At 67.1% G+C, this 56044-nt stretch carries 56 protein-coding genes (2 of these 56 only partly in view); 27 read left to right on the top strand and 29 right to left on the bottom strand.

The genetic code is table 11. The annotated features are described in order from the left end of the window. A protein-coding gene (locus GGR48_RS08795; RefSeq protein WP_183951547.1) for a class I SAM-dependent methyltransferase crosses the window boundary here: on the top strand, window positions 1-207 show its 3' portion. The gene continues 663 nt to the left of window position 1, outside the view; only the last 207 of its 870 coding nucleotides appear in the window; its start codon lies beyond the left edge, outside the window; it ends in the stop codon at window positions 205-207. 211 nt (window positions 208-418) lie between these two features. Here GGR48_RS08795 and GGR48_RS08800 read toward each other — a convergent pair whose 3' ends face one another. The 4 genes from GGR48_RS08800 to GGR48_RS08815 are packed head-to-tail and all read right to left on the bottom strand — an operon-like array spanning window position 419 to window position 2834. Continuing rightward, entirely contained in the window at window positions 419-1189 is a 771-nt protein-coding gene (locus GGR48_RS08800) for a methyltransferase (protein WP_183951548.1), read from the bottom strand. Window positions 1190-1192: 3 nt separating this feature from the next. Continuing rightward, window positions 1193-1831: a heme exporter protein CcmB gene (locus tag GGR48_RS08805; RefSeq protein WP_183951549.1), complete on the bottom strand. Its 639-nt coding sequence runs from the start codon at window positions 1829-1831 to the stop codon at window positions 1193-1195. Further along, the gene (gene ccmA / locus GGR48_RS08810; RefSeq protein WP_183951550.1) at window positions 1828-2418 is read right to left on the bottom strand and encodes a heme ABC exporter ATP-binding protein CcmA; all 591 of its coding nucleotides are present in this window, start codon (window positions 2416-2418) and stop codon (window positions 1828-1830) included. Before ccmA ends, GGR48_RS08805 begins: the two co-directional genes overlap by 4 nt. After that, window positions 2415-2834, bottom strand: coding sequence for a metallopeptidase family protein (locus GGR48_RS08815; protein WP_240456075.1), 420 nt, complete (start codon window positions 2832-2834; stop codon window positions 2415-2417). The genes ccmA and GGR48_RS08815 overlap by 4 nt, the downstream gene beginning before the upstream one ends. On the opposite strand from GGR48_RS08815, the gene GGR48_RS08820 reads away from it, so the two are divergent. After that, window positions 2744-3181: a 4a-hydroxytetrahydrobiopterin dehydratase gene (locus GGR48_RS08820; RefSeq protein ID WP_276208014.1), complete on the top strand. Its 438-nt coding sequence runs from the start codon at window positions 2744-2746 to the stop codon at window positions 3179-3181. The genes GGR48_RS08815 and GGR48_RS08820 overlap by 91 nt on opposite strands. Window positions 3182-3351: 170 nt before the next feature. On the opposite strand, the gene GGR48_RS08825 is transcribed toward GGR48_RS08820, so the two are convergent. Next, window positions 3352-4353 (bottom strand): fumarylacetoacetate hydrolase family protein, encoded by a 1002-nt coding sequence (locus tag GGR48_RS08825; RefSeq protein WP_183951553.1) that lies wholly within the window; start codon window positions 4351-4353, stop codon window positions 3352-3354. A gap of 274 nt (window positions 4354-4627) precedes the next feature. Between GGR48_RS08825 and GGR48_RS08830 the strand changes: the two genes are divergently transcribed. Both GGR48_RS08830 and GGR48_RS08835 read left to right on the top strand, forming a co-directional pair. Continuing rightward, on the top strand, window positions 4628-6001 hold the full coding sequence (locus tag GGR48_RS08830) for a DEAD/DEAH box helicase (RefSeq protein WP_183951554.1): 1374 nt from the start codon (window positions 4628-4630) through the stop codon (window positions 5999-6001). Window positions 6002-6260: 259 nt separating this feature from the next. Continuing rightward, the gene (locus GGR48_RS08835; RefSeq protein ID WP_183951555.1) at window positions 6261-6527 is read left to right on the top strand and encodes a hypothetical protein; all 267 of its coding nucleotides are present in this window, start codon (window positions 6261-6263) and stop codon (window positions 6525-6527) included. Between the two features lie 174 nt (window positions 6528-6701). Here the strand turns inward: GGR48_RS08835 and GGR48_RS08840 are convergent, their stop codons facing one another. After that, window positions 6702-8666 (bottom strand): potassium transporter Kup, encoded by a 1965-nt coding sequence (locus tag GGR48_RS08840; protein WP_183951556.1) that lies wholly within the window; start codon window positions 8664-8666, stop codon window positions 6702-6704. A gap of 125 nt (window positions 8667-8791) precedes the next feature. On the opposite strand from GGR48_RS08840, the gene pdeM reads away from it, so the two are divergent. Then, complete coding sequence (pdeM, locus tag GGR48_RS08845; RefSeq protein ID WP_183951557.1) at window positions 8792-9454, top strand: ligase-associated DNA damage response endonuclease PdeM; 663 nt, start codon at window positions 8792-8794, stop codon at window positions 9452-9454. 7 nt (window positions 9455-9461) lie between these two features. On the opposite strand, the gene msrA is transcribed toward pdeM, so the two are convergent. The 3 genes from msrA to pabB form a co-directional block, all read right to left on the bottom strand. Continuing rightward, window positions 9462-10127: a peptide-methionine (S)-S-oxide reductase MsrA gene (gene msrA, locus GGR48_RS08850; protein WP_183951558.1), complete on the bottom strand. Its 666-nt coding sequence runs from the start codon at window positions 10125-10127 to the stop codon at window positions 9462-9464. A 546-nt stretch (window positions 10128-10673) separates the two neighbouring features. After that, window positions 10674-11873 carry a pyridoxal phosphate-dependent aminotransferase gene (locus GGR48_RS08855; protein ID WP_183951559.1) on the bottom strand — a complete coding sequence of 400 codons (1200 nt, stop codon included), beginning with the start codon at window positions 11871-11873 and terminating at the stop codon, window positions 10674-10676. Window positions 11874-11927: 54 nt separating this feature from the next. Then, window positions 11928-13676, bottom strand: a complete 1749-nt coding sequence (gene pabB, locus GGR48_RS08860; RefSeq protein WP_183951560.1) for an aminodeoxychorismate synthase component I — start codon at window positions 13674-13676, stop codon at window positions 11928-11930. 97 nt (window positions 13677-13773) lie between these two features. On the opposite strand from pabB, the gene GGR48_RS08865 reads away from it, so the two are divergent. Both GGR48_RS08865 and GGR48_RS08870 read left to right on the top strand, forming a co-directional pair. Beyond that, entirely contained in the window at window positions 13774-14448 is a 675-nt protein-coding gene (locus GGR48_RS08865) for an MBL fold metallo-hydrolase (RefSeq protein ID WP_276208015.1), read from the top strand. Between the two features lie 195 nt (window positions 14449-14643). Then, window positions 14644-15590, top strand: a protein-coding gene (locus GGR48_RS08870; protein WP_183951561.1) for an IS630 family transposase whose coding sequence is annotated in 2 segments (ribosomal slippage) — window positions 14644-14980 and window positions 14980-15590 — 948 coding nt in all. Because the reading frame shifts where the segments join, the coding sequence is not laid out codon by codon here. A 31-nt stretch (window positions 15591-15621) separates the two neighbouring features. Here GGR48_RS08870 and GGR48_RS08875 read toward each other — a convergent pair. Both GGR48_RS08875 and GGR48_RS08880 read right to left on the bottom strand, forming a co-directional pair. Beyond that, window positions 15622-17250, bottom strand: coding sequence for a M28 family metallopeptidase (locus GGR48_RS08875; RefSeq protein ID WP_183951562.1), 1629 nt, complete (start codon window positions 17248-17250; stop codon window positions 15622-15624). Then, window positions 17250-17684, bottom strand: coding sequence for an MAPEG family protein (locus GGR48_RS08880; protein WP_183951563.1), 435 nt, complete (start codon window positions 17682-17684; stop codon window positions 17250-17252). The genes GGR48_RS08875 and GGR48_RS08880 overlap by 1 nt, the downstream gene beginning before the upstream one ends. A gap of 206 nt (window positions 17685-17890) precedes the next feature. On the opposite strand from GGR48_RS08880, the gene rpmF reads away from it, so the two are divergent. From rpmF to GGR48_RS08905, 5 genes are all read left to right on the top strand, one after another. Beyond that, window positions 17891-18070 carry a 50S ribosomal protein L32 gene (gene rpmF / locus GGR48_RS08885; protein WP_037568791.1) on the top strand — a complete coding sequence of 60 codons (180 nt, stop codon included), beginning with the start codon at window positions 17891-17893 and terminating at the stop codon, window positions 18068-18070. Between the two features lie 40 nt (window positions 18071-18110). Further along, window positions 18111-19139: a phosphate acyltransferase PlsX gene (gene plsX / locus GGR48_RS08890; protein ID WP_183951564.1), complete on the top strand. Its 1029-nt coding sequence runs from the start codon at window positions 18111-18113 to the stop codon at window positions 19137-19139. Beyond that, a complete protein-coding gene (locus GGR48_RS08895) occupies window positions 19136-20104 on the top strand; it encodes a beta-ketoacyl-ACP synthase III (RefSeq protein ID WP_183951565.1) in 969 nt (322 codons plus the stop codon). Before plsX ends, GGR48_RS08895 begins: the two co-directional genes overlap by 4 nt. A gap of 89 nt (window positions 20105-20193) precedes the next feature. After that, window positions 20194-20493, top strand: coding sequence for an integration host factor subunit alpha (locus GGR48_RS08900; protein WP_183951566.1), 300 nt, complete (start codon window positions 20194-20196; stop codon window positions 20491-20493). A 40-nt stretch (window positions 20494-20533) separates the two neighbouring features. Beyond that, window positions 20534-20845, top strand: a complete 312-nt coding sequence (locus GGR48_RS08905; protein WP_183951567.1) for a MerR family transcriptional regulator — start codon at window positions 20534-20536, stop codon at window positions 20843-20845. A gap of 152 nt (window positions 20846-20997) precedes the next feature. Here the strand turns inward: GGR48_RS08905 and GGR48_RS08910 are convergent, their stop codons facing one another. The 5 genes from GGR48_RS08910 to pheS form a co-directional block, all read right to left on the bottom strand. After that, window positions 20998-21519 (bottom strand): hypothetical protein, encoded by a 522-nt coding sequence (locus GGR48_RS08910; protein ID WP_183951568.1) that lies wholly within the window; start codon window positions 21517-21519, stop codon window positions 20998-21000. 59 nt (window positions 21520-21578) lie between these two features. Beyond that, window positions 21579-23105, bottom strand: a complete 1527-nt coding sequence (locus tag GGR48_RS08915; protein ID WP_183951569.1) for a peptide chain release factor 3 — start codon at window positions 23103-23105, stop codon at window positions 21579-21581. Between the two features lie 194 nt (window positions 23106-23299). Further along, window positions 23300-24181, bottom strand: a complete 882-nt coding sequence (locus GGR48_RS08920; RefSeq protein WP_183951570.1) for an aldose epimerase family protein — start codon at window positions 24179-24181, stop codon at window positions 23300-23302. Next, window positions 24174-26537, bottom strand: a complete 2364-nt coding sequence (pheT, locus tag GGR48_RS08925; RefSeq protein WP_183951571.1) for a phenylalanine--tRNA ligase subunit beta — start codon at window positions 26535-26537, stop codon at window positions 24174-24176. Before pheT ends, GGR48_RS08920 begins: the two co-directional genes overlap by 8 nt. Then, window positions 26534-27610, bottom strand: a complete 1077-nt coding sequence (gene pheS / locus GGR48_RS08930) for a phenylalanine--tRNA ligase subunit alpha (protein ID WP_183951644.1) — start codon at window positions 27608-27610, stop codon at window positions 26534-26536. Before pheS ends, pheT begins: the two co-directional genes overlap by 4 nt. Window positions 27611-27899: 289 nt before the next feature. On the opposite strand from pheS, the gene GGR48_RS08935 reads away from it, so the two are divergent. Together GGR48_RS08935 and GGR48_RS08940 are read left to right on the top strand one after the other, a co-directional pair. After that, window positions 27900-29048 (top strand): GGDEF domain-containing protein, encoded by a 1149-nt coding sequence (locus GGR48_RS08935; protein ID WP_183951572.1) that lies wholly within the window; start codon window positions 27900-27902, stop codon window positions 29046-29048. A 112-nt stretch (window positions 29049-29160) separates the two neighbouring features. Further along, window positions 29161-29562 (top strand): hypothetical protein, encoded by a 402-nt coding sequence (locus GGR48_RS08940; protein WP_183951573.1) that lies wholly within the window; start codon window positions 29161-29163, stop codon window positions 29560-29562. Window positions 29563-29746: 184 nt separating this feature from the next. On the opposite strand, the gene GGR48_RS08945 is transcribed toward GGR48_RS08940, so the two are convergent. Next, window positions 29747-30958 carry an LL-diaminopimelate aminotransferase gene (locus tag GGR48_RS08945; protein WP_183951574.1) on the bottom strand — a complete coding sequence of 404 codons (1212 nt, stop codon included), beginning with the start codon at window positions 30956-30958 and terminating at the stop codon, window positions 29747-29749. Between the two features lie 120 nt (window positions 30959-31078). Between GGR48_RS08945 and GGR48_RS08950 the strand changes: the two genes are divergently transcribed. The 9 genes from GGR48_RS08950 (at window position 31079) to GGR48_RS08990 (ending at window position 38482) form a co-directional block, all read left to right on the top strand. Continuing rightward, window positions 31079-32794, top strand: coding sequence for a PHA/PHB synthase family protein (locus GGR48_RS08950; protein ID WP_183951575.1), 1716 nt, complete (start codon window positions 31079-31081; stop codon window positions 32792-32794). Window positions 32795-32877: 83 nt separating this feature from the next. Then, window positions 32878-33711 carry a TIGR01841 family phasin gene (locus tag GGR48_RS18380; protein WP_183951576.1) on the top strand — a complete coding sequence of 278 codons (834 nt, stop codon included), beginning with the start codon at window positions 32878-32880 and terminating at the stop codon, window positions 33709-33711. A gap of 312 nt (window positions 33712-34023) precedes the next feature. Further along, the gene (locus GGR48_RS08960) at window positions 34024-34371 is read left to right on the top strand and encodes a hypothetical protein (protein WP_183951645.1); all 348 of its coding nucleotides are present in this window, start codon (window positions 34024-34026) and stop codon (window positions 34369-34371) included. Between the two features lie 14 nt (window positions 34372-34385). Continuing rightward, window positions 34386-35327, top strand: coding sequence for a bifunctional diaminohydroxyphosphoribosylaminopyrimidine deaminase/5-amino-6-(5-phosphoribosylamino)uracil reductase RibD (gene ribD / locus GGR48_RS08965; RefSeq protein ID WP_183951646.1), 942 nt, complete (start codon window positions 34386-34388; stop codon window positions 35325-35327). Window position 35328: 1 nt separating this feature from the next. Continuing rightward, window positions 35329-35931, top strand: coding sequence for a riboflavin synthase (locus GGR48_RS08970; protein WP_183951577.1), 603 nt, complete (start codon window positions 35329-35331; stop codon window positions 35929-35931). Further along, a complete protein-coding gene (gene ribB / locus GGR48_RS08975; protein ID WP_183951578.1) occupies window positions 35921-37072 on the top strand; it encodes a 3,4-dihydroxy-2-butanone-4-phosphate synthase in 1152 nt (383 codons plus the stop codon). The genes GGR48_RS08970 and ribB overlap by 11 nt, the downstream gene beginning before the upstream one ends. Next, entirely contained in the window at window positions 37072-37491 is a 420-nt protein-coding gene (gene ribH, locus GGR48_RS08980; RefSeq protein WP_183951579.1) for a 6,7-dimethyl-8-ribityllumazine synthase, read from the top strand. Before ribB ends, ribH begins: the two co-directional genes overlap by 1 nt. After that, window positions 37488-38036 (top strand): GNAT family N-acetyltransferase, encoded by a 549-nt coding sequence (locus GGR48_RS08985; RefSeq protein WP_183951580.1) that lies wholly within the window; start codon window positions 37488-37490, stop codon window positions 38034-38036. Before ribH ends, GGR48_RS08985 begins: the two co-directional genes overlap by 4 nt. Then, window positions 38033-38482, top strand: coding sequence for a hypothetical protein (locus GGR48_RS08990; protein ID WP_183951581.1), 450 nt, complete (start codon window positions 38033-38035; stop codon window positions 38480-38482). Before GGR48_RS08985 ends, GGR48_RS08990 begins: the two co-directional genes overlap by 4 nt. A 110-nt stretch (window positions 38483-38592) precedes the next feature. On the opposite strand, the gene GGR48_RS08995 is transcribed toward GGR48_RS08990, so the two are convergent. From GGR48_RS08995 to GGR48_RS09020, 6 genes are all read right to left on the bottom strand, one after another. After that, entirely contained in the window at window positions 38593-39519 is a 927-nt protein-coding gene (locus GGR48_RS08995; RefSeq protein ID WP_183951582.1) for a ParB/RepB/Spo0J family partition protein, read from the bottom strand. Next, window positions 39516-40307 (bottom strand): ParA family protein, encoded by a 792-nt coding sequence (locus tag GGR48_RS09000; protein WP_183951583.1) that lies wholly within the window; start codon window positions 40305-40307, stop codon window positions 39516-39518. The genes GGR48_RS08995 and GGR48_RS09000 overlap by 4 nt, the downstream gene beginning before the upstream one ends. Then, a complete protein-coding gene (gene rsmG / locus GGR48_RS09005) occupies window positions 40304-40918 on the bottom strand; it encodes a 16S rRNA (guanine(527)-N(7))-methyltransferase RsmG (protein WP_183951584.1) in 615 nt (204 codons plus the stop codon). The genes GGR48_RS09000 and rsmG overlap by 4 nt, the downstream gene beginning before the upstream one ends. Beyond that, on the bottom strand, window positions 40915-42750 hold the full coding sequence (gene mnmG / locus GGR48_RS09010) for a tRNA uridine-5-carboxymethylaminomethyl(34) synthesis enzyme MnmG (RefSeq protein ID WP_183951585.1): 1836 nt from the start codon (window positions 42748-42750) through the stop codon (window positions 40915-40917). Before mnmG ends, rsmG begins: the two co-directional genes overlap by 4 nt. An 81-nt stretch (window positions 42751-42831) precedes the next feature. After that, window positions 42832-44118: a tRNA uridine-5-carboxymethylaminomethyl(34) synthesis GTPase MnmE gene (mnmE, locus tag GGR48_RS09015; RefSeq protein WP_183951586.1), complete on the bottom strand. Its 1287-nt coding sequence runs from the start codon at window positions 44116-44118 to the stop codon at window positions 42832-42834. A 2-nt stretch (window positions 44119-44120) separates the two neighbouring features. Next, window positions 44121-44345 (bottom strand): DUF6489 family protein, encoded by a 225-nt coding sequence (locus tag GGR48_RS09020; protein ID WP_183951587.1) that lies wholly within the window; start codon window positions 44343-44345, stop codon window positions 44121-44123. 70 nt (window positions 44346-44415) lie between these two features. Here GGR48_RS09020 and GGR48_RS09025 point away from each other — a divergent pair, with 70 nt between their 5' ends. Beyond that, entirely contained in the window at window positions 44416-45117 is a 702-nt protein-coding gene (locus tag GGR48_RS09025; protein ID WP_183951588.1) for a dienelactone hydrolase family protein, read from the top strand. Window positions 45118-45222: 105 nt separating this feature from the next. On the opposite strand, the gene GGR48_RS09030 is transcribed toward GGR48_RS09025, so the two are convergent. Next, window positions 45223-46794 carry a lysine--tRNA ligase gene (locus GGR48_RS09030; protein ID WP_183951589.1) on the bottom strand — a complete coding sequence of 524 codons (1572 nt, stop codon included), beginning with the start codon at window positions 46792-46794 and terminating at the stop codon, window positions 45223-45225. A gap of 383 nt (window positions 46795-47177) precedes the next feature. Here GGR48_RS09030 and GGR48_RS09035 point away from each other — a divergent pair, with 383 nt between their 5' ends. Then, the gene (locus tag GGR48_RS09035; protein WP_183951590.1) at window positions 47178-49913 is read left to right on the top strand and encodes a helicase C-terminal domain-containing protein; all 2736 of its coding nucleotides are present in this window, start codon (window positions 47178-47180) and stop codon (window positions 49911-49913) included. Continuing rightward, entirely contained in the window at window positions 49910-50443 is a 534-nt protein-coding gene (locus tag GGR48_RS09040) for a SixA phosphatase family protein (protein WP_183951591.1), read from the top strand. Before GGR48_RS09035 ends, GGR48_RS09040 begins: the two co-directional genes overlap by 4 nt. 276 nt (window positions 50444-50719) lie before the next feature. On the opposite strand, the gene GGR48_RS09045 is transcribed toward GGR48_RS09040, so the two are convergent. Further along, the gene (locus GGR48_RS09045) at window positions 50720-51247 is read right to left on the bottom strand and encodes a YceD family protein (RefSeq protein ID WP_183951592.1); all 528 of its coding nucleotides are present in this window, start codon (window positions 51245-51247) and stop codon (window positions 50720-50722) included. Next, on the bottom strand, window positions 51244-51780 hold the full coding sequence (locus tag GGR48_RS09050) for a ubiquinol-cytochrome C chaperone family protein (protein ID WP_183951593.1): 537 nt from the start codon (window positions 51778-51780) through the stop codon (window positions 51244-51246). Before GGR48_RS09050 ends, GGR48_RS09045 begins: the two co-directional genes overlap by 4 nt. A gap of 145 nt (window positions 51781-51925) precedes the next feature. Between GGR48_RS09050 and GGR48_RS09055 the strand changes: the two genes are divergently transcribed. Next, window positions 51926-52417 carry an outer membrane protein assembly factor BamE gene (locus GGR48_RS09055; RefSeq protein WP_240456076.1) on the top strand — a complete coding sequence of 164 codons (492 nt, stop codon included), beginning with the start codon at window positions 51926-51928 and terminating at the stop codon, window positions 52415-52417. A gap of 465 nt (window positions 52418-52882) precedes the next feature. Here GGR48_RS09055 and rho read toward each other — a convergent pair whose 3' ends face one another. From rho to hemE, 3 genes are all read right to left on the bottom strand, one after another. Next, window positions 52883-54139, bottom strand: a complete 1257-nt coding sequence (gene rho / locus GGR48_RS09060; protein WP_042486922.1) for a transcription termination factor Rho — start codon at window positions 54137-54139, stop codon at window positions 52883-52885. A 439-nt stretch (window positions 54140-54578) separates the two neighbouring features. Then, the gene (locus GGR48_RS09065; RefSeq protein ID WP_183951595.1) at window positions 54579-55040 is read right to left on the bottom strand and encodes a CopD family protein; all 462 of its coding nucleotides are present in this window, start codon (window positions 55038-55040) and stop codon (window positions 54579-54581) included. Then, window positions 55040-56044, bottom strand: the 3' portion of a protein-coding gene (gene hemE / locus GGR48_RS09070) for a uroporphyrinogen decarboxylase (protein ID WP_183951647.1). The gene runs 15 nt beyond the window's last position; 1005 of the gene's 1020 nt are visible here — the last part of the coding sequence; the start codon falls outside the window, past its right edge; it ends in the stop codon at window positions 55040-55042. The genes GGR48_RS09065 and hemE overlap by 1 nt, the downstream gene beginning before the upstream one ends.

Here is a 56044-nt window from a genome sequence, read left to right on the forward strand (position 1 = left end):
GATTGCCGCAAGCTGCTCGACGCAAATTCGCGCTTCCTGTTCCTGACCGTCTATGCCGTGCGCATGTCGGCGCTGGCGATCGGCGAGATGCTGCGCCAGGTGATGGGCGACCTGCCGGGCAAGGTGGAATGCGGCGAACTCGGCGTGCGCGAGGAAGCGCGCGGGCTGATCCTGCCCACCGCCATCTGGGCGCGGTGGAGCCGGTAAGCAAAAACCTCCGTTCAGCCTGAGCGAAGTCGAAGGCCACGCCAGATCATAGCGGCGGGGCGTGCGCTTCGACTTCGCTCAGCACGAACGGGATTTCGGGTTAGAGAAGGATGACATGAGGTGGCTTCGTCATTGCGAGCGTAGCGAAGCAATCCAGTGTCCAGGCAAGACGCTCTGGATTGCTTCGCTACGCTCGCAATGACGGCTTGGGTCAAACTGACGTTATCCCGCTCCAGGAGGCAGTCACCTCGATCAACGCGACCTCATAGGTCGCCACCGCCCCGCCAGCCTCGAACGCCCGCGCGATCCGCCGCATCGCGCCGGGCGGGATCGGCCGATGCCCCGCACGCGGTGTTCCCGCCCCGATCGCCCGCAGCGCGCGCACGAAGTCCGCCGCCGACCCATGCCGCTGCTCGAACGTTTGTGTGGTGACGTGCCACCCCGTTTCCGCCAGAGCCGCGACGGCCGGATAAGACGGACTCCCCGCGGCGAACCCCTCGGCCCGGTGCGCGTCATGCCAGTCGGCGAAGGTCCCTTCGACCAGCGTCGTCACCAGCATCCGCCCCCCCGGTGCCAGATGCGCCGCCAGCCGCCGCAAGCCCGCCGCCAGATCACCGAACCACTGCACCGCCAGACTGCTGACGATCAGGTCGAACGCCGCCTCGCCCGCCAGATCGGGATGCTCGCCATCCAAGACGCGGCCCCGCGCTCCCGGCATCCGCGCCTGCCCGCGCGCCAGCATCTCGGGCGCGATATCGGTCATTAACCAATCGGGCCGATCGAGCCGGGGCCATGCCGCCTGGGTCAGGAAGCCGGTGCCGCACCCGACCTCCAGCACGCGCGGGGCGGTGGGCGCGACCGCGACGATCCGCTCGGCCAGCCACGCCGCCACCTGCCGCTGGACCACCGCATGCGCGTCATAGGTCGCCGCCGCGTCAAAGGCCTGCGCGATCCGCGCCCGCGATGGAATCTGCGCGGCCATGTCTCAGTCCCGGACCGACCGGATCGCCGCCGCCGCCAGCCAGGGCGCGCCGGTCACCAGCAACAGCGACAGCGCGGCGAGCAGCTTGGCCCCGCCCATGCCGTCATCGCCCGCCCCGAAGATCAGCAGCGGCAGCGCCAGCGGCAACAGCAATAGCCCTGCCACCGCGCCCGCCCCGCGCAGCCCCGCCGTCAGCGCGCCGGTCGCCACCGCCAGCGCCGCCAGCCCCGGCGTGCCCAGCAGCAGCCCCAGCTCGACCCGCAGCACCGCCGCACCGTCCAGCCCGAACAGCCCGCTCGCGACCAGCGCCGCCAGCATCAGCGGTGGCGCAAAGGCCAGCCAATGCGCGACGATCCGCAGCAGCATCACCAGCGGCAGCGACAATCCGCGCACCGCCACCTGATCGAACCAGCCCGACTCGCAATCGGGCGCGACCAGCCGATCGACCGGCAACAGCGCCGCCAGCAACGCCGCCACCCAGATCGCCCCCGCCCCGATCCGCGCCAGCATCATCCGGTCGGGCCCGATCGCGAAGGGGAACAGAATGACCGCCAGCAGGAAGAAGCCGCAGACCAGCCCCGCGCCGCCGCCAGCATAGCCGCGCCGCACATCGCGCGCGATCAGCGTCCAGGCCGCGCTCATGCCGGCACCCGTTCATCAAGCGCCAGGGTACGCGCGCCCGGCACCGACAGCGGCTGATGCGTGGTCAGCACCACCGCACCGCCGCCCGCCCGGTGGCGGGCGATGACCTGCTCCAGCATCGCGAGCCCCGCGCTGTCCAGGCCGTTCCCCGGCTCATCCAGCAACCACAGCGGCACCTGCGACGCGAGCACCCGCGCCAGCGCGGCGCGGCGGCGCTGCCCGGTAGACAACAGGCGAACCGGAATTCCGGCGATGGGCGACAGGCCAACGGTCTCGATCGCCGCCGCCACCCGCTCGCGCGCGGCCCCGCCGCGATCGAGCCGCGCCCAGAAGGTCAGCACATCCGCGAGCGTCCGTTCGGCATCCAGCGCCAGGTCGTCGGTCATCAACGCCACCGGCGCGGATCGCACCACGATACCGTCGAACGGGGCAAGCAGGCCGGCGGCGACGCGCAGCAGGCTGGATTTGCCGATGCCGTTGGGGCCGGTGACGATCATCGCCTCACCGGGCGCGAGGTCGAGCGATACGCCGGCGAACAACAGCCGCCCGCCGCGCGCGCAGGCGACCCGGGTCAGGGACAGGATCACGCCGACGGGCCGTCCACCGCGTCTTCCAGCGCGTGCATATCCTCGTCGGACAGGCCGAAATGGTGGCCGATCTCATGGATCATCACATGCGCGACCAGATCGTCGAGCCGCACCCCCGTCTCGATCCATTCCTCCAGGATCGCGCGGCGATAGAGATGGATACGATCGGGCAGGCCGCCGGAATCCATGCTGCTTTTCTCGCCCACCGGCCGGCCGTGATACAGGCCGGTCAGGTCGAGCGGATGCTCGATGCCCAGCGCCGCCAGCGTCTCGTCATCGGCATAGTCCTCGACGATCAGCACCACATCGCCCAGATGCGCGGCGAATGCCGCCGGCAGCCGCGCCATCGCCGCCCGCGCGATTCCCTCGATCGCTTCGATTCCCGGTGCCTCACCGATCGCGACTTGCCCGCTCATGCGCGCCGTCATACCGCTGGGGCCGACCAAAGAACAAGACAAGCAAGGGGACGCAGATGGTGGAGCGGCTGAGCGAGCTGGATCGGGACGAGGCGCTGGACGATCTGCCCGACTGGGATTGGGACGAAGGCCGCGATGCGATCAGCCGCCGGTTCGTCTTCGCCGATTTCAGCGAGGCGTTCGGATTCATGACCCGCGTCGCGCTGCTGGCGGAAAAGGCCGACCATCATCCCGAATGGTCCAATGTCTGGAACCGGGTCGACATCGTCCTGACCACCCACGACGCTGGCGGCCTGTCGGCACGCGACATCGCCATGGCCGAGGCGATCGACGCTTTGGTGGAGTGACACCCAATTCCTCCCCAAGCCATGCTTGGGGAGGGGGACCATTGCGGCAGCGATGGTGGAGGGGCCGGGGCCGTGCCGTCGCCGATCGCAGCAAGCATTGAGGCAATGCCCCTCCACCACCCGGCTATGCCGGGCGGTCCCCCTCCCCATCGAAGATGGGGAGGACTTAATCAACCGACCATCTGCTCGATCGCGCCGAAGATGGAATGGTGGCGGTCGTCCTCCATCCAGATGCGCACCGTATCACCCTTCTTCAGGAACGGCGTCACGGCCTCGCCGCTGCGGATCGTCTCGATCATCCGCACCTCGGCGATGCAGCTATAGCCGACCCCGCCCTCGGCGACGGGTTTGCCGGGGCCGCCATCGGTATCGCGGTTGGACACGGTGCCCGAGCCGATGATCGTCCCCGCCCCCAGCGCGCGGGTCTTGGCCGCATGCGCCACCAGCGTGCCGAAGTCGAACGTCATGTCCTCGCCCGCATCGGCGCGGCCGAAGGGCTGGCCGTTGAGATCGACGCGCAGCACGCGGCGCAGCTTGCCGTCCTGCCACCAGTCGCCCAGCGACTCCGGCGTGACGAAAACGGGGGAGAAGGCGGAAGCCGGCTTGGACTGGAAAAAACCGAACCCCTTGGCCAACTCGCCGGGGATCAGCCCGCGCAGCGACACGTCGTTGGTCAGCCCGATCAGCCGGATCGCCGCCAGTGCCTCGTCACGGCTCGCCCCCTGGGGCACGTCGCCGGTCACGACGACCACCTCGCCCTCCAGGTCGCAGCCCCAGCTTTCATCGGCCAGCGGAATGGGATCGCGCGGGCCGAGGAACCCGTCCGATCCGCCCTGATACATTAGCGGGTCGTGCCAGAAGCTGTCGGGCAATTCCGCCCCGCGCGCCTGCCGCACCAAGGCGACATGATTCACATAGGCCGATCCGTCCGCCCATTGATAGGCGCGCGGCAAGGGCGAGGCGGCGTCATGCTCATGAAAGCGCGCGCGCGGAATCGCCTCATGATCCAGATCGGTCGCCAGATTGGCGAGCGCGGGGGCATGCGTCTCCCAATCGTCGAGCGCCCCCTGCAGCGTCGGCACGATATGCCCCGCATCCGCATACCAGGCGAGGTCGCTCGACACGACGACCAGCTTGCCGTCGCGACCATGTTTGAGACTGGCGAGTTTCATGCAGGACTCCTCTTCGCTAACTGGTATCGGATGTAACCATCCGTCCGCGCTTGTCACGCATTGGGGCGGTGATCCTGCCCGAAACTTGACTTTTGGCAATGGCCAGCGCACATGCCCGCCCGTCGAGGCGTCCACTCGCAGCGTGAACGGACCTTTTGGTCCCGGCTCCGCCCCGACCCTGTCTTCAGGCTTCCCTTGTCACGCGGGGTGTCATCAACCCCGGCCCGCGCTTGCGGCCTTTCGTGACTCGCGCGCCATGTCAGAAAGTATTCCCATGTCCTTTTCCGAACTCGGCCTCGCCGAGCCGCTCGTCCGTGCGCTCGAAGCCAAGGGCTATTCCGAACCCACGCCGATCCAGCGCGACTCGATCCCGACGCTGCTGGAAGGCCGCGACCTGCTCGGCATCGCGCAGACCGGCACTGGCAAGACGGCCGCCTTCGTCCTCCCCTCGATCCAGCGTCTGGTCGAGGCGAACAAGCGCGTCCTGCCGACCCATTGCCGCATGCTGGTCCTGGCCCCCACGCGCGAACTGGCCAGCCAGATCGCCGACAATGCCAAGGGCTATGCCAAATTCTCCAAGCTGGCGGTCGCGACCGTCTTCGGCGGCACCAGCATCAACAAGAACCGGCAGGACCTGTCGCGCGGCGTCGACATCCTCGTCGCGACGCCCGGCCGCCTGATCGATCTGGTCGAGCAGGGTTTCCTGAACCTGTCGATGATCGAAATCCTGGTGCTCGACGAGGCCGACCAGATGCTCGACCTGGGCTTCATCCACGCGCTGCGCCGCATCGTGAAGATGATCCCGCGCAAGCGTCAGACCCTGTTCTTCTCGGCGACCATGCCCGCCGCGATCCGCGATCTGGCCGACAAGTTCCTCGACAATCCCGCGACCGTCTCGGTCACGCCCGTCTCGACCACCGCCGAGCGCGTCGACCAGTCGGTGACCTTCGTGACGCAGCAGGAAAAGCAGGCGCTGCTGACCATCCTGCTCGCCGATCCGGCGATCGAATTGGCGCTGGTCTTCACCCGCACCAAGCATGGCGCCGACCGCGTCGTGAAGCTGCTGGCGGGCAACGGCATCGCGGCGAACGCGATCCACGGCAACAAGAGCCAGGGCCAGCGCGAGCGGGCGCTGGGCGAGTTCCGGTCGGGCCAGACCCGCGTGCTGGTGGCGACCGACATCGCCGCGCGCGGCATCGACATTCCGGGCGTCAGCCACGTCTTCAACTTCGAGCTGCCCAACGTCGCCGAGCAATATGTCCACCGCATCGGCCGCACCGCGCGGGCCGGTCGCTCGGGTCTCGCCATCGCCTTCTGCGCCGAGGATGAGCGGCCCTATCTGAAGGATATCGAGAAGCTGACGCGGCAGAAGATCACCGTCGTGCCGCTGCCCGCCGACTTCGTGAAGCGCGCCGAGACGATCAAGTCGCAGCGCGTAAAGGCGATCGGCGCCGATCCCGCGCCGCGCGTCGACCGCCCGCGCGATCCGGCGCGTCCCCGCGCCACGCATCACCCGCGCGCGACCGACACCCGCGCACCGCAGGGTCGCCAGCCGCGCCGTCGTGGCGGTGGTGGCGGCGGTCGTGGCCGTGGCGGCCAGGGTCGCCCCGGTGGCGGCGGCGGTGCCGGTCGCGGCGCACAGGGCTGACCCGAACTCTCGCCACAAGCACGCCCCTCCCGCAAGCGGGAGGGGATGGGGGAGGGTAAAGGAGTCTCACCGAGACCATTGCCCGTGGCCCTTGCCCCTCCCCAACCCAGTTTCAGGCGAACGATGCCCCGCATCGTTCAGGTCATGCCGGGGGCATGACCGACCTGAAACTCCCTGCCGGGAGAGGGGCCTTGATGGGCACCATAACCCCCTCTCCCGCGTTGATCGCGTAACGATCCACGCTTCAGGAGAGGTTGCCATGGATATTGCCCACACCCCCGCCGCAGAACGCATCGCGCGCGTGCTGTGCGGCCAGCGGCTGAGCGCCAATGCCGGAGGCGACTCCGAATCGGCCGCCAAGCTGGTCGATGCGCATTGGCGCGAGCATATGGCCGACGCACTTGCCGTGCTGCGAACCTTGCGCGAACCCGATCAGGCGATGGCCGATGCGGGCGATCCGGCGATCTGGGAAAAGATGGTGCTGGTCGCGGTCGAGGCCGCCAAGCCGCCCAAGGTCACGCTGTAAATCCTTTCCAGCACCGGGAGATGGCCAGGCGTCAGCTCTGACGGAAGGGGCATGGCATACAGAACGCCCCGTTGGACAACACCCCTCCACCATCCTTCGGATGGTCCCCCTCCCCAAGCATAGCTTGGGGAGGGGGACCGCCGGGCGTCAGCCCGGTGGTGGAGGGGCCTTTGGCTACACCGTCACCTGCTCGCCCAGCTCCAGCACCTTGCCCGGCGGAATCCGCAGGAAGTCGGTCGGATCGCTGGCATTGCGCTGCAGGAACATGAACAGTCGGTCCTGCCAGAGCGGCATGCCCTTCTCCGCCTCTGGCTTGAGCGTGTTGCGGCCGATGAAGAAGCTGGTCTTCATCGGGTCCAGGCCCATCTGCCGCTGCTCGACACCCAGATCGCGCGGCAGGTCGCGCGGCACGTCAGGCGTCTCCATGAAGCCATAGGTCAGCACCACGGTCGCGAAATTATCGTCGAGCCGTTCGACATGCGCGCGATATTCGGGCTGCACGACGGGGCGATCGGCGGTGCGGATCGTCATGATCAGGTTCTGCGCGTGCAGCACCTTGTTATGCTTCAGATTGTGGAGCAGCGCGCCCGGCGCCGAGGCGGGATTGGCGGTCAGGAACACCGCCGTCCCCGGCACCCGCTCGGGCGGACGCTTGGCGAGCGCGGCGGCGAGATCGGCAAGCGGGATCGCCTGCCGCTTCTCGAAGGCCGAGACGATGCCGCGCCCGCGCACCCAGGTATAGATGATCAGGCCGACCGCCGCCCCGACCAGCAGCGGCACCCAGCCCCCCTCGATCACGCGCAGGATGTTCGCGCCGAAGAAGATCAGGTCGAGCGCCAGGAAGGGCAGGATCGCGGCCAGCGCCAGCGGCCGCCCCCAGCCCCAGCGATGCCGGACGACCAGATAGGCCAGGCAGGTGGTGACCACCATCGTCCCCGTCACCGCAATACCATAGGCGGCGGCCATCGCCGAGGACGTCTTGAACTGGATCACCAGCACCAGCACGCCGAACAGCAGCAGCCAGTTGATCGCAGGCAGATAGATCTGGCCCTGAAAATCGGCCGAGGTCTGGCGAACGCGCAGGCGCGGCAGGAAGCCGAGCTGGATTGCCTGCTGGGTCAGTGAGAAGGCACCGGTGATCACCGCCTGCGCCGCGATGACGGTCGCCATGCCCGCCAGCACGATCAGCGCCGGGCGGAACGACTCGGGCGCCATCAGGAAGAACCAGTCCTGATTGGTAAAGGTCTGCCCGCTCGCCGCCGCGCGCTCCAGCGCCGATAGCGCGAAGGCGCCCTGCCCCAGATAGTTGAGCATCAGCGCCGGGAGAACGAGCGAGAACCAGCCGATCCGGATCGGCAACCGCCCGAAATGCCCCATATCGGCGGTCAGCGCCTCGGCCCCGGTGACGGTCAGGAACACCGCGCCCAGAACGAACAGCCCCGTCACGCCGTGCGTCGCCAGGAAGCTGATGCCATAGCCGGGCCAGATCACCCGCGCGATCGAGGGTTCGTCGGCAATGTGCCAGATGCCCAGCCCGCCGATCACGAAGAACCACAGGATACAGATCGGCCCGAACAGCTTCGACACCTGCGCCGTCCCGCGCGACTGGATCAGGAACAGCCCGATCAGGATGACGATGGTGCACAGCCGGATCAGCCCTTCGTCGAAGATCGACGCGGCGGCGGGGATGGTGCGCAGCCCCTCCATCGCCGACAGGACCGACAGCGCCGGGGTGATGATCGCATCGCCATAGAAGAGCGACGCCCCCGCCGCACCCAGGATCAGCGCCAGTCGCGAGCGGATGCCCAGCGAACGACGGGCGAGTGCGGCCAGTGCCAGCACCCCGCCCTCGCCCTGATTGTCGGCGCGCATCAGGAAGATGACATATTTGACGGTGACGACCAGGAAGAGCGTCCACAGCGCCAGGCTGAGCACGCCCAGGATTTCGCTGGGGTCGATGCCGTCGGCGGCCGATTGGGACAGCGCCTCGCGAAAGGCGTAGAGCGGGCTGGTGCCGATATCGCCGAACACCACGCCGATCGCTCCCACGGTCAGCGCGGCGAGCGCGGGATGACGCGGGGCGTGGCCGTCGGCCGCCCCGTGCTGGTTGTCGGTACTGTCGGTCGTTGTCGCCGTCATGTCCGCCGGAACCCCCTGTGCCAAAAGGACGGCGCGCTTTACGCCTCTTTGCCCGGGAAGCAAGGGCTTTCCCAAGCGCTCTGCAAACGCTTGATATTGTGCAGCGTCAAGCGCATGGACGGCAAATGGTTCCCTTTTCGTTCGGCGGCCGGGATTTTGCCGCCCTGCCCGAAGGCGCATTGTTCTGGCCCGCGCGCCAGGCGTTGCTGGTTGCCGACCTGCATCTGGAAAAGGCCAGCTGGTATGCCGGCGGCGGACAGATGCTGCCCCCTTACGACTCGCTGGCGACGCTGACCGAGCTGACCGGGGCGGTGGCGCGAACGGCGGCGCGCGAGGTCTGGTGCCTGGGCGACAGCTTCCACGATGCCGAAGGATGCGACCGGCTGTTGCCGCAGGCGCGGGCGATGCTGCTGGCGCTGACGGCGGCGACCCGCTGGACCTGGATCACCGGCAATCACGACCCCGTGCTGCGCGATCGCTGCGGCGGCGAGGTGGTGGACGAGGCGCTGGTCGACGGCCTCGTCCTGCGCCACGAGGCCGATCCGGCGGAGACGCGACCCGAGCTGTCGGGGCATTTCCATCCCAAGCTACGGCTGCGGGTACGCGGCAAGATGGTCGCGCGCCGCTGTTTCGTCGGCACGGCGCACAAGCTGATCCTGCCCGCCTTCGGGGCGCTGACCGGGGGGCTCGATGTCGACCACCCCGCGCTGGTTCAGGCGGTCGGTCGCACCGCCGAGGCTTTGGTCCCCGTCCGCGACCGGATGCTGCGCTTCCCCGTCGCTGCCTGAGCCGTCCTCAGCCCGCCCGCGCCAGATCGGGGAAACCGGCGCGGAAGCCCGCGACCTTGGGCTTGTCCCAGCGCGTGATATACGGATGCGACGGATTGCGGTCGTAGAAGTTCTGGTGTTCCGCCTCGGCGGGGAAGAACTGGCCCTGCTCGATCCGCGTCGTGATCGGCCTGGCAAAGGCATGGGCGCCGGTCAACTGCGCGATATAGGCGCGCGCGACCTTCGCCTGATCGGGCGACTGGGTGAAGATCGCCGAGCGATAGCTGGGGCCGCGGTCGGGGCCTTGGCCACCGACCTGAGTGGGATCGTGTGCGATCGCGAAATAGACGCGCAGCAGGGTCGCATAGGAGACCTGCGCCGGATCATAGACGATGCGAATCGCCTCGGCATGGCGGGTGCGCTCGGTCGAGACGGCGGGATAGTTCGCATCCTCTCGCCGGCCGCCGGCATAGCCCGCCGTGACCGCGCGCACACCCTTCACCCGCTCGAACACCGCCTCCATGCCCCAGAAGCAGCCGCCCGCAAGGACGGCGACCTGGGGTTTCGGCGTGGCCGGCACGTCGAGCACTGCCTTGGGCAACGGCACGGCACGTTCGGCCTTGGCGGGGAGGGATGATAGCGCGACCGCTCCGAAGGCGGTCGCAGCAAGGGCGATGCAAATGGGGGTGCGCATCGCTGGAATATGGGGCGTTTTTGGGGTTCGGCTAGAGGCGGATGTCGCGCATGGGCTTCGACTTCGCTCAGCCTGAACGGAGGTTGTAAAAAGGTATTCCCAGCCTCCGTTCCGCCTGAGCGAAGTCGAAGGCCACGGGAATCACCCCGCCAGAAAATCCCTTAGCGAACCGCCTCGACCGGCGCCGTCGGCGCATAGCGGCTCGGCGCTTCCGCCGGGTGCAGGACCACGAGACCCAGGGCGCCAAGCGCAAATCCGCCGGCGAACTGCCTTACGAAGCTGGACTTGAGGAGGGCACGCATTTGTCTTCACCTGTCGTTGCGGGTCGCCACCCGGATGGGCTGGCGATCGGTACGGGCGCCATCTGGTCGATCGGCGGCGTTCCGACAATGGCGTTTATAGAAACACAGCATTAACGGCACGTGATCGTGTCGTTCATGCCACAGTTAAGCCATATTGCCGCACCGCACATAAACCATGAAAAAAGCCAGCCGGATCGGTGTCTTGACCGAGCCGACCAGCTTTTGCAGCGCAACAGGCGCGGGATTATTTCAGGGCGGCGCAGGCCGTCTGGATGCGGGTGCACGCCTCACGCAGCAGCGCGTCGGAGGTCGCATAGCTGATTCGCATCGCGGGCGAGAGGCCGAACGCCGCGCCCTGCACCGCCGCGACCTTCGCATCGTCGAGCAGATAGCCGACGAACGCCTCGTCGCTGTCGATCAGACGGCCCGAAGGCGTGGTCTTGCCGATCAGGGCTGCGAAGGACGGATAGACATAGAAGGCGCCCTCCGGCGTCGGGCAGGTCATGCCCTCGATCTCGTTGAGCATCGACACGACCATATCACGCCGCGCTTGGAACGCCTGGTTGCGCGTCGTGAGGAAGCTCTGGTCGCCGGTCAGCGCCGCGGTCGCCGCCGCCTGCGCCACCGAACAGGGGTTGGAGGTCGACTGCGACTGCAGCTTGGCGATCGCCTTGATGAGCCAGGGCGCGCCGCCCGCATAGCCGATCCGCCAGCCGGTCATGGCGTACGCCTTGGAACAGCCGTTCACCGTCAGCGTGCGCTCGTACAATTCGGGGCAGACCTGCGCGATGGTGGCGAAGCGGAAGCCGTCATAGACGATATGCTCGTACATATCGTCGGCGAAGACCCAGACATGCGGGTGGCGAAGGATCACCTCGCCCAGCGCCTTCAGCTCGTCGGCGGTATAGCCCGCGCCGGTCGGGTTGGATGGCGAGTTCAGGATGACCCACTTGGTCTTGGGCGTGATCGCCGCATCCAGCGCTTCCGGGGTCAGCTTGTAACCCTGTTCCGGCCCCGCCTTGACGATCACCGGCACGCCGCCCGCGAACTGGACGACGTCCGGATAGCTGACCCAGTAGGGCGCGGGGATCACGACCTCGTCGCCCGCATCGATCGTCGCGACCATCGCGTTGAACAAAGTGTGCTTGCCGCCGACATTCACGCTGATCTGATCGGCCTTGTAGGTCAGGCCGTTGTCGCGCGCGAACTTGGCCGCGATCGCCGCCTTCAGCTCGGGCGTGCCGTCGACGTTCGTATATTTGGTCTTGCCGTCGCGGATCGCCTGGATCGCGGCCTCTTTGACGAAGTCCGGCGTGTCGAAATCGGGTTCGCCCGCGCCCAGCCCGATCACGTCGACGCCGGCGCGCTTCAGCTCCATCACGCGGCTGGTGATGGCGAGCGTGGGGGACGGGCTGATACGACCGAGCGCGGCGGAGGGCTGCATGAAACGGAACCTTTGCGTCAGGGATTTGCGGGGGCGCTTTAGACGCCTCCACCCTCAATCCGCAACCATCTCCGCACGAAACAATCCGCGAAGTGCGTTACCAAGCAAGAATCCGTCGTGAAGATCGGCGCGCGTCAGCCGCCCCTCGACTGCCCGCCCCGTCTCGATCAGATGCGCGCGCAGGATGCCGGGCAGCAGCCCCTCGGCGAGGGGCGGCGTCACCAGCGCATCGCCGCGCGGCACGAAGATATTGGTGTAGCTGCCCTCGGTCAGGAACCCCTCGGGCGTCTCGAACAGCACTTCCGCCGTCCCCGCGGCCGCGCGCGCCTCGTCGTAGAAGCCGCGCGCGCTGGTCTTGTGGCGCAGGCGCAGATCGGCCTGCGATACCGGCAGGGGCACGACCTGCACCGCCACGGGCGACTCGAACGGCGCGGGTCGCGGACCGACCTCGACCACGACCGCGCCGCTGCGCGCGAGCAACAGGCGGATGCGCCGGGCATCGCGCAGGCGGAAGGTCGCCGCCTGCAATTCGTTGCGCGCATCATGCCGGTCGAAGGTGAAGCCCAAGGCCAGCGCACTCGCCTTCATCCGCGCCAGATGCGCCTCCAGATGCTGGATACCTTCCAGCGGGTCGAAGGCCATGGTCTCGATCAGGTCGAAATCGCGCTGGCCGTCGGTCAGGAACGCCGCCTTGGCCAAGCACTCGTCCCATTCGTCCGCCGCGACCGAGTCGGCGACGATCCCCGACCCCAGCCCCAGCGTTACGCGGTCGCTCCCCTCGAGCCAGGTGAGCGTACGGATGGCGACGTTGAACATCGCATCGCCATTCGCGTCCAGCCGACCGATCGCGCCGGTATACAGGCCGCGCGGCGAATCCTCGATCGCCGCGATCGCCTGCATCGCCGCGATCTTGGGCGCACCGGTGATCGAGCCGCAGGGGAAAAGCGCGGCGAGAACATCCACCGCATCGCGCCCCTCGGCCAGATCGGCGGTGATGGTCGACACCATCTGATGCACCGTCGGATAGGGTTCGACCGCGAACAACTCGGGCACCGCCACGCTGCCGGCCCGCGCGACCCGCGACAGGTCGTTGCGCATCAGGTCGACGATCATCAGATTTTCGGCACGCTGCTTGGGATCGTCGCGCAGGGCTTGCGCGGCCCGCGCATCGGCGGCGGCATCGCCGTGTCGCCGCGCGGTGCCCTTCATCGGCTTGGCGGTCAGCCGGCCGGCATCGAGCGCGAAGAACATCTCGGGCGACAGCGACAGGATCACTCTATCGCCGGTCGCCACCACCGCGCCCCAGCCGGCGCGCGACCGGGCGCGCAGGCCCGCATAGAGCGCCAGCGGATCGCCCGCGACCCGGGCCGTGGCGCGGAAGCTGAGATTGACCTGATAGAGATCACCCGCCGCGATCCGCGCCGCAACCTCGGCGAATTGCGCGGCATGGCGTTCCTCGTCCAACTCGGGCTGCAGCGCGCCGATCCAGGCGCCGGCGGGATCGGGCAGCAGCGTCTCGACCGCCAGCGTCCGATAATCCTCGAACAGACCGAACCAGAGCAGCGGGCCATCGGCGGCGGTGGCGGCCACGTTCGGCTCGAGCGCCGCGCCGGCCTCATAGGCGATCCAGCCCGCCGCATGCAGCCCGCGCGCCCGTGCCTGGCGCAGCCGGTCGAGCGCGGGCGCGACCTCTTCGGGCGCATGCGCGGTCACGATCCCGACCGGCGCGGTATAGAGCCGCGCCGCCGCACCCCCGTCACGGGCATCGTCGAGCAACACGAAAGGGGCATCGAGGCGCAGCATGAAGGACGATCCATGCACGGCCCGCCCCCAGGCATGCAAGCAGCGATTGGGGCAAGCAGCGATTGGCTATGGCCGTCCCAGCCTCTATCTCGGGGCGATGACCGACCCTGTACCCACGCCCCCGCTGCGCGCCGCGATCGTGCCCGTCACCCCGCTCCAGCAGAATTGCTCGATCATCTGGTGCACCGCGACGATGAAGGCCGCCGTCGTCGATCCCGGTGGCGACCTGCCGCGCATCCAGGACGCGATCGCCAAGATCGGCGTGACGGTGGAGAAGATCCTCCTCACCCATGGCCATATCGACCATGCCGGCGGCGCGAAGGCACTGTCCGATGCGCTTTCGGTGCCGGTCGAGGGGCCGCAGGAGGAGGATCGTTTCTGGCTCGCACGGCTGGACGAGGATGGCCAGGCTTACGGCATCCCCGCGCAGATCGTCGAGCCGACCCGCTGGCTGAACGAGGGCGATACGGTGACGATCGGCGAGCTGACCCTCAATGTGTACGAGACGCCGGGGCATACGCGCGGCCATGTGATCTTCCACCACGCGCCGTCGAAATTCGCGCTGGTCGGCGATGTGCTGTTCCAGGGATCGGTCGGGCGCTCGGACATGCCCGGCGGCGATCACGACACGCTGATCCGCTCGATCGTCGAGAAGCTGTGGCCGCTGGGGAACGACACCGCCTTCATCCCGGGGCATGGCCAGCCCAGCACCTTCGGCCATGAGCGGCAGAGCAATGCGTTCGTGGCGGATCGGGTGTTGGGTTTGGGGTAAGGTATTGGGATGGGGCGAGGTTGGGGCGTGGGCTTCGACTTCGCTCAGCCTGAACGGGGTTTGTGGCAAGCCCCATTCCCACGCTCCGTTCAGCCTGAGCGTTAGAGCGGTTTTCGAGCGGACTGAATCGATAGGGATTCACACGGGGGCGTTTTTCTGATTCACGATCCATGCTGGCGAAGGAGGCCGGCAGGGATGGGTCGAGCCTTATCGCGTGATCTTCGGGACCGTGTCGTCGCTGCGGTCGAAGGCGGGCTGTCGTGCCGACAGGCGGCCGAACGTTTCGGGGTCAGCGCAGCGAGTGCGATCCGGTGGCGACACCTGGCACTTCGGCACGGCACGCCGGCGGCCAAGCCGCAGGGCGGCGACCGTCGCACGGCTAGGATAGAGGAGCATGCCTCCTTCATCCTGGACGCGATCGAGCAGCAGCCGGACCCAACGCTGGCGGAGTTGCGCGAAATGCTGTCCGGGCGGGGCGTAAGCGTCAGCATCGCCACGCTGTGGCGGTTTTTCGCCCGGCACGGAATCACGCGCAAAAAAAGACCGGCCACGCGACCGAGCAGGATCGCCCCGACGTCCTGAAGCAACGCGAGGAGTGGTTCGATGGCCAACTCGACCTCGACCCTGCGCGCCTCGTCTTCATCGACGAAACCTGGGCCAGCACCAACATGGCGCGGCGACATGGCCGCTGCCGGCGGGGCGAGCGCCTGCGCGCTGGCATCCCCTTCGGCCATTGGAAGACAACCACCTTCACGGCCGGGCTGCGCCGCACCGGCATGGTCGCGCCATGGGTGCTCGATGGGCCGATGAATGCCGACGCATTCCTCACCTACGTCACCCGCGTCCTCGTGCCCGAACTCGCCCGTGGCGACGTGGTCATCATGGACAACCTGTCGAGCCACAAGGCGCCCGCCGTGCGCGCCGCCATCGAAAGCGTCGGTGCCAGGCTCCTGTTCCTCCCCCCCTACAGCCCTGACTTCAACCCGATCGAGCAAGCGTTCGCAAAGCTGAAAGCGCATCTGCGCAAGGCCGCCGAGCGCACCATCCACGGCCTCTGGAACGCCATCGGCCACATCCTCGACCTCTACTCGCCACTGGAATGCGCAAACTACTTCGCAAACTGTGGATACGATGCAGACTGATCGAAAAACGCTCTAGTCGAAGGCCAAGGGATTACCGCCGTTCCGCAGCGCTCTCGCTGCGAATCGCCTTGAACTCGGACCCGCTTCGCCATTCTGGCCAGTCTCGCCCATCGGCCAGATCACGCCCGATCCGGTACAGCAACCCGACATCCGCCGCCGCCCCGCGCAAATCCCACTTCGCGTCCCAGGCATCACAGGTCTGGTGATAACAGCGCATATAGCCGTCCAGCCACGCCTGCCCCGCCGGGCGCCCGCCCGCGACCAGATCGGGCGCGCCGCTGATCGCCATCAGCAGCAGCGTCGGCACGCCACGCCTTGCGACCGAGAAATGGTCGGCGCGGTAGAACAGCCCGCGCTCGGGCAACGCCTCGGGCGTCACCACCCGCCCTTGCGCGGCGGCGGCGGCCTTCAGCCGATCCTCAAGGTCGTTCTGCCCGTCGCCGACCAGCATCACGTCCCTGGCCGGCCCCGCCGTCTGGAGGATGTCGAGCGTCAGGTTCGCGACCGTCTTGGCGAGCGGATAGACCGGCTTCACCGCATAGGTTTCCGACCCCAGCAGCCCGCGCTCCTCACCGGTCCAGAGCGCGAACACCAGACTGCGATCGGTGCGCGGTGCCGCCCTGAACGCCCGCGCGAGTTCCAGCACGCCCGCCACGCCCAGCGCATCATCATTGGCGCCGGGGCGGATCGTGCGTCCTTTCGAATCGGGGGCGCCCTTGCCGTAAGCATCCCAATGCGCGCCGAACATCACCACCTCGTCGGGGCGCGTCTTGCCGGGCAGCCTGGCCAATACGTTGCGACTCTCGGCGCGCACCGTCGTCACCGGCAGGTCGGCGGAAAAGTGCTGCCCCTTCAACTCGACCGGCCGAAAGTCCGCGCGCCGCGCCGCCTTCCTCTGCTGGGCCAAGTCCAGCCCGGCGGCCGCGAAGAGCTTGTCCGCCGCCTCGCCCGACAGCCAGCCCTGGAGCAGCACGCGCGAGCTCGGATCGGTGCGGACAATATCGTAATTCTCGCCCGCCGGTGCCGTCACCGTCGCCCAACCATAGCCCGCGCCCGGCGTGTCATGGACGATCAGCGCACCGACCGCGCCCTGCCGCGCCGCTTCCTCGAACTTATAGGTCCAGCGGCCATAATAGGTCATGCGCCGGTCGCCGAACTTGCCCTTGGCATCGTCGCCCGCGACCGCCTCGAAATCGGGATCGTTGACCAGGAAGACCGCGATCTTGCCCTTCAGGTCGACGCCCTTGAAGTCGTCCCAGCCCCGCTCGGGCGCGTGGACGCCGTAACCGACGAAGACCATGGATGCGTCCTGGATCGCCACCCGGTCGACGGGGCGCACGGTCGAGACATAGACGCCCTGCCCCTGTTCGAGCGGCATGCCGCCTGCGCGCATCGTCCCCTTCCCGATCTGCGTGCGGATCAACGGCACGGCTTGCGTCCATTGTCCGTCCGGACCGCCGGGCTGCAGGCCCATCGCCTTGAACTGCGCAACCAGCCAGTCGACCGTCTTCGCCTCGCCCGGTGTCCCCGGCGCACGGCCCTCGAACGCGTCGGAGGCCAGCGTCTTCACATCCGCCGACAGGCGCTGCGGCGAAATCGGGTCGGGCGCGGCGGCGGTCAGGGTGACGGCGGCGAGCGCGATCAGGGGCAAGCGAATCATCAGCGGTCGATCCTTACGACGGTGGTGGCCGCGACGGGCTTGGCCTGCGCGGTATAGACGAGCCCGATCCCCCAACCGGCCAGCAGCGCCAGGATCGCCCAGGTGCCGATCGCGCCCCCGGCGCGACCGATATTGGGCGCGGGCCACATCATGCCCCAGCCATGGCCGATGCGCGCGACGATGAACGCACCCCCCAGCACCCACAGCCAGAAGGACGATCCGCCGCTCAGCTCGATCAGACCCATCAGGATCAGGACGAAGGGCGCATATTCGACGAAATTGGCCTGGGCGCGCATGCCCGCTACGAGTCGCGAATCACCCCCGTCCCCGATCATGACCTTGCCACGGACGCGCCCGACCACGATTCGCAGCGCCAGCCACAAATTGACGATGGCGGCCGCCGCCGCGATGCTCAGCGTAACCGGCAGGACCATAAATGCCGTCTTTCCTGTAAATTGCCTGATCTCGGGGAGTGCCATTCCGTGGCCGCGCTTGCAACATCGGCAAAACTCGCTATAGGCGCGGGGCTTCGCGATGCGTCCGGCTGGGTGCTCACGCGGCCGGGTCCTCGATCCGGGCGCGCTATGGGTGCTGACAGTGGTTGCGTCCATCCCTTGTTCGAATTTGATAAGGTGCCGCAATGGCCGTCCCCAAGAGAAAGACTTCGCCCTCCAAGCGCGGCATGCGCCGTGGCCACGACTCGCTGACCATCGCGGCGTTCCAGGAATGCCCGAACTGTGGCGAGCTGAAGCGTCCGCACAATCTGTGCACCGCTTGCGGCCACTATAACGGCCGTGAGGTCGTGTCGGTCGAGGGCTGATCCCCTCTTCCTTCACCTGAACGACCGTTAGAGGACACGCATGGCCGATAACGCCTGGATCGCCGTCGATGCGATGGGCGGCGACGACGGGCTGGCCGTGATGCTTGCCGGTGTCGCCAGAGCGCGACGCCGCTATGAGGGCATGCGGTTCTTCCTGGTCGGCGACGAGGCGCAGATTGCGGAGGGGCTGAAATCCCATCCCAATCTGTCCGCCGCGTCCGAGATCGTTCACGCGCCCGAGATCGTCGGTTCGAACGAAAAGCCCAGCCAGGCGATTCGTCGCGCCAAGACGACGTCGATGGGCATCGCCATCGATCTGGTGAAACGGGGGCGCGCCGCCGCCGCCGTGTCGTCGGGCAATACCGGCGCGCTGATGGCGATGGCCAAGCTGTCGCTTCGCACCCTGCCGGGCATCGACCGGCCGGCGCTGGCGGCGCCCTTGCCGACGCTGGGCGACAATGACGTCGTCATGCTCGACCTCGGCGCGAATACCGAGTGCGATGCGCGCAACCTCGTCCAGTTCGCGGTGATGGGCGCGGCCTATGCCCGCACGCTGCTCGAACTCGACAATCCGCGAGTCGCGTTGCTCAATATCGGGTCTGAGGATCAGAAGGGCACCGACGAGATTCGCGACGCCGCCGCCGTGCTGCGCGGGCAGAATCACCTGCCGCTGAACTTCACCGGCTTCATCGAGGGCAACCAGCTCGCCCGTGGTGAGGTCGATGTGATCGTGTGCGACGGTTTCGCCGGCAATATCGCGCTCAAGACCGCCGAGGGCACCGCGCGCTTCGTCGCCGACCTGCTCAAGCGCGCCTTCCGCTCCTCGACCCGCTCGAAGATCGGCTTCCTGATCTCGCGCCCGGCGACCCAGCTGCTGCGGGATCATCTCGACCCCAACAACCATAATGGCGCGGTCTTCCTGGGCCTGAACGGCCTGGTGGTGAAAAGCCATGGCGGCGCGACCGAATTGGGCGTCGCCACCGCGATCGGCAACGCGGCCAAGATGGTGCGCGCCGACCTGACCCGGCGCATCGCCGAGGATCTCCTGAACTTCGAGGCTGCGGCATGATTCGCTCGATCGTCACCGGCACGGGCTCGGCGCTTCCAACCCGGCGGGTGTCGAACGAGGAACTGGCACAGCAGGTCGACACCTCCGACGAGTGGATCGTCGAGCGCACCGGCATCCGCTTCCGCCATATCGCAGGGCCGGAGGAGACGACCGCAACGCTGGCCGCCGACGCCGCCAAGGCCGCGATCGCCGCCGCCGGCCTGTCGGCGCAGGACATCGACCTGATCGTGCTGGCGACCGCGACGCCGGACCAGACCTTCCCCGCGACCGCGACCAAGGTGCAGGCGATGCTGGGCATCGCCGATTGCGTCGCGTTCGACGTCGCCGCCGTCTGTTCGGGCTTCCTCTATGCCGTGCAGGTCGCCGACGCGATGCTGCGCTCGGGCGTGCAGCGCCGCGCGCTGGTGATCGGCGCCGAGACCTTCAGCCGTATCCTCGACTGGGAGGATCGCACCACCTGCGTCCTGTTCGGCGACGGTGCGGGCGCGATGGTGCTGGAAGCGCGCGAGAGCGCCGATGCGGACGGGCGCGGTATTCTTGCCACCCGGCTCCATGCCGATGGCCGCCATAACGGCCTGCTCTATGTCGATGGCGGTGTCTCGACCACCGGCACGGTCGGCAAGCTGCGCATGAAGGGCCGCGAGGTCTTTCGCCATGCCGTCGTCAATCTGGCGCAGGTGATGGAGGAGGCGTTGGGCCTGGCCGGCCTGACACCGGCCGATGTCGACTGGGTCGTGCCGCACCAGGCCAATGCCCGCATCCTCGACGCCACCGCACGCAAGCTCGACCTTCCCGCCGGCAAGGTGATCGTTACCGTCGACCAGCATGCCAACACCTCGGCCGCGTCGGTGCCGCTGGCGCTGGACACGGCGGTGCGCGACGGACGCATCCGCGAGAACGACCTGATCGTCCTCGAGGCGATGGGCGGCGGCTTCACCTGGGGCGCGGCGGTGATCCGCTTCTGAACAAATGTCTGAAGTTGACCGAGATAAATCCCTTTCGGTCATAATCCTGACTGTGTTAGTCGGACATTGGACACCATTGGGGGATGGCAATGACCAATGAAGGAACTCTGACCCGCGCTGATCTGGCGGAATCGCTGCATCAGGAAATCGGGCTGTCGCGATCGGACTCGGCCGAGGTGGTCGAACAGATCCTCGTCGAGATGTGCGAGGCGCTGTCGCGCGGTGAAAACGTCAAGATTTCGGGCTTTGGCACCTTCGTGCTGCGCGACAAGGGGGAGCGGATCGGCCGCAATCCCAAGACCGGGGTGGAGGTGCCGATCGCACCGCGCCGCGTTCTGACCTTCCGCGCCAGCCAGATGATGCGCGATCGTATTGTCGCGGCCGGATAGACCCGAACGCCCGCTGGACGGTGGCAAGACCGATGGTGCCATGCGCACCATCGGCGAGACGTCGCGCGAGACCGGCGTGGCGCAGCATGTCTTGCGCTATTGGGAAAGCCGCTTTCCGCAGCTTCGCCCGGTCCAGCGCGCCGGCAATCGCCGTTATTATCGCCCCGAGGATCTGATGCTGATCCGCCGGCTCGACCGACTGCTCAACCAGCAGGGCTATACCGTGCGCGGCGTCCAGCAATTGTTCGAGAGCGAGGCCAAGGCGAAGAACGATCCCGCCGCGATGCTGCGCAGCATCCGCGACTCGCTGGCGGAGGCGTTGGCCTGGGACGACCGCGCGGAGGCGCGGTAGAGGTTTATGCGTGGCCTTCGACTTCGCTCAGGCTGAGCGGCGGTTGAATTTCTTGGCCATTAATGCCTCACTCCGTTCAGCCTGAGCCCTTCGTCTTTGCTCAGGATAAACTTCGGCGCTTCGCGCCGAAGTCGAAGGCCACGCCCGACCGCTCAGGCCGTAACGACCACCCCGCCCTGCTCCGCCAGCAGCAAATCTCGGCACGCCCGGTTATAGGCGTGCGCGCGCCACCAGAACCAGCCGCCATTGCCCACGCCCCAGGCCGCCACGCCCAGCGCCGCCCAGGGCACCGCACGTGCGGCACGACCGCCCCGTGCCGCGACCCGGCCAGCGGCCAGGCCGCCCTTGCCGATGCGGCGCGCGGTCTTGGCAAGCTTTCCGGCCGCGCGCGCCTGCGACAGGATTCCCGATCCGCCGCGCAGATCGCCCAGAATCGCCGCCGGGCCGACAAAGCCCTTCAGCTTGCCGACGATCTCCTGCGCCTCGATCGACGCAGCCGGCTCCAACTGGCGCCGCTGCGCGCCGCTCAGGCCATAGGCGTCGCCGATCGCATCGATCGTGTCGGCCAGGCTTTCGGTGCCGATGGTCAGCGCCTTGGCACCGGCCTTCAGCGCGCGGCGGCGGATCAGCTTCTCATTGGCCTCGAAGGTGGCCTCGATCGTCGCGCGGTCCATGATGGGTCCCTGTTCGTTCATACAGCCATGAAGCCGCGAAACGGCCCCCGGGTTCCCCCTCAACGCTCGCGCGTGGCGAGGAAGCGGACCTTGGGATAGCGATCGGCGACATAGCCGACTTCCCACGCGCTCTTGGCGAGGAAAACGGGATTGTCGTCGCGGTCCTTGGCCATGGCCGAACGGTTCACGTCCATGAATGCCTTGAGGTCGGCGGGATCGTCCGCCGCGATCCAGCGCGCGGTGTCGAACGGCGCGGGCTCCAGCCCCGCCGCGACCTTATATTCCGCATCGAGCCGCGACAGCAGCACGTCGAGCTGGAGCTGCCCGACCACGCCGATGATCCAGTTCGAGCCGATCTCGGGATAGAAGACCTGGGTCACCCCCTCCTCGGCCATGTCGTCCAGCGCTTTCCGCAGCTGCTTGGTCTTGGTCGGGTCCTTGAGCGCCACGCGGCGCAGGATTTCGGGCGCGAAATTGGGCAGGCCGGTGAAGCGGACATCCGCCCGCTCCGACAGCGTGTCGCCGACACGCAGCGTGCCGTGGTTGGGGATGCCGATGATGTCGCCCGGAAACGCCTCGTCCGCGACTTCGCGATTCTGCGCGAAGAACAGGATCGGCGAGTGGACCGCGATCGGCTTGCCATGGCCGGTCGGGGTCAGCTTCATGCCGCGCTTGAACGTGCCCGAACAGAGCCGCATGAACGCGATCCGGTCGCGGTGCTGCGGGTCCATATTGGCCTGCACCTTGAACACGAAGCCGGTGACTTCCTTGTTCTCCGGCGCGACCGGCGCGGGTTCGGCCGGTTGCGGGCGCGGTGGCGGCGCATGGCGGCTGAGCGCGTCGATCAGTTCGGCCACCCCAAAGTCTTTCAGCGCGGAGCCGAAATAGACCGGCGTCAGGTCGCCGTTGCGATAGGCCTCGCCATCGAACGCGGCATAGCCCGCCTGCGCCAGTTCCACCTCTTCGGCGATGTCGGCGGGCAGAGTCGGCGCGTCGTCGATCTTGCCCAGAAAGGCGCGGCTGTCGCCCTCGGGACGGCTGACCTTGCCGGTGGTCAGGTCAAGGATACCCTCGAACAGCCCGCCCATGCCGACCGGCCAGCTCATCGGCGCCACATCGAGCGCCAATATGTCGGCGATCTCGTCGAGCAGTTCGAAGGGCGGACGGCCTTCGCGATCGACCTTGTTGACGAAGGTGATGATCGGCACCGAGCGCAGGCGGCACACCTCGAACAATTTGCGCGTCTGCGCCTCGATACCGCGCGCCGCGTCGATGACCATCACCGCCGAGTCGACGGCGGTCAGCGTGCGGTACGTATCCTCCGAGAAATCCTCGTGGCCCGGGGTGTCGAGCAGGTTGAAGGTCACGCCGTCCTTCTCGAACGTCATCACCGACGAGGTGACCGAGATGCCGCGCTGCTGCTCGATCTTCATCCAGTCCGAGCGCGCGCGCCGGTTCTGGCCCCGCGCCTTGACCTCGCCCGCCAAGTGGATCGCGCCGCCGAAGTACAACAGCTTTTCGGTCAGCGTCGTCTTACCGGCGTCAGGGTGCGAGATGATCGCGAAGGTACGGCGGGGGGAAGTCATGGGCGGCTCTGTCGAATAGGGAAGTGGCGCGTCCGAGCGCCCGAGATGGTGCGCCTGTTACAGCAAATTGTGGCACAAGACAGGCCCCCACAAATCTCCCCTACCCTTTAGGGGAGGGGCGCTTCCGCAAGCGCGGGATTTGAGGCAAGGCCCCACCCCATCCCCTCCCCTGAAGGGGAGGGGCTTAGAGACGGCTATCCCGCCAGCGTCACCGACATCCGCATGACCTTCTCGCCACCCACCGGCACGATGAAGACGCCCGGCTTGTCGGTGAACTCGCCGTCAAAGCCTTCCGGATCGGCGATGCCGTGCCAGGGTTCGACGCAGACATAGGCGGCACCGGGCTTGGTCCAGATGCCGAGCTTGTCGGTATCAGGGAAGGCGATGCGCAGCTGCGGCGAACCGTCGACGCCATAGGTGACATGGCGGCTCTCGACCGGGTCCCAGACCAGCGCATCGTTGGTGAACAAATCGTCCGCCAGATGCAGCACGCGGCCATCGAGCGGGCTGTCACGACGCGCTTCGGCGATCAGGCCGTCGGGAGCGATCTCGCGCAGCCGAGCAGGTTCGTCCTTCTCGAAGACGATACGGTGGTCGGCCCGCGCCTTGCCGTACGGCAGCGGCCAGGCGAAGGCGGGGTGGAAGCCGAAGCTGGCGGGCATCGGCACCTCACCGCGATTGAGGACGCGGACCTCGGTCACCAGCGTGGCGTCCTCCAGCCGGAACTCCACTTCCAGCCGAAAGGCGAAGGGATAGGAGGTGCGCGTTTCCTCGCTGTCCCCCAGCGAGAATGCCGCGCGGGTGGCGTCCTGCGCCACCAGCTCGAAGGTCGAGTGGCGGGCAAAGCCGTGCTTGGCCATCGGATAATGCTGGCCGTTCAGGCGGATGCCGTCGCGGGTCACGCCGATCACCGGGAACAGCAGCGGCGCGCGGCCGGTCCAGAAAGCCGGGTCCGCGTTCGTCATCAGCTCGCGACCGTCCGCATCCTTCAGCGAGGACAGCTCGGCCCCGAACGGATTGATCGCCGCCGACAGATGGTCGTTGCCGATGCGGACCCAGTTTTCCTCATCAGCCACGGAGTTGCGCTCCCTGCTTGGCGGCGGCGGCGACGATCTTGTCGGCTATGGCCTTGAGTTCCTCATCGGTGAAGCTCTTCTGCGACGGTTGTAGCAGGACTTCGACCGCGACCGACTTGTGGCCCTCGGGCACGCCCTGCCCGGCGAACACGTCGAAGACGCGCGCGGCGGTGATCGCGGCCTTGTCGGCCCCGCGTACCGCGCGGATCAGCTGATCCGCCGCCAGATCGGTCGGCACTAGGAAGGCGAAGTCGCGGCGGACCGATTGCAGCGCGGGGGGCGTATAGGCCGGGCGCATGAAGCCAGTGGCCCGCTTGGGCGGGATCGCGTCGAGATACAGTTCCACCGCCGCCACCGCGCCGTCCAGATCGAACGCCTTGAGGACCGAGGGGTGGACCATGCCGAACGCGGCCAGCACCGTCTTCGGCCCCAGGCGCAGCGTGCCCGACTGACCGGGATGCCAGGCATCGCCCGCCTCGCCCATCACCTGCAGATTATCCACCGGCGCACCGGCCTGCGCGAGCAGCGCGATCGCCTCGGCCTTGGCGTCATAGGCGTCGAAGCCCTGCGCCTTGCCCGAGCGCCAGTTGCGGGGCGTCTTGTCGCCCGCCAACACCACGCTGAGTGTCGGCCGCTCGGCCTCTTCCAGATAGCGGCGACCGATCTCGAACAGACGCACGGCGGTCGCCCCGCGCTTGATGTTACGCTCGGTCGCGGCGAGCAGGCCGGGGAGGAGCGAAGGCCGCATGACCTTCAGATCCTCGCTGATCGGGTTAGCGAGGGTGAACGCGCCGCCGCCGAAGGGTGCCGCCTGTGCCTCGCTGATGAAGCTCCACGTCACCGCTTCGTCCAGACCGCGCGCGGCGGCGGCGCGACGGGCGCGGCGCTCCAGCTTCTGCTGCGGCGTGGCGGTGGGACGCGCGACGCCGGGCGTGCGGGGCAGCGCGACCGGGGGAACATGATCGATGCCCTCGATACGGATCACTTCCTCGACCAGATCGGCGGGGCCGTCCACGTCGCGACGCCAGCTCGGCGCGGTGACCTGCCAGTCGGCGGTGACGGTGAAGCCCAGCGATTCGAGGATCGCCTTCTGCCGCTCGGACGCAATGGCGAGGCCACCCAGCGTCTCGGCGAGATTCGGGTCGTAACCGATCGTCTTGCCGACGACCGGCGGCTTCCCCGCCCGCGTCACGCTGCTGGCGGTGCCGCCGCAATATTCGAGGACGAGGAAGGTCGCGATGGCGAGGCCGTCGTCGAGGAACGCTGGGTCCACCCCGCGCTCGAACCGGGTGCGCGCGTCGCTGGTGAGCGCCAGTTTCTGGCCGGTTCTTGCGATCGCCTCGGGCGCGAAATAGGCGCATTCGATGATGACGTCGGTGGTCGTCTCCGACACGCCCGAATGCGCGCCGCCCATGATCCCGCCGATGTCGTGCACGCCCGCATCGTCGGCGATGACGGTCATACCTTCGGACAGGGTATAGGTCTTGCCGTTCAGCGCCTCGACCGTCTCGCCCTCTCGGGCCTGCCGCGCGACCAGACCGCCCGACAGCTTGGCCTTGTCATAGACATGCAGCGGTCGGCCGAGATCGACCGTCATATAGTTGGTGATGTCGACCAGCGCGGAGATCGGCTTCTGCCCGATCGCGGTCAGCCGCTGGCGCATCCATTCGGGCGCCTCGCCATTGGTCAGGCCCGACACGCCCTGCGCATAGAAGGCCGGGCAGCCCTCCGCATCCTCGATGCGAACGTCAGGACCGGCACCTTCGCCCTTCACCTCCGGCACGGTCGGCGCGATCAGCGTGCCGAGACCGGCGGCGGCCAGGTCGCGCGCGATGCCGTGGACGCCCATGCAATCCTGGCGGTTGGGCGTGATCGACACGTCGATGACCGGATCGTTCAGCCCCGCATAATCGGGGAAGGACGTGCCGATGGCCGCATCCTCGGACAGTTCGATGATGCCGTCATGGCCCTCGCCGATCTGCAACTCGCGCGCCGAGCACATCATGCCGTTCGACTCGACGCCGCGAATGGCCGCGACCTTCAAGGTCACGTCGAGGCCGGGGACATAGGCCCCCGGCGCACCGAACACACCGACCAACCCTGCCCGCGCATTAGGCGCGCCGCACACGACCTGCATCGGGCCGTCACCGGCATCGACCGACAGCACCTGGAGCTTGTCCGCCTGCGGATGCCGCTCGGCCGACAGGATGCGCGCGACGCGGAACGAAGCCAGCGCCTCGCCCGGATTGTGCACGCCCTCGACCTCCAGGCCGATACGGGTCAGCCCCTCGACAATGGTGTCGAGATCGGCGTCGGTGTCCAGATGGCTCTTCAGCCAGCCCAGGGTGAACTTCATGCGCCGACTCCTCCCGACAGCGTGGGTACGTCGAGGCTGGCGAACCCGTAATGCTTCAACCAGCGGATATCGCCGTCGAAAAAGGCGCGCAGATCGTCCATCCCGTATTTCAGCATGGCGAGGCGATCGATGCCGCAGCCAAAGGCGAAGCCCTGCCACTCGTTCGGATCAAGCCCGCACGCCTCGATGACCTTCGGATGGACCATGCCGCTGCCCAGCACCTCCATCCAGCCGCCGCCCGAACCGCCGATGACGCGCTTGCCCTTCTCGATGGTGTAGCCGACATCGACCTCGGCCGAGGGTTCGGTAAAGGGGAAATAGCTGGGGCGCAGGCGCAGGACGATGTCGTCGCGCTCGAAGAACGCCTTGAGGAAGGTCTCCAGCGTCCATTTCAGATGGCCGAGCGTGATGCCCTTGTCGATCACCAGCCCCTCGACCTGATGGAACATCGGCGTGTGGGTCGCATCCGAGTCGGAGCGATAGGTGCGGCCCGGCGCGATGATGCGGATCGGCGGTTTCTGGTCGATCATGGTGCGGATCTGCACCGGCGAGGTGTGGGTGCGCAGGACGCGGCGAACCGTGCGCTCGTCGCCACCCGGCTCGACACCCGCCAGATAGAAGGTGTCGTGCATCGCGCGCGCCGGATGCGTCTCGGGAATGTTGAGCGCGGTGAAATTGTGCCAGTCGGTCTCGACCTCCGGCCCCGTCGCGACCGCGAAGCCCAGATCGGCGAAGATCTCGGCCAGCTCGTCCATCACCTGGCTGACCGGGTGGACCGTGCCGAAGCTGGCGGTGTCGACCGGCAGGGTCATGTCGAGTCGCTCGGACGCCAGCCGCGCGTCGAGCGCCGCCTGCTCCAGCGCGGCCTTGCGGGTGCCGAGCGCCTCGGTCACCGCCTCGCGCAGCGAATGGATCTTCGGCCCTTCGACCTGGCGCTCCTCGGGGCTCATCTTGCCCAGCGTCTTGAGCAGTTGCGTGATCCGCCCCTGCTTGCCCAGCGCATCGACGCGGATCGTCTCCAGCGCGTCCAGCGCGGGCGCGTCGGCAATGGCGGCGAGCAAAGGCTCACGCATGTCTTCGAGGTCGTTGCTCACTCTTCACTCCGTCGGCCGCCCGGCCGTCATCGGATGACAGCCTCGGCCCATTTGCGGGATTGCTCCCGCCGTAGCGGCTGGGGGCCGCCCGGATCAATCCTTCACGCGCACCGGCCCGACGCTCACGCTGCGGGCACCGGTCGCACCGGACCCATGACCCGGATTTGAAATGGACCGATCCGAAACTATTTTCTAACCGCTATTCCGCTACGGCAAGCATGGATGCCGGTCCGATCAGGGCCTGCCGATCGCCGACCATGGAATGGGAATGCTCGCACTCGATATCGCCAGTCTGCAGATCATGGGTGCGTTCACCAATCTTCTGGCGGGGGCGATTCATTGGATTCCGGGTCTGACCGGGGCGGGACGCCGCAAATGGGCCTATTATTGGGGCAGCGGCAAGCTGCTGATCGGTGGGTCGAATGCGATCATCCTGATTATCGGCTTCGACAATACCGCCTTTTTCGAACGCTTCCTCAACATCGTCATGATGATCGGCCTGTGCCTGGAGGTGCATAGCGTCGCGGTGTTCGGCGAGCGGAGCGTACCGCGTCCGCTGATCGCGATCCTGGGGGTGCTCTTGCTGGCGTCGATCGGGCTGATGATCGTCGATGCCGCCGAGTTCCGCTGGAGCTTCGTCACGCTCGGGCTGGCGCGCGGCTTCTGCTTTCTGGGGATCATGGGGCTGGCTGCGGGGATCGCGCGGCGCGAGCGGCTGCTGACCGGATGGATCACCGCCGCGCTGTTCGCCGCCGTCGCGCCGATCTTCCTGCTGCGCGCGGGCAGGCTGATGCTGACCCTGATCGACCCCGTCTGGACGATCGAGGGCCAGCCGGTGGAGGAATGGATGATCGGCGTCGCGCTGATCCTGCTGACCCTCACCCATTTCGCCCTGTTGCAGATGGAATCGGAGCGGACCCAGGCCATGCTGCGCGAACAGGCCAGCCGGGACGGCCTGACCGGTGCGCTCAACCGCTTCGGACTGCGCGGGATCGAGGCGGCGTTACGGGGGCCCTGCGCGCTCGCGCTGATCGACATCGACCATTTCAAGGCGCTCAACGATACGCAGGGTCATGCCACCGGCGATGCGGTGCTGCGCCTGCTGGTCGATCTGGCGCAGCGCGAGCTGGGCGCGCCGGGCACGGTGATCCGGCTGGGCGGCGACGAATTCGCCTGCATCCTGCCCGACTGGTCGCAAGCCGATGCCCAGTCCTTCGCCACGCGGCTGGCCGAGCGATTCAACCGCGCGGTCGCGGCGACGGTCGACGGGCCGCTCTATCCCTCGCTCAGTATCGGTGTCGTCGCGGGACCGGTCGACCGCGATCTGGACCGACTGCTGACCGAAGCCGACCGGGCGATGTATGCGATCAAGCGTACCCGCCATCCCGAAATGCCGCGCATGGCGGCAGCGCGGTGATTCTTTCCATCTTTTCAAAAGACGGGCCGCCGATAGACTGAGGTGCGTGACCCACTTGCGTGCCCTGAGCGGATGGACCGGAACCTCCCTGGCGAATCTGGGACTGGCCACGATGCTGGCCGCCATTTTCACCGGAATTCCGGGAATCGGCTGTCATTTGGGCGACACGAACGACCCTGTCGTGGTGATCGCAAAGGCCCCGCCGCAGATTTTCCAGATGAACGGCGCGCCACAGCCTGCGATCGTGCCCCGTCGCGAAGGCGCCCGGCAGACATGCGGTGATCGCACCGCGCTCGATCGGTTTCCCAGGATCACCTCGCCGTTCCCGGCGAATGATTCGGTACAGCCGGCCAGCGCCTGTCTGTTGGTCAACGCCACGGGTCGGGTCGACCGGGTCGCCCACGCCACGCTGTCCGCACGGCGCAGGATCGAGCCGATGATGTCGGAAATGCGTTTCCAGCCGGCGCTGCGCGATGGCCGCCCGGTGCCCGCCTGGGTCGAATTGCGACTGTAATCCTGGTTCCTCCCCTGCAAGGAGAGGTGGCGCACATAGCGCGTTGGAGGGGTGTCCCGCTATCGAGAGGGCGATATCCCTCCGTCAGGGCTTCGCCCTGCCACCTCCCCTTGCAGGGGAGGAATTTGTGATGGGCCGGTTGGCGTAAGGGGCGACGGCGAGCGCCACCGCCCCCGGAGTCGGGTTACACCGCCTTGGCGGAATCCGGCGTGTTGACGCCCATCAATTGCAGATAGCGCTTGATGTTGCGCGCCGCCTGGCGGAGCCGCTGTTCGTTCTCGACCATGGCGATGCGGACGAAGCCCTCGCCATTCTCGCCGTACCCGACGCCGGGCGCGACCGCGACCTTGGCCTCGGTCAGCAGCTGCTTGGAAAACTCCAGGCTGCCCAGATGCGCCAGCGCCGGCGGCAGCGGCGCCCAGGCGAACATCGACGCCTTGGGAGACGGGATGTCCCAGCCCGCGCGACCGAAGCTCTCGACCAGGACGTCGCGGCGCTTGTGATAGAGCTGGCGGTTCCGCTCGACGATGTCCTGCGGCCCGTTGAGCGCGGCGCAGGCCGCCGCCTGGATCGGGGTGAAGGCGCCGTAATCCAGATAGGACTTCACCCGCGTCATCGCGGCAATCAGCTTCTTGTTGCCGACCGCGAAGCCGATCCGCCAGCCCGCCATCGAATAGGTCTTGGACAGCGAGGTGAACTCGACCGCGACATCCTTGCCGCCCTTGACCTGCAGGATCGAGGGCGTCGGATTGCCGTCATAATAAAGCTCGGAATAAGCGAGGTCGCTCAAGACCCACAGCTCATGCTTCTTGGCGAAGGCCACGAGTCGCTCGTAGAAGGCCAGGTCCACCGTCTCGGCGGTCGGATTGGACGGATAGTTCACGACCAGCACCGAGGGGCGCGGCACGGTGAAGTGCATCGCCCGCTCCAGGCTCTCGAAATAGGCCTCGTCCGGCGTCGTCGGCACCGCGCGGATGGTGGCGCCCGCGATGATGAAGCCGAAGGTGTGGATCGGATAGGACGGGTTGGGCGCCAGGATCACGTCGCCCGGCGCGGTGATCGCGGTGGCGAGGCTGGCGAGCCCCTCCTTCGATCCCATGGTCACGACGACCTCGGTCTCGGGATCGAGATCGACGCCGAAGCGGCGGCCGTAATAATTCGCCTGGGCGCGGCGCAGGCCAGGAATCCCCTTGGACTGGGAATAGCCGTGCGCATCGGGCTTCTTGGCCACCTCGACCAGCTTGTCGAGCACATGGTCGGGGGGCGGCAGGTCCGGATTGCCCATGCCCAGATCGATGATGTCCTCGCCGCCCGCGCGCGCCGCGGCCCGCATCGCGTTGACTTCGGCGATGACATAGGGCGGCAGGCGCTTGATGCGGTAGAACTCTTCGGACATGGGTCCCTCTGTGTAACGATTTGGGACCTGATGCTTAGCGTCTTTCGTTGAACAACGCGACCCGACATGACGGCGCAATATCATGACGCTAGGACGGGGTTATACGAACGAGAGGATGCGATGACCGCCGGCCAGACGACCGCCCCCGCCCTTCCGACGCTGGAAGAGTTGCAGCACTGGACCTGGGTCATGGGCCGCGCGCAGCAGATGATGATGGAGGCCGCGCTCACCCCGCCGCCGGAGGGCGTGCCGGTGGTGCCGGGCTTCAACGACCCCGCGACGATGGGCCGCGTCCGCGACTTCTGGTCCGATTCGATGGCGCTGTGGCAGCGATTCGTCGACCCCGCCGCCGAACCGAGCCAGGCCCCGAAGCCCGACCGCCGGTTCAAGGCGGAGCAATGGCAGTCGCCGCTGTTCGACTGGATTCGCCAAAGCTATCAGATGGTGTCGGACCATATGCTGCGCGGCGTCGATGCGCTGGAGGGCGTGGAGCCCAAGCAGAAGGAGCAGATCCGCTTCGCCGCGCAAGGTTTCATCGACGCGATGAGCCCGACCAATTTCCCCGCGACCAACCCCGAAGTGCTCGACAAGATCGTCGAGACGCGCGGCGAAAATCTGCTCAAAGGCCTGCAGAACATGCTGGCCGATATGGGGCGTGGACAGCTGACCCATAGCGATTCGACCGCGTTCGAGGTCGGGCGCAACCTCGCCGCCACGCCCGGCAAGGTGGTCAAGCGCACCGACCTGTACGAACTGATCCATTACACTCCGACCACCGACCAGGTGGCGGCGGTGCCGATCGTGATCTTTCCGCCGTGGATCAACCGTTTCTACATCCTCGACCTCGCGCCCGAGAAGAGCCTGATCAAATGGCTGGTTGACCAGGGGTTCAGCGTCTTCATGGTGTCGTGGAAATCCGCCGACGCCACGATGAAGGACGTGATCTGGGACGATTACGTTACCGCGCAGGTCGATGCGATCGACACGGTACGCGATCTGCTCGCCATCGAGTCGGTGCACACCGTCGGCTATTGCGTGGCGGGCACGACGCTGGCCGCGACGCTCGCCTGGCTCACCGCGAAGGGTGAGGCGGCGAAGGTCGCCAGCGCCACCTTCTTCACCGCGCAGGTCGATTTCTCGAAGGCGGGCGAGCTGCTCCACTTCGTCGACGACGAACAGCTGAAACTGATCGGCACGCTCTCGCCCGAGGGGTATCTCGACGGGCGCTATCTGGCGATGACGTTCAACCTGCTGCGCGGGCGCGACCTGATCTGGAATTACGTCACCAACAACTATCTGTTGGGCCGCGATTATGTGCCGTTCGACCTGCTCCACTGGAATGGCGACGTCACCAACCTGCCCGCCAAATGGCATCTGAGCTATCTAACCGATCTCTACCGCGACAATCGGCTGGTGAAGCCCGGCGCGATGGCGGTGGCGGGCGTGCCGCTCGACCTGACCAAGGTCGCCACCCCCGCCTATGTCCAGGCGGGGCGCGAGGATCATATCGCCCCGGCCGAAAGCGTGTGGAAGATCACCGAGGCGTTCACCGGCCCCTTGCGCTTCGTGCTGGCGGGATCGGGCCATATCGCGGGTGTGGTGAACCCACCGGCGGCGGGGAAATATCAGTACTGGACCAATGACGCCCCCGCCGCGACGCTTCAGGAGTTCGTTCAGGGCGCGCGCGAAACCAAGGGCAGCTGGTGGCCGGACTGGGCGGCGTGGCTGCGCGATCGGGACGATCGGACCGTCGCCGCCACGGACGCGCGGATTCCCGGGGAAGGCGCCCTCCCCGCCCTCGAAGACGCGCCCGGACGCTACGTCAAGCAGCGCTAAAATCGATTGCTGCGCCGCACAAAACTGTTGATAACTTCGGTTCGACGCATTATTGTGCAGCGCAGCAAATCGGGAGAGAGCTGGTGGACAAGAACAAGCAGGTCACCCCTGCCGCGAAGCCTGCGGCCAAGACGCGTCGCGTCGCCAAGCCCGTGGCCGCCAAGCCGCTCCCCGGCCTTCCTTCCGATCCCACGCCCCCGGTTGCAGCCCCTGCGGCAAAGCCGGTCGTCGCCAAGGCGCCCGAAGCCGTGCCGGCACCGCGCCAGCCGTCCGTGGAACCGGCGAGCCTGATCCCGCCGGTGGTGGTGCCCGAGCCCGATACGGTCGAGGCCGCACCCGCTCCGGTTACGAAGGCGCCTTCGCCCGCACCGGCGGCGCCGACGCCCGAGCCGGACGCGGCACCCGCAATTTCTTCCCCGACCGCCGCGGTTCCGGCGGAATCCAGCCCCAAGGAAATCATCATGGACGCCACGAGCACCGTCGAGAACGCCGCCCAGGACACCGCCGCCAAGACCCAGGCGATGTTCGGTGAGGCACAGGCCCGCACCCAGGACGCGATGAACAAGAGCGCCAAGCTGTTCGAAGACATGATCGCCTTCAACAAGGACAATGTCGAGGCGATGGTCGAATCGTCGAAGATCGCCGCCAAGGGCGCGCAGACGCTGGGCCAAGGCGCGGCGGACTATGCCAAGCGTTCGTTCGAGACCGCGACCCAGACGATGCAGACGCTGTCGTCGGTCAAGTCGCCGACCGAGTTCATGAAGCTGCAGTCGGACTTCGCCCGCTCGGCCTTCGACTCGATGGTCGCCGAAACCTCGCGCTCGACCGAAACCATGATGAAGCTGGCCGGCGAAATCGCCCAGCCGCTGAGCAACCGCTTCGCGGTCGCCGCCGAGAAGATGAAGACCGTCGCGTAATTCGCGAACGGTTTCCGTTGGCGAAACAGGAAGGGGCGGTCGCGATGCGACCGCCCTTTTTCGTGCTGGGGGCATTCTTCAAAAACGTATCGTCTGGGGCCATGCCCTCCCCCATCCCCTCCCGCCTGCGGGAGGGGCGTGCCAAGGGCCACTGATGCGCGTCTCAGCAAGTAACGATCTTTTTGCTTATGCCGAACGCCTGCCAAGCAGCGCCCCCCCTCCCGCAGGCGGGAGGGGATGGGGGAGGGAAAGGTGTCTCACAAAGACCCAACCCCACTGGCGCCAACCACCGCCAACGCCTATCTTCCCCCCATGTCGTTCTTCGGCCGCTTCTCCCCCGTCCGCGCCATTCGCGACCTGCGCCTGTTCCTGTCGCAGCGTCATCCCGTCGAACTGGTGTTCCTGATGGTCGCGGTCGGGATCACGGGCTTCTTCATCTACGCCTTTGCCCGCGACGATTATGTGCCGGTGCCGTACAAGCCCAACATCATCTATGTCGAACAATGGCCCGCCGATCGCACCGATGCGCAAATCCGCGCACAGCAGAAGATCGACTTCGTGAAGAAGAAGGAACGGCTGGCGGAGGAAAAGGCCGCCAAGGAGCAACGCCAGGCCGAGTTCAAGAAGGTCGATGACGCGCTGAACAAGTGGGGCATCTGATCGATCGGCGCTGGATGGGCGCGGCGCTGGCGCTGGCGGATCGCGGCACCGGCCGGACCGCGCCCAACCCCAATGTCGGATGCGTGCTGGTTCGCGATGGCCGGGTGGTCGGGCGCGGCTGGACGCAACCGGGTGGACGCCCGCATGCCGAAGCAATGGCGCTGGCCGAGGCGGGCGATAACGCACGCGGTGCCACTGCCTATGTCACGCTGGAGCCGTGTGCGCATCTCTCGCCTCGTGGCCCCGCCTGTACCGATTTGCTGATCGACGCCGGAATCGCGCGGATCGTCGCGGCGATGGGCGACCCCGATCCGCGTACCAATGGCCAGGGCTTCGACCGTGCCCGCGCCGCCGGGATCGCCGTGACGGTCGGCGTGTGCGAGGCCGAGGCGCGGGCGATGATTGCGGGCTTCCTTACCCGCCGTGCGAAAGGCCGCCCCTTCGTCACGCTCAAGCTCGCCACCTCGCTCGACGGCCGGATCGCGCGGCCCGATGGGACGAGCCGCTGGATCACCGGCCCCCAGGCGCGCGCGCATACCCATCTCGAACGCAGCCGGCATGAGGCGATCCTGGTCGGGCGCGGCACCTTGGTGGCCGATGCGCCCCGGCTCGATGTCCGCCTGCCGGGACTGGAAGCGCATAGCCCGCGCCGCATATTGCTCTCCCGCACGCCGGACAAGGATTGGGACACGATCCCATCCCCCGCCGCCATCAGCGATCTGGCAGGCGTCGACCGGTTGATGGTCGAGGGCGGCGCGCAGACCGCCTCCGCCTTCCTCGCCGGCGACCTGGTCGACCGGCTGCTCCTCTACCGTGCGCCCATCCTGATCGGCGAGGGTCGCGCGGCGCTGGGCGAGATCGGGCTGGCCTCGCTCACCGACGCGCATGGGCGTTGGCGCCTGCGCGATTCGCGGATGCTTGGCAGCGACCGGTTGGAGGTCTACGAACGCGCCTGATATGTTTACCGGGATCGTCACCGACATCGGCTCCGTCACCAGCGTGGAAACACGCGGCGACACGCGGGTCGTCATCGCCACCGCCTATGATACGGCCAGCATCGACCTGGGCGCATCGATCGCCTGTTCGGGCGTCTGCCTGACCGTCGTCGAGAAAGGCCCCGACTGGTTCGCGGTCGACGTCTCGGCCGAGACGATCAGCCGTACCGCCGACCAGTGGACGACCGGCCAGCGGCTGAACCTCGAACGCGCGATGAAGCTGGGCGACGAGCTGGGCGGGCATATCGTCACCGGCCATGTCGACGGCGTCGGCCATGTCGTGTCGGTGACGGAAGAAGGCGGATCGCACCGCGTCTTCGTATCCGTTCCGTCCGACCTCGCCCCCTTCATGGCGACCAAGGGATCGGTGACGGTCGACGGCGTCTCGCTGACCGTCAACAGCGTCGAGGACGGCGCGGATGGCACCGTTTTTGGCCTGAACATCATCCCGCACACCGCCGCCGTCACGACATTGGGCGGCATCACCGAAGGCCAGCGCGTCAATATCGAGATCGACGTGCTCGCCCGTTATCTGCAGCGCATGGAGCATTATCGTGGCCGCTAATCCCGACGCTTTGGCCGGTCTGCGGCGAGGGTTTCTCTCCAGCCCCGAAGAGATCATCGATGAGGCACGTAACGGCCGCATGTTCATCCTGGTCGATGACGAGGATCGCGAGAATGAGGGCGATCTGGTCATCCCCGCGCAGATGGCGACGCCGGAAAAGGTCAACTTCATGGCGCGGCACGGGCGCGGGCTGATCTGCTTGGCCATGACGCGCGAGCGGGTCGACACGCTCGGCCTGCCGCTGATGAGCCCGAAGAACGGGACGCGGCACGAAACCGCCTTCACCATCTCGATCGAGGCCCGCGAGGGCGTGACGACCGGCATCTCGGCGGCCGACCGCGCGCGGACCATCGCGGTGGCGATCGATGCGTCGCAGGGCCCCGATGCGCTGGTGACGCCGGGCCATGTCTTCCCGCTGGTCGCGCGCGACGGTGGCGTGCTGGTGCGCGCGGGCCATACCGAGGCGGCGGTGGATGTCGCGCGGCTGGCGGGCCTCAACCCCTCGGGCGTGATCTGCGAGATCATGAACGAGGACGGGACGATGGCGCGGATGGACGACCTCGTGTCGTTCGCGCAGCTCCACAACCTCAAGATCGGCACGATCCGCGACCTGATCGCCTATCGCCGCCGCTACGACCATCTGGTCGAGTTGCAGTCCGAAGCGACGTTCGAGAGCGAATGGGGCGGCACCTGGACCGCGCGCGCCTATCGCAACAAGGCGACGGGCACCGAGCAGGTCGCGCTGGTCAAGGGCAAGCTCGACACCGACCAGCCGGTGCTGGTGCGGATGCACGCGCTGTCGCCCTTCGCCGATGTGTTCGGCGAGGCGGGGTCGCGCGGCGCGCTGCTCGCCAAGTCGATGCGGATGATCGCCGAGGAAGGCTCGGGCGTGATCGTCGTCATCAACCGTCCGCGTACCGACGCCTTCACCACCGCCGTCCGCCTGAAGGCGGGCGAGGAGGTGCAGATCGATATGGAGGAACTGCGCGATTACGGCGTCGGCGCGATGATCCTGGCCGAACTGGGCGTGCAGGACATGGTGCTGCTGACCAACACGCATCACACGCTGATCGGGCTCGACGGCTATGGCCTGTCGATCGTCGGCGAACGTCGTATCGAGAATTTTGAGGGAGACGCCTGATGGCGCATGTGTTGATCGTCGAGGCGCGCTTCTACGAGCATCTCAACGACCTGCTCCTGGCGGGCGCACGCGCCGCGATCGAGGAAGCGGGTCACAGCCATGAGACGATCACCGTCCCCGGCGCGCTGGAAATCCCCGGCGCGGTGGCGATGGCGGCGGACTCGGGCCGTTACGACGCCTTCGTCGCGATCGGCGTGGTGATTCGCGGCGAGACCTATCATTTCGAGATCGTCTCGAACGAGAGCGCGCGCGGCCTGATGGCGCTGACCATGGACGGGCTGCCCATCGGCAACGGCATCATCACCACCGAGAACGAGGCGCAGGCACTGACCCGCGCGCGTCCGACCGAGAAGAACAAGGGCGGCGAGGCGGCCAAGGCGGCGCTCGCCATGCTGGCGCTGAAGGGCCGGTTCGGGTGACATCCCCCGTCCTCCAGACCGAGCGGTTGACCTTGCGGCTTCCCTCGGCGGAGGATTTCGAGGCCTGGGCGGCCTTCCATGCCGAGGAGGACACGATGCGCTTCCTCGGCGGCGTTCAGGCGCGCGGGGCGGCGTGGCGATCGCTCTGCACCATGGTCGGCGCATGGAGCGTGCGCGGCTTTGCTATGTTCTCGGTGATCGAGCGCGACACCGGCCGCTGGGTCGGCCGGATCGGCCCTTGGCAACCCGAGGGCTGGCCGGGGCGCGAGGTCGGCTGGGGCGTCGCGCGCGAATTCGCCGGGCGCGGCTATGCCCATGAGGCGGCGGTCGCGGCGATGGACTATGCGGTCGATGTGCTGGGCTGGGATCATGTGATCCACACCATTGATCCGGACAATGTCGGCTCGATCCGCCTCGCGCAGCGTTTGGGTGCGGTGAATCAGGGGCCGGTCAGTCTCCCCGCCCCGTTGGAGAATTTTCGGGTCGATGCCTGGGGGCAAAGCGCCGACCAATGGCGTGCCCACCGGCAAGGACGGTGCGCGTGACAGACATGCCCCCCACCCGCTTTCGCGTCGTCGAGCGCGGCCGGCGGCTGGAGGTGATCGATACACAGGCGAAGAAGCCGTACGCCCCGGCACCCCAAAAGCCCCTCGATCTCGCTAGCCTGCCGACGGGCGCTGTTGATCGTGCCAAGGCTAATGACCGAGCATGGCTGCCGACCAAAATCCGCTTTGACGGCGGGTCGGTCTGGACGACGCAGCGGTTTTACGACGCCAAAGGCCCCCGCACCCTGACATTGAACGCCGGCACGGTCGGGCAGCTGCGCATGGCGGCCGGTATCCTGATCGCCGCCTTCATCGGCTGGCTGATCCTCGCGAGTTTCGTGCCCGCCTTGCTGGGCCTGCCCCTGCTGCTCGCTTCGGAGAAAACCCGCGAGACGCTTCGCAACGCCGTGACGGATTGGATCGATCGGCTGCAATCGACCTCGTAAGGGCGGGGAGAGGTTGCCCCCTCCCCAATTCGTTAAAATGCGAAGGCAAATTGCCGGATGTCCCGGCGAAGACGCCGATAGCCCCTATCGTTGGGGAAATCGTGTCCCCTTCAAATACCCTCGCCGGTCAGTCGTTGGCAGACCATGTCGAGTTGATCGAGCGTCGAATAGCTGAGCGTCAGCGTACCGCCCTTCTCGCCATGCGCGATCCGCACCGACAGGCCGAGCAGATCGGCAAGCTGGTTCTCCAACGCGGCGATGTCCGCATCGGGTACATCCTGACCCTGGCCCTTGGGCGCACCACTCTTGTCCGACGCCTCGGTGGCATTGCGCCCGCCGCCCTTGGCCTCACGCGTCAGCTTCTCGGTCTCGCGAACGCTGAGGCCCCGCGCGATCACCTGATCGGCAAGCGCTTCGACCTCATCGGCGCCCAGCAGCGCGCGGGCATGACCCATCGACAGCGCGCCGTTGACCACCTGTGCCTGCACCGTGTCGGGCAGTTCGAGCAGACGCAGCAGATTGGCGACATGGCTGCGCGACTTGTGGACGATCTTGGCGAGCGCCTCCTGCGTATGGCCAAATTCGCCGGCGAGCCGCTGATAGGCCTGCGCCTCTTCGATCGCGTTGAGATCCTGGCGCTGGATATTCTCGATCAGCGCGACTTCGAGCGTCTGCGCATCATCGAAGTCGCGGACGACGACCGGCACCTCGTGCAGCCGCGCGCGCTGTGCCGCGCGCCAGCGGCGTTCGCCGGCGACGATCTGATAATCCTTGCCATGCGGGCGCACGACGATTGGCTGGATCAGCCCGCGCGCCGCGATCGAGGCGGCGAGTTCGTCGAGCGCGGCTTCCTCGAAATGCCGACGCGGCTGATCGGGATGCGGCGACAAGGCCCCAACGGGGAGCATGCGCACGCCGCCGATCGCGGGCTGGTCGCCCGGCCGGATCGGCGCCTCGCGCGCCATGTCGCCAAGCAGCGCGCCCAACCCGCGTCCCAGGCCGGGGCGCGGACGCTTCGCGGTCGTCTCAGCGCTCATGCCGCCGCCGCGCCCGGCTGGGTGGTCAGCGGCAGACGCGCGATCAGTTCGCGGGCCAGCGCGATATAGGCCTGGCTGCCGACGCAACGATGGTCATAGATCAGCGCCGGCAGGCCGTGGCTGGGCGCCTCCGACAGCCGGACGTTGCGCGGAATCACCGTATCGAACACCACACCTCCCAAAACGGCGCGCACATCCGCCGACACCTGATCGGTCAGCCGGTTGCGCCGGTCATACATCGTCAAAGCCACGCCCAGGATCGCCAGCCCCGGATTGAAGCGCGCACGAATCCGCTCGACCGTGGTCAGCAGCTGCGACAGTCCCTCCAGCGCGAAGAACTCGCATTGCAGCGGTACGAACAGCGAATCAGACGCCACCATCGCATTGATCGTCAGCAGCCCAAGCGAGGGCGGGCAGTCGATCAGAACGATGTCCCACCGCCCCTGCGAGCGCCGCATCGCATGATCCAGCCGGTGGGTACGATCCTCAAAATCGACCAGCTCCAGTTCGGCCCCCGACAGATCGACCGTGGCGGGCACGATGTCGAGACGCGGCACCTGGGTATGGACGACCGCGTCATCGATCCGCGCTTCGCCGAGCAGCACATGATAGCTGGAGAAGACCCGCTGGCTGTTGGCAATACCGAGGCCGGTCGAGGCGTTGCCCTGTGGATCGAGGTCGATCAACAGAACCTGAAGCCCGGTCGCCGCCAGGGCGGTGGCAAGGTTGATGGCGCTGGTGGTTTTGCCCACCCCGCCCTTCTGGTTCGCGATCGCAACGCAGATCATCGGGCCCCTACTCGGTCGAGGATCACGATCGACGACTCGGTCGATGTGATGCTATGTTCCACGTGAAACACGAAGCGCCATTGCCGGCTTAGGGTCTTGATCTCGCGCTCGTCGAGGCGGCCGCGCGGCAGCAGCCACCGCGTATTCTGTTTGCCGCAATGCGCCGCCGCGCGCAAAAGATTTTCGACTGTCGCCACGGCACGAGCAGAAATAATGTCTGCCTTCAGCTCGACCGCCTCGATCTTGGAGGCATGGACGCTGACCCGGTCGGCGATCCCCAATGTCTCGGCACAGTGCTGGAGAAACTCGGCCCGACGCTTGCGCGGCTCGACCAGCGCAACCCGGCCGGGCCAAGCTAGTGCCACCACCATGCCGGGGAAGCCACCGCCAGTGCCGATGTCGATCCACTGACCATCCGCCCGATCGGCGAGCGGGATCAGCTGCAACGAGTCGAGCGCATGCCGCGCCCAGATATTGGCGATGGTCGACGGTGCAATCAGATTCTGCTGGTCATTCTCCACCACCACCAGATTCAGGAACCAGTCGATCTTGCTCGCGGCGTCCTCGCCAAAGCGCTGGACGGCCCAGTCGCGCGCTTGTTCTTCGGTCATGCCGCCATCTTTCGTGCGTGGAGAAGGACCGCCGACAGGGCGGCGGGGGTGATGCCCCGAATACGGGAGGCGGCGGCCAATGTCGCCGGCCGCGCGAGGCTGAGCCGGTCGATCATCTCCTGCGACAGTCCGGGGATCGCGGCATAATCGAGCGAGACGGGTAACAGGATCTGCTCATCGGCACGGAGCCGTGCGACCTCTTCCGCCTGTCGCTCGACATAGGGGGCATAGCGCGCATCCTCCAATGTCTCGGCGACGACGGCAGGGTCCAGCCCCTCTGCCGCCTCGGGGGCGACATGCGCCAGCGTGACGCCATCGAAGCGCAGCCACTCATAGGCGGTCCGCCGTGCGCCATCCTGGGCGATCGCCGCCCCGCTGCGCGCGAGATCGGACGCGGTCCGCACCGTGGCAAGCCGATCGCGCAGGGTCGCGCGTTGCTCCAGCCGCCGCGCGCGATGGGCCAGCCGCTCGGGCGACAGACATCCCGCCGCCTCGGCGATGCCGCCCAGCCGGCTCTCGGCATTGTCGGCGCGCAACGACAGGCGATACTCGGCGCGTGCGGTCAGCATGCGATAGGGCTCGGTCACGCCCTGCAGCACCAGATCGTCGATCATCACGCCCAGATAGCTCGAGGCGCGGTCGAGGATCACCGGCGCCAAATCGCGGGCATGCGCCGCCGCGTTCAACCCGGCGATCAGCCCCTGCCCCGCCGCTTCCTCATAGCCGGTGGTGCCGTTAATCTGACCGGCGCAGAACACGCCTGGCAGCGCTCCCAGGGCCAGTCGGGCATCGAGCGCGCGCGGATCGATATGGTCATATTCGACCGCATAGCCGGGCAGCGTGATCACCGCCCGCTCCAGCCCCGGCATGGAGGCGATCATCGCTTCCTGCACATCGGTCGGCAGCGAGGTCGACAGGCCGTTGGGATAGACGAGTGGATCGTCCAGCCCCTCTGGCTCGAGGAAAATCTGATGGCTGTCGCGGTCGGAGAAGCGTTTGATCTTGTCCTCGATCGACGGGCAATAGCGCGGGCCATTGGCCTCGATCGCGCCGGTGAACAGCGGCGATCGGTGGAAGGCCGCCGCGATGATCGCATGGGTTTCTTGCGTCGTCCGGGTGATCGCACAGGCGATCTGCGGCAGCGGCCGGCTCGCCGTCATCGGCGACATGGTCCAGGGATCACTATCGGAGGGCTGCTCGTCCAGCCTGGCCCAATCGATCGTCCGTCCGTCGAGACGCGGCGGCGTGCCGGTCTTCATCCGTGCCATGGGCAGCCCCAGCGCGCGCAGCTGCTGCGCCATTAGCGTTGCGGCGCGCTCGTTGATGCGGCCGCCGAGATGCCGCTCCTCCCCCCGGAACAGTCGCCCGCCGAGGAAGGTGCCGGTCGCCAACACCACTGCGCGGCATGCCAGGACCGAACCATCGGCCAGCTGCACACCGGCGACCCGGTCCCCCTCGAGCACCAGAGCTTCCGCCTCACCCTCGACGATGGTCAGGTTCGCTTGCGCGGCCAGCATCGCCTGGATCGCCCCGGCATAGCGCCGTCGGTCGGCCTGGACGCGCGGACCTTGGACGGCCGTGCCCTTGCTGCGATTGAGCATCCGGTAATGGATCGCGCCTTGGTCCGCCGCACGACCGATCAGCCCGTCAAAGGCGTCGACCTCGCGCACGATATGGCCCTTCCCCAATCCGCCGATCGCCGGATTGCAGGACATGGCGCCCAGGCCATGACGATCGAAGGACAAAAGGGCCGTATGCGCACCCCGGCGTGCAGCCGCTGCGGCGGCTTCGGTTCCCGCGTGACCGCCACCGATCACTACGACATCAAACATGCCCCCGCCCTACCGGAACGGCGGGTCAGCGTCAAAGCGATCCCCACCGACATTCTATGCTTAACGTTCCACGTGGAACAATCATTTGCCGAGGCAGAACCGTCCGAACAGCGCATCGAGCATCGTCTCGGTCGCACTGATGCCAAGCAAGGCGGCCAGCGCCTGACGCGCCAGACGAAGCTCCTCCGCCATCAGCAGCGCGTCGGCCCGCGGTGCGCTCAGCAACGCCAGGGTGGCCTTTCGGCACTGATCCTGCTGATGCCGCTTGAAGCCCAACGCATCCTCACGCGGCAGCAAGGCCGCCGCCCGCGCCGCCAGCACCTCCCATAACGCAGCGATCGACCCGCCATCGTCACGACGCACCGCTAACGCGCGACCATCGGGTAAGGCCCCCCGTCCCGGCAGATCGGCACGCGAATGGAGCCATAGCGCATCCTCACGCGGGGGCGGCGTATCGGCCAGCCAGAGCAGGATGTCCGCTTGCGCCATCGCCTCCTGCGCACGGGTGACGCCGATCGCCTCGATCACGTCATCGGTGTCTTCTGCCAGCCCCGCCGTGTCGGTCAGGACATAGGCAATACCACCACGCAGCACCGTCGCCTCAATCCGGTCGCGCGTGGTCCCCGCGATCGGCGAAACGATGGCCGCGTCACGCTCAGTCAGCAGGTTGAGCAAGGTCGACTTACCGCTATTGGGCGGCCCCGCCAGCACGACGCGGATACCGTCATGCAGACGGTCGACCGGCGGCCGATCGACCGCCTCCAGCATTGTCCGTCCAAGAGCATCCATCTCGTTGCGGATGCGCTCCAGTGCCGCCGCATCGAGCGGAACGTCATCCTCTTCCGCGAAGTCGAGCATCGCCTCGATCGCCGCCGATAGCGTGGCAGTGCGATCCATCCAGCCGCGTAACGCCTGGCTGACCCGCCCCTCGACCGCGCCGATCGCGGCACGCCGCTGGCGCTCGGTCTGCGCTTCGAGCAGATCGGCCAGCCCTTCCGCCTCGGCCAGATCGATCCGGCCATGGGTCAGCGCGCGGCGGGTGAACTCCCCCGGCTCGGCGCGTCGAACGCCGGGATGCGTCGCCAGCGCCGCTTCCACCGCCGCGACAACGGCACGCCCGCCATGGCAATGCAGCTCGACCAGATCCTCGCCCGTCGCGGTCGCCGGTCCGGGGAAACACAGGACCAGTCCGGAATCGAGCGTCGCTCCGCCCTCATCCCGCAACCGCCGCAGGCTAGCGCGCCGGGGTTCGGGCAGCCCGCCTGCAATGCGTTCCACGATCGCGAAGGCACCCGGCCCGCTCACCCGGATCACCGCGATCGCCGCCGGCGGCTGTCCGCTGGAGACGGCGAAGATCGTATCGGCCATGCTCAGCCCTTCTGCCCCTCAAACATGCGACGCCACATCGCCATGCTCGCCTCCCCCATCGGCGCCCAGTTACGCATCATCGCCTCGACCATTTCGGGCTTCACTCCCGACTCCATCGTGTCGAGCATCATCTGGACATAGCGTTCATGGATCGGCGTCAGGTCGGGCAGCCCCATGGCGCGGCGCGCCTCTTCGGGCGTGCAGTCGATTTCCACATTCACTTTCATACGCCATCCTCCATCACGCGACCAAGCGAGGCATAAGGCGTTATGGTCGCGTCGACCACAGGAGACCCGTATGACCGCCACCAAGACCATCGCCGCCACGTCCGGCGAGGGCCAGTTCAACGCCTATTATGCCGAACCCGAGGGCAAGCCGAGCGCCGCGATCATCGTCATCCAGGAGATTTTCGGGGTGAATGCGGGCATCCGCCGCAAATGCGACACGCTGGCCGAGGCGGGCTATCTCGCGGTCGCCCCCGATCTTTTCCACAAGATCGCGCCGGGCATCGAGCTGGACCCCGACGTCCCCAACGAGATGCAACAGGCGCTCGACCTGATGGGGCAGTTCGACCAGGACGGCGGCATCCGCGACATCGAGGCGACGATCAAGGCGATCCGCGATGAGCATGGCGCAGAGTTCAAGGTCGGCGTCGTCGGCTATTGCCTGGGCGGACGGCTGGCCTTCATGACCGCGGCGCGCACCGATGTGGATGCCAGCGTCGGCTATTATGGCGTCGGCATCGACGGCCTGCTGGATGAAAAGAACGCCATCGCCAAGCCGGTCCTGCTCCACATCCCGGAGGAGGATCACTTCGTCGACAAGGATGCGCAACAGCGGATGCACGAGGGGCTGGACGACCACCCTAAGGTGACGCTGTACGATTATCCCGGTGAGGATCACGGCTTCGCGACCGAATTCGGTCAGCGCCGGTCGGATGAGTCCGCGCAATTGGCGGACGAACGCACCATGGCGTTCTTTGCGGAGCATCTCCGCTAAGTTGCTACCACCCTCACCCTTCCGGCGCTTCGCGCCTCCCTCTCCCATCGGGAGAGGGAAGGGGCCCACCCGCAACGCGGGTGGGAAGGGTGAGGGCCGGTATCGTTATGCCTTGGCCAATGCCTCGGCGATCAGCTTGCGGCTGTTCTCCACACCATAGAGCGCAATGAAGCTGCCCATGCGCGGCCCTTGCGCCGATCCCAGCAGCGTCTCGTACAGCGCCTTGAACCAGTCGCGCAGCGACGGGAAGGCGTCGGTCTTGCCGATCTCATAGACGATATTCTGGATGTCCTCGGCGCTCGCCCCCTCGGGCAAGGCGGCGAGCTGCGTATCCAGCTGGCGCAACGCCTCGGCCTCATGCGGCTCAGGTGCACGGCGCTGGAGCGTCGGCGTGACGAAGTCGCGGGCATAGGCCAGCGCATGGTCGATCAGCCGGTCCAGCTCCGGGTACTTCGCGGCCGATGCCTCGGGCACATAATTGGCGAGATAGCCCCAGACCTGCTCCTTGGTCGCCTCGCCCATCACACCAACCAGGTTGAGCAACAGCCCGAACGTCACCGGCAGTTCGCCTTCGGGAAGCTTGCCGTCATGGATGTGATGCACCGGATTGCCCAGCTGCTCCTTGAGCGACTGGTTGGGGTAGTTCACCCGGAACTGCCAATATTCGTCCACCGCGCGCGGGATGACGCCCATGTGCAGCTGCTTGGCCTTTTTCGGCTCGCGATAGGCGAAGAAGGCCAGGCTCTCCTCCGGCCCATAGGTCAGCCACTGGTCGAGGCTGAGGCCGTTGCCCTTGGACTTGGAGATTTTCTCGCCATGCTCGTCGAGGAACATCTCGTAATTAAAGCCCTCGGGCGGACGGCCGCCGAGGACGCGCGCGATCTTGGACGACTGGGTGACCGAGTCGATCAGGTCCTTGCCCGCCATCTCATAATCCACGCCCAGCGCGACCCAGCGCATCGCCCAGTCGACCTTCCATTGCAGCTTGGACAGGCCGCCCAGCGCCGACTGGACGATCCGCTCGCCCTCATCCTCGAACGCGATCAGGCCGGCCTCGGCATCGACCACCTCGACCGGCACCTGCAGGACGATGCCCGACTTGGGGCTGATCGGCAGAACGGGCGAATAGGTGGCGCGACGCTCGGCGCGGAGCGTCGGGAGCATCACGTCCTGGATGCCCTGATAATGCTTCAGCACCAGCCGGAGCGCGTCGTCAAACCGGCCGGACGTGTAATATTCGGTCGACGAGGCGAATTCATAGTCGAAGCCGAACCGGTCGAGAAACTGGCGCAGCAGTGCGTTGTTGTGCGCGGCGAAGCTGTCAAACTTCTCGAACGGATCGGGCACCTGGGTCAGCGGCTTGCCGAGATGCTCGCGCAGCATCTCCTGGTTCGGTACGTTGTCCGGCACCTTGCGCAGCCCGTCCATATCGTCCGAAAAGGCGATCAGCCGCGTCTTCTGATCCGACAGCGCATGAAAGGCATTGCGGACCATGGTGGTGCGAAGCACTTCGTTGAACGTGCCGATATGCGGCAGACCCGAGGGACCATAGCCGGTTTCGAACAGGATCGGCTCGCCGCCCGGCTTGCCATCGGGATAGCGTTTGAGGAGCTTGCGAGCCTCCTCATAGGGCCAAGCCTTGGACTCGAGAGCGGTGGAGCGGAGTTCGTCTGTCATAGCCCCGCCATGTGGCAAGACGGGGCGGGATGCACAATGGATTTTGCGGTTTGATGGAGTTGTGCACGATATTATCCACAGGGGTCATGTGTTCCACGTGGAACAGATAGGGCGGTATTGCTTGGCATTCCCTCCCCCCATCCCCTCCCGCCTGCGAGAGGGGCGTGCGTTTTCGAAAGGTCTTGCGCGCCTCTCACAATAAGCCCCTCCCGCAGGCGAGTTTTGGGTCGGTCATGCCCCCGGCATGACCTAAACGATGCGGGGCATCGTTTACCCGAAACTGGGTTTGGGGAGGGCATCGCCCAAAGCCATTCGGCCAGTAACAACACTCAAATCCCCCGCGCCCCGTTGCCAACCTGTTCCCACTCCCCCAAATCAACAAAGTGACCACGCTCCCCCACCCCGCCCTTCATGCCAGCCATAGCGGTGTGTGGATTTCGACTCAGGGCCAAACGCGCGCTGTGTCACGCGGCGAGGCGATCGGGCTGGCATCCGAGACCCCGGTCATTCTGCTCAACGCACCGCTGATCGGGCAGCGGCTGGGCTATGCCGAACTATCGGGCCTCGACATCCTCGAACTCTTCGCCTTCCTCCGCCCCGCCCGCTTCGCCGTCCCGACCCCGCATGGCCTTGCCCGCGCCTGCGGACTGGAGCCACCGCAAAGCGATGCCGAGGTTGCGGCCTTTCTGCTCCGCGCCACCGAGACGCTGCTCGCCATGCCGGGCGGCGTATGGCCCGAGCGCGAAGGCGCATGGACCGCCGCGCAGAGCCTCGCCCGGCTCCGCTGGCCTTGGGCGCCGTTGATCGGCCCGCGCCTGACCCGGCCCGAGCGTAACGAGCGATGGCTGTTCAGCGCGCTGCCCGAATGGGAGGAGGATGCCCCCCGCCCCGCCCCGCGCACCATCGACCTGCCGCCCGCCGATGCCGAGGATCGCCTGCGCCACCTGACCGGTGAGGGTGCGGAGGAACGCCCGGGTCAGCGCGCCTATGCCGCCGCCGTCACCGCCGCCTTCGCGCCGCGCGCGGCGCGCGACACCCCCAATATGGTGCTGGCCGAAGCGGGCACCGGCATCGGCAAGACGCTGGGCTATCTCGCCCCCGCCAGCCTGTGGGCCGAGCGCGCGGGCGGCGCGGTGTGGATTTCGACCTATACCAAGGCGCTGCAACGCCAGCTGAGTGGCGAGACGGCGCGCATCTTCCCCGATCCCGTGTTGCGCAAGGAACGGGTCGTCACCCGCAAGGGCCGCGAGAATTATCTCTGCCTGCTCAATCTGGAGGATGCGCTGCAAGGCGGGTTCGCTGGACGCGCGGCGGTGCTGGCGCAGCTGGTCGCGCGCTGGGCGGCGTATAGCAGCGACGGCGATATGGTCGGGGGTGACCTGCCCGGCTGGCTGACCACCTTGTTCCGCCGCAACGGCTCGGCCGCGCTGACCGACCGGCGTGGCGAGTGCGTCTATGCGGGCTGCCCGCATTACCGCAAATGCTTCATCGAACGGGCGGCGCGCGCCTCGGTGCAGGCGGACATCGTCATCGCCAATCATGCATTGGTCATGGTCAACGCGGCGCGGGGGCGGGAAACCCAGACGCGGCCGACCCGCTATGTCTTCGACGAGGGGCATCACCTGTTCGACGCGGCGGACTCGATGTTCGCCACCGCGCTGACCGGTTCGGAGACGATCGAGCTGCGCCGCTGGATACTCGGCCCCGAAGCCGGGTCGCGCGGACGTCGTCGGGGGCTGGCCGCGCGGCTGTCCGATGTCGCCAGCTATGACGAGGGCGGCAACCGCGCGATCGGCGATGCGGTACAGGCGGCGCAGGCGCTGGCGAGCGAAGGCTGGCTGGGACGATTGGCGGAGGGCCAGCCCTTCGGTCCGATCGAGACTTTGCTGGCGGCAGTGCGCGGTCTCGCCTTCGCCCGCGCCGAGCAGCCGGGCGATGCCGGCTATGGCCTGGAAACCGAACTCGCCGACCCCTCCCCCGAACTGATCGACGCGGCCGGCCCCGCCGCGCATGCGCTCGACGCGCTGCTGCGGCCGCTGGTGACGCTGGGTCAGCGGTTGGAGGCGGTATTGCAGGAAGCGCCCGACTGGCTCGACGGCCAAGCACGCGCGCGGGTGGAAGGCGCGATCGCCTCGCTCGCTTGGCGTGCGGAGACGGTGGCGGCGTGGCTGTCGCTGCTCGCGCGGATCGGCGGACCGGTCGATCCCGATTTCGTCGACTGGCTGGCGGTCGATCGGGTCGAGGGGCGCGAATACGACATCGGCCTGCACCGCCACTGGCTCGACCCCACCCGCCCCTTTGCCGAGATCGTGCTGAAGCCGGCGCATGGTGCCGTCGTCACCTCGGCGACCTTGCGCGCCGGTGGCGACTGGGATGTGGCGGAGGCGCGGACGGGGGCACCGCATCTGGCGCGCGGCCCGGCGCATTTCGTCGCGCAAAGTCCGTTCGATTATCCGGCCCGCGCCGAAGTACTGATCGTCACCGATGTGAAGCGCGGCGACATTCCCCAACTGGCCAATGCCTATGCGCGGCTGATCGCCGCGGCCAAGGGCGGGACGTTGGGGCTGTTCACCGCGATCCGGCGGTTGCGCGGCGTGCATGGCCGGATCGCCGACCGGCTGGCGCGCGACGGGCTGGCGCTGCACGCGCAGCATGTCGATCCGATCGACACGGGCACGCTGGTGGACATCTTCCGCGACGATCCGTCCGCCTCGCTGCTCGGCACCGATGCATTGCGCGACGGTGTGGATGTGCCCGGCTCCTCGCTGCGGCTGGTGGTGATGGAGGGCGTGCCCTGGCCCAAGCCGACCGTACTGCACGCCGCGCGCAAGCTGGCGGGGGGCGGCAGCGTCTATGACGATCGGATCGTGCGCGCGCGGCTGGCACAAGCGTTCGGGCGCCTGATCCGGCGTGCCGATGATCGCGGCGCCTTCGTGCTGCTATCCGCCGCCATGCCGTCGCGGCTGCTCGACGCCTTTCCGCCGGGGGTCGCGATCAGCCGCGTGACGCTGGACGAAGCCGTCGCGCGGGTCGCGGGCCGGCTTTCCTCCGACGCCGCGATCGGGCATGGAGAGGCCGATACCCTGCCAGCCGCCGCCCCGGAGAGTCCGATCCGATGAAGACGCTGACGCTGCTTCGCCATGCCAAATCCAGCTGGGACGATCCCGTGGCGCGCGACTTCGATCGTCCGCTGAATGCCAAGGGGCGACGCGCGGCGGCGATGATCGGCCGGCAGCTCAAGTCACTCGATTTTAAGTTCGATCACATCCTTGCCTCCCCCGCCGTGCGGGTGATGGAGACGCTGGACGAGGTGTGGAACGGCTATGGCCGGCGGCTGGAGCCGGTGTGGGACAAGGCGATGTATCTCGCCTCGGGCGCCAGCCTGCTCGATCTGGTCCATGCGCTGCCCGAGGATGCCGATCATGTCCTGATGGTCGGCCATAATCCCGGGCTCGAAGATCTGACGCTCGACCTGACGCTGGACGGGGAATTGCGCGAGCGAGCCGAGGACAAATATCCCACCGCGACGGTCGCGCAGATGACCCTGCCGATCACCCGCTGGGCGGAAGCGCAATCCAACAGCGCGACGCTGATCGCCTTCATCCGCCCGCGCGATCTCGACCCCACGCTGGGTCCCGATACTCCCTGACTTATCCACAGCCATTCCGGCGATAGGATCATCGGTCCAACAAGGCTGAATGGCTCTTCCTGGCCGGAAACAGGGTGTGGATAACCCTGTCAGATAGGGGGCCCAATACCCCGCGTTTCCTGTGGATAAGCCTGTGTATGATCGGCAGCGCGATGCTGAAAACAATCATACGATCGGATGATAGAGCGAAACTCGAAAGGGCCTTTATTCTCTCACGATTTCAGTGTTTTGAATACCATCATCGCTGTGGATAACATGTTGGCAAAGGGTCGATAATCACCCCTTGCCTTCCAGTTTCGCCTTCAGCCCGGCCAACGCGCCAAGAGGGCGCGCCTCTTCCTCGCTGATGACACCCGCCTCCTTCAACACCGCCGCCGCATGAGGGCTGCGCGGGAAGGGATCGAGCGCCAGCGCCATCGTCTCCGCCGCCGCTTCGCCGAGGTCGATCGCACCGCCCTCGATCTCGATCGTGTCGAGCGTATCGCCGGACAGTTCGATCTCCTCATCCGTGCCGTACGCAGCGGGCTCGACGAAGCGCAGCGCGACCGGCTCGTCCACGGTCGCGGGCACGGGTTCGCCAGTTACAGAGCAGGGCTGCACCACCGCGCTGCGCACCGTGCCGGTCACCAGGATGCCGGGGGCATCGCGACGCACGACCAGATCGGCCTGAAGCCGGTCGATCGACAAGAGGCCGAAGCGCTTCGCCAACGCCGCGCGCTCGGCCGAGTCCGCTTCGATCGCGACCGGCTTTTCACGCTCGCCGATCGTGTCGATCTTTTCGGGGCGGCTCCATTCGGGGGTCACGGCAATTCTCCACTCATCAATCGGGCCAGCGGCATCGCCGCCAGCTGTTCGTGCAACAGGGTCAACGCGCGGCGAACGTAACCGACCGCATCGGCGTCGCCCGGCGCATCCCCCCGGTACAGGTTTCGCAGCAGCGCGGCATCCAGCATCGCCGGCTCCTCGGCCACCAGTGCCTCGCGATAGGCGGTCAGGCGACCACCCAGCATCGCCATCATCCGGCCGATATGCTTGCCGACGACGATGTCGCCAATCCCCAACTCGCGCAACTGCCCGTCCATATCGGTCACGAACCGCTCGGTCAGGCGCGCCGCGGCCTCGGTGCCCTCCGCGCTCGCCTCCAGCCGGATCAGAACCAGCGACAGGATCGCGGCGATCATGTCGAACCGACCATCGACCGTGTCGGGCACCGCCCCGTCCAGATACCAGTGCGGTTCGCGCGCGCGCAGCACGACCGCATTGTACAGCGGCAGCACCGCATCGCCGTCCCGCCCGAAATAGCGTGCGGTCATCCGCTTCAGCCACGCTCCGGCCATCCGCCCCTCCCTCTTCACGCGGGCATCCACCGCGCTGACGCTTGTGTGCGCCTTTCCCTTCGCATATCGAGGGGGCGACGGTCGAGCCGATCGATCGCCTGTTTGCCTACCCGCCTGTGCGGCCGAGTGCGGCCCGGAGATGATGATGAGCGTTTCTTCCACCCGGCTGGCCGTTCTCGGGCTGGGCCTGGCCATGGCCGCCGCCGCCTGCACGCCGCTGCGCTCGCATCAGGGTTATGTCGTCGACACCGACCTGGTCAATTCGATCCAGCCGGGCGTCGACAACCGCCAGTCGGTGCTCCAGACGCTGGGCACGCCGACCATCACCAGCCAGTTCAACGGCGGCGACTGGTATTATGTCGCGCGCGACAGCCGCAATCTGGGCTTCAACCTGCCGCACCCCGCGTCGCAGATCACGCTGCAAATCAGCTTCGATCCGGCGGGCAATGTCAGCGCGATCCGCCGGTCGGGCATCGATCAGGCCGCCGACATCTCGCCCTATGGCAAGACGACACCGACGCTGGGTCGCCAGCGCGGCTTCTTCCAGGACCTGTTCGGCAATATCGGCGCGGTCGGCGCACCGGGCGCCGGTGCGGGCGCCCCCGGCACGGGTGGCGGCGGACGTACCCGGCCGTAAGGGCGGGGTCGCTTTTCCTGTAATAGCGAACTCCGTTCCGCCGGAGTGCACCGCCTGTTGCCGGCGAGGGATTCCCTTGGCCTTCGACTACGCTCAGGCGGAACGGGGTTTGTGGTGTCACCCTCGTAAGGAGGTCAGGTTTCCCTCCTACCTCCGTTCCGCCTAAGCGAAGTCGAAGGCCACGCACCATCTTGGCCGAGCACGGAACATACGCTTCGACTTCGCTGAGCGTGAACGGAGATCGGGCCTAATCTCAGCAAATCCCCCGTTTGGCCGCGTCGCCTGGTAAGCAACGACGCGGCCGTGCCGTGCTTGGACCGGCACGATCCCGAAAGGGGGTGGGATCGGGCCTGCTAACGCCCCAAAACGAGAATGGGTTCGCGAACGGGCCTAATTCCGCTTGCGAACCCATCATGGCGTCCATGGCGTCACGTCGGCGGGGGCCATGGCCCCCTGCCCGCCCGCTTACTGGTTCATCGAGTCGAAGAAATCCTCGTTGGTCTTCGAGTTCTTCATCTTGTCGAGCAGGAACTCCATCGAGTCGATCGTGCCCATCTGCATGAGGATGCGGCGCAGCACCCACATCTTGGACAGCTTGTCCTTCTCGACCAGCAGCTCTTCCTTGCGGGTGCCCGACTTGCCGACGTCCATCGCCGGGAAGATGCGCTTGTCGGCCACCTTGCGGTCGAGGACGATTTCCGAGTTGCCGGTGCCCTTGAACTCTTCGAAGATGACTTCGTCCATGCGGCTGCCCGTGTCGATCAGCGCGGTGGCGATGATCGAGAGCGAACCGCCCTCCTCGATGTTGCGCGCCGCGCCGAAGAAGCGCTTGGGCCGCTGGAGCGCATTGGCATCCACACCGCCGGTCAGCACCTTGCCCGAGGACGGGACCACGGTGTTGTAGGCGCGGCCGAGGCGCGTGATCGAGTCGAGCAGGATGACGACATCCTTCTTGTGCTCGACCAGTCGCTTGGCCTTTTCGATCACCATCTCGGCGACCTGGACGTGGCGCTGCGCCGGTTCGTCGAAGGTCGAGGAGACGACCTCGCCACGCACCGAGCGCTGCATGTCGGTGACTTCTTCAGGCCGCTCGTCGATGAGGAGGACGATCAGGAAGACTTCGGGGTGGTTGTCGGTGATCGCCTTGGCGATGTTCTGCAGCATCACCGTCTTACCCACGCGCGGGGGCGCGACGATCAGCGTGCGCTGGCCCTTGCCCTGGGGGCTGACGATGTCGATCACCCGCGCCGACTTGTCCTTCTGGGTCGGATCGGCGGGGTCGAGGATCAGCTTCTGCTCGGGGTAGAGCGGGGTGAGGTTGTCGAAATTGACGCGGTGGCGGACGGCCTCCGGGTCGTCGAAATTGACGCTCGTCAGCTTGGTCAGCGCGAAATAACGCTCGCCGTCCTTGGGCGCGCGGATCTCGCCTTCCACCGTATCGCCGGTACGCAGGCCGTGCTTGCGGACCTGGTTGGGCGAGACATAGATGTCGTCGGGACCGGCGAGGTAGTTCGCTTCCGGGCTACGCAGGAAGCCGAAACCGTCGGGCAGCACCTCGATCGTGCCCAGCCCCATGATCTGGTCGCCCTTTTCCGCCTGCTCCTTCAGGATGGCGAACAGCAGGTCCTGCTTGCGCAGCGTCGACGCGCTCTCGACACCCAGTTCCTCGGCCAGCTGGACGAGATCGGCAGGGGTCTTTTTCTTGAGGTCTTTCAGATGCATGAGGATCGGTCCGGATGGTCGGAGGGCGTCGGTCGGCGAGGATCGCGGCGAAACGAGGCTGTCGATAAGGAAGTGTAGGCGACGCGAGGACCGCGCCCTACGCCGCCGGAGTTAGGATTGGGGGTGCCCCAAGTCAATGGGGAAAGCCCATCGCCCCATGAGACTCACGCCCCCCGTAAACGGGATGGCTCCTCTTATTGCTCCCCTCCCGCTTGCGGGAGGGGCGGGGGGAGGGAAAGCCGCAGGCGTTGGTCTCGGTGAGACTCCCGGGGGGGCCCCCCCCCCCCCCCCCCGCCGGGGGGGGGGGGGGGGGGGGGGGCGCCCCAACGCCGCAGGCGTTGGTCTCGGTGAGACTCCCTGCCCTCCCCCACCCCCTCCCGCTTGCGGGAGGGGAGCAAGAAGGAGTGCCCTTCCGCCTGCGAGGAAGCACTAAGGTCGTTCAGAACGGCTTGATGACGACCAACACCACAATCAACGCCGCCGCCAGCGCGGGCACTTCGTTGATCATGCGCAGCTGCTTGCCGCTGAGCTTGGTCACCCCGCGCGCCAGTTTCTTGGAATAGCCGACCATCCAGCCATGATAGCCGCTGAGCAGCAGCACGAAGAACAGCTTGGCATGGAGCCAGCCCAGTCCCGGCACGCCCGAGAACAGCCCCAGCGACGCCGCCAGCAACAGCCCCAACACCCACACCGCGATCATCGCCGGCGTCAGGATGATCGACCGCAGCTTGCCCTCGCGCTCGATCCAGCGCGCGGCGTCGGTGGCGTCGCCCGCGACCAACGCCTCCTGATGATAGACCAGATAGCGCGGCATCATGAACAGCCCGGCCATCCAGAAGATCACGAAGATGATATGCGCCGCCTTCACCCATTCATAGGCGGCCCCGAGAAGTCCGGTCATCATGCGCTCCGTACGCGGGCGATCAGCTGCTCGACATGCGCGATCGGCGTGTCGGGCAGGATGCCATGGCCCAGGTTGAAGATATGCGGCCGCTCGGCGAAGGCCGCCAGGATGCGATCGACCGCGCCGTCCAGCGCCTCGCCGCCGGCGATCAGTGCCAGCGGATCGAGATTGCCTTGTACCGGCAGACCCTTGGGCAAATAGGTGTCGGCCCAGACCGGATCGACCGTCTCGTCCAGCCCGACCGCGTCGACACCCGTTTCACGCGCATAAGCGGGCAGCTTGCCCCCGGCCCCCTTGGGGAAGCCGATCACCGGCACGCCCGGGCAACGCGCGCGGAAGCCATCGACGATCGCGGCATTGGGCGCGATCACCCAGCGCTCGAACTGTGCCGGCGACAGCGAACCCGCCCAGCTGTCGAACAGCTGCACCGCCTCGACGCCGTTGGCAACCTGTCCCGCCAGATAGTCGATGGTCATCTTAACGATCGCATCGATGATCGCCCCGAAGCCTTGCCCGTCGGCATAGGCGAAACGGCGCGTCTCGCCTTGGTCTTTGGACCCCTGCCCCGCCACCATATAGGTCGCGACCGTCCAGGGAGAGCCCGCAAAGCCCAGAAAGCTGGTCTGGGGCGGCAATTGCGCCTTCACCCCCGCCACGGTGGCATAGACGGGCTCGAGCCGCTCAGGGACGCGCTGAAGGGCATCCAGCGCATGATCGACCAGCGCCGGTGTCAGCCGTGGTCCCTCACCCGCGCCGAAGCTCAAATCCTGCCCCAATGCCCAGGGGACCATCAGGATGTCGGAGAACAGGATCGCGCCGTCAAAGCCGAACCGGCGGATCGGTTGCACCGTCACCTCGGCCGCAGCGACCGGATCGGTGGCGAGCGCCAGGAAGCCGCCCTTCTCCGCCCGCAGCGCGCGATACTCGGGCAGATAGCGTCCGGCCTGTCGCATGAGCCACATCGGTGGCGTCGCCTGCCGCTCACCCGACAGCACGGCGAG

This window comes from Sphingomonas pseudosanguinis (genome assembly GCF_014196255.1).
Lineage (GTDB): Bacteria > Pseudomonadota > Alphaproteobacteria > Sphingomonadales > Sphingomonadaceae > Sphingomonas > Sphingomonas pseudosanguinis.

Bases quoted from the DNA above. Each gene is read 5' to 3' on its own strand.
- GGR48_RS08800 (WP_183951548.1), bottom strand. From the start codon at position 1,189: ATGGCCGCGCAGATTCCATCGCGGGCGCGGATCGCGCAGGCCTTTGAC.
- GGR48_RS08805 (WP_183951549.1), bottom strand. From the start codon at position 1,831: ATGAGCGCGGCCTGGACGCTGATCGCGCGCGATGTGCGGCGCGGCTAT.
- GGR48_RS08820 (WP_276208014.1), top strand. From the start codon at position 2,744: ATGCCGCCGGCAGCCGCGCCATCGCCGCCCGCGCGATTCCCTCGATCG.
- GGR48_RS08815 (WP_240456075.1), bottom strand. From the start codon at position 2,834: ATGAGCGGGCAAGTCGCGATCGGTGAGGCACCGGGAATCGAAGCGATC.
- GGR48_RS08825 (WP_183951553.1), bottom strand. From the start codon at position 4,353: ATGAAACTCGCCAGTCTCAAACATGGTCGCGACGGCAAGCTGGTCGTC.
- GGR48_RS08830 (WP_183951554.1), top strand. From the start codon at position 4,628: ATGTCCTTTTCCGAACTCGGCCTCGCCGAGCCGCTCGTCCGTGCGCTC.
- GGR48_RS08835 (WP_183951555.1), top strand. From the start codon at position 6,261: ATGGATATTGCCCACACCCCCGCCGCAGAACGCATCGCGCGCGTGCTG.
- GGR48_RS08840 (WP_183951556.1), bottom strand. From the start codon at position 8,666: ATGACGGCGACAACGACCGACAGTACCGACAACCAGCACGGGGCGGCC.
- pdeM (WP_183951557.1), top strand. From the start codon at position 8,792: ATGGTTCCCTTTTCGTTCGGCGGCCGGGATTTTGCCGCCCTGCCCGAA.
- msrA (WP_183951558.1), bottom strand. From the start codon at position 10,127: ATGCGCACCCCCATTTGCATCGCCCTTGCTGCGACCGCCTTCGGAGCG.
- GGR48_RS08855 (WP_183951559.1), bottom strand. From the start codon at position 11,873: ATGCAGCCCTCCGCCGCGCTCGGTCGTATCAGCCCGTCCCCCACGCTC.
- pabB (WP_183951560.1), bottom strand. From the start codon at position 13,676: ATGCTGCGCCTCGATGCCCCTTTCGTGTTGCTCGACGATGCCCGTGAC.
- GGR48_RS08865 (WP_276208015.1), top strand. From the start codon at position 13,774: ATGACCGACCCTGTACCCACGCCCCCGCTGCGCGCCGCGATCGTGCCC.
- GGR48_RS08875 (WP_183951562.1), bottom strand. From the start codon at position 17,250: ATGATTCGCTTGCCCCTGATCGCGCTCGCCGCCGTCACCCTGACCGCC.
- GGR48_RS08880 (WP_183951563.1), bottom strand. From the start codon at position 17,684: ATGGTCCTGCCGGTTACGCTGAGCATCGCGGCGGCGGCCGCCATCGTC.
- rpmF (WP_037568791.1), top strand. From the start codon at position 17,891: ATGGCCGTCCCCAAGAGAAAGACTTCGCCCTCCAAGCGCGGCATGCGC.
- plsX (WP_183951564.1), top strand. From the start codon at position 18,111: ATGGCCGATAACGCCTGGATCGCCGTCGATGCGATGGGCGGCGACGAC.
- GGR48_RS08895 (WP_183951565.1), top strand. From the start codon at position 19,136: ATGATTCGCTCGATCGTCACCGGCACGGGCTCGGCGCTTCCAACCCGG.
- GGR48_RS08900 (WP_183951566.1), top strand. From the start codon at position 20,194: ATGACCAATGAAGGAACTCTGACCCGCGCTGATCTGGCGGAATCGCTG.
- GGR48_RS08905 (WP_183951567.1), top strand. From the start codon at position 20,534: ATGCGCACCATCGGCGAGACGTCGCGCGAGACCGGCGTGGCGCAGCAT.
- GGR48_RS08910 (WP_183951568.1), bottom strand. From the start codon at position 21,519: ATGGACCGCGCGACGATCGAGGCCACCTTCGAGGCCAATGAGAAGCTG.
- GGR48_RS08915 (WP_183951569.1), bottom strand. From the start codon at position 23,105: ATGACTTCCCCCCGCCGTACCTTCGCGATCATCTCGCACCCTGACGCC.
- pheT (WP_183951571.1), bottom strand. From the start codon at position 26,537: ATGAAGTTCACCCTGGGCTGGCTGAAGAGCCATCTGGACACCGACGCC.
- pheS (WP_183951644.1), bottom strand. From the start codon at position 27,610: ATGCGTGAGCCTTTGCTCGCCGCCATTGCCGACGCGCCCGCGCTGGAC.
- GGR48_RS08935 (WP_183951572.1), top strand. From the start codon at position 27,900: ATGCTCGCACTCGATATCGCCAGTCTGCAGATCATGGGTGCGTTCACC.
- GGR48_RS08940 (WP_183951573.1), top strand. From the start codon at position 29,161: ATGCTGGCCGCCATTTTCACCGGAATTCCGGGAATCGGCTGTCATTTG.
- GGR48_RS08945 (WP_183951574.1), bottom strand. From the start codon at position 30,958: ATGTCCGAAGAGTTCTACCGCATCAAGCGCCTGCCGCCCTATGTCATC.
- GGR48_RS08950 (WP_183951575.1), top strand. From the start codon at position 31,079: ATGACCGCCGGCCAGACGACCGCCCCCGCCCTTCCGACGCTGGAAGAG.
- GGR48_RS08960 (WP_183951645.1), top strand. From the start codon at position 34,024: ATGTCGTTCTTCGGCCGCTTCTCCCCCGTCCGCGCCATTCGCGACCTG.
- ribD (WP_183951646.1), top strand. From the start codon at position 34,386: ATGGGCGCGGCGCTGGCGCTGGCGGATCGCGGCACCGGCCGGACCGCG.
- GGR48_RS08970 (WP_183951577.1), top strand. From the start codon at position 35,329: ATGTTTACCGGGATCGTCACCGACATCGGCTCCGTCACCAGCGTGGAA.
- ribH (WP_183951579.1), top strand. From the start codon at position 37,072: ATGGCGCATGTGTTGATCGTCGAGGCGCGCTTCTACGAGCATCTCAAC.
- GGR48_RS08995 (WP_183951582.1), bottom strand. From the start codon at position 39,519: ATGAGCGCTGAGACGACCGCGAAGCGTCCGCGCCCCGGCCTGGGACGC.
- GGR48_RS09000 (WP_183951583.1), bottom strand. From the start codon at position 40,307: ATGATCTGCGTTGCGATCGCGAACCAGAAGGGCGGGGTGGGCAAAACC.
- rsmG (WP_183951584.1), bottom strand. From the start codon at position 40,918: ATGACCGAAGAACAAGCGCGCGACTGGGCCGTCCAGCGCTTTGGCGAG.
- mnmG (WP_183951585.1), bottom strand. From the start codon at position 42,750: ATGTTTGATGTCGTAGTGATCGGTGGCGGTCACGCGGGAACCGAAGCC.
- mnmE (WP_183951586.1), bottom strand. From the start codon at position 44,118: ATGGCCGATACGATCTTCGCCGTCTCCAGCGGACAGCCGCCGGCGGCG.
- GGR48_RS09020 (WP_183951587.1), bottom strand. From the start codon at position 44,345: ATGAAAGTGAATGTGGAAATCGACTGCACGCCCGAAGAGGCGCGCCGC.
- GGR48_RS09025 (WP_183951588.1), top strand. From the start codon at position 44,416: ATGACCGCCACCAAGACCATCGCCGCCACGTCCGGCGAGGGCCAGTTC.
- GGR48_RS09030 (WP_183951589.1), bottom strand. From the start codon at position 46,794: ATGACAGACGAACTCCGCTCCACCGCTCTCGAGTCCAAGGCTTGGCCC.
- GGR48_RS09040 (WP_183951591.1), top strand. From the start codon at position 49,910: ATGAAGACGCTGACGCTGCTTCGCCATGCCAAATCCAGCTGGGACGAT.
- GGR48_RS09050 (WP_183951593.1), bottom strand. From the start codon at position 51,780: ATGGCCGGAGCGTGGCTGAAGCGGATGACCGCACGCTATTTCGGGCGG.
- GGR48_RS09055 (WP_240456076.1), top strand. From the start codon at position 51,926: ATGAGCGTTTCTTCCACCCGGCTGGCCGTTCTCGGGCTGGGCCTGGCC.
- rho (WP_042486922.1), bottom strand. From the start codon at position 54,139: ATGCATCTGAAAGACCTCAAGAAAAAGACCCCTGCCGATCTCGTCCAG.
- GGR48_RS09065 (WP_183951595.1), bottom strand. From the start codon at position 55,040: ATGACCGGACTTCTCGGGGCCGCCTATGAATGGGTGAAGGCGGCGCAT.